Source organism: Massilia sp. LC238 (assembly GCF_000735635.1).
GTDB classification, from domain to species: domain Bacteria; phylum Pseudomonadota; class Gammaproteobacteria; order Burkholderiales; family Burkholderiaceae_D; genus Telluria; species Telluria varians.
In genome coordinates this window covers 57672-115342 of sequence record NZ_JNNN01000045.1, presented here as the reverse complement: position 1 = coordinate 115342, position 57671 = coordinate 57672, and the positions used below count along the sequence as shown (strand labels likewise).

General features: G+C 65.9%; 49 protein-coding genes and 1 tRNA gene (1 of these 50 only partly in view). 32 read left to right on the top strand and 18 right to left on the bottom strand.

The genetic code is table 11. The features are described 5' to 3' along the window. Window positions 1–176 precede the first annotated feature (176 nt). Entirely contained in the window at window positions 177–1142 is a 966-nt protein-coding gene (locus tag FG94_RS12720; protein ID WP_081925961.1) for an alpha/beta hydrolase, read from the bottom strand. 132 nt (window positions 1143–1274) lie between these two features. Then, complete coding sequence (locus tag FG94_RS12715; protein WP_036212077.1) at window positions 1275–1823, bottom strand: DUF2231 domain-containing protein; 549 nt, start codon at window positions 1821–1823, stop codon at window positions 1275–1277. A gap of 137 nt (window positions 1824–1960) precedes the next feature. Here FG94_RS12715 and FG94_RS12710 point away from each other — a divergent pair, with 137 nt between their 5' ends. The 4 genes from FG94_RS12710 to pcp all read left to right on the top strand — a co-directional run bounded on the left by FG94_RS12710 (window position 1961) and on the right by pcp (window position 4629). Beyond that, the gene (locus FG94_RS12710; protein WP_036212074.1) at window positions 1961–2263 is read left to right on the top strand and encodes a YciI-like protein; all 303 of its coding nucleotides are present in this window, start codon (window positions 1961–1963) and stop codon (window positions 2261–2263) included. A gap of 67 nt (window positions 2264–2330) precedes the next feature. Then, on the top strand, window positions 2331–3035 hold the full coding sequence (locus tag FG94_RS12705) for a DUF969 domain-containing protein (protein WP_036212071.1): 705 nt from the start codon (window positions 2331–2333) through the stop codon (window positions 3033–3035). Further along, window positions 3032–3985 carry a DUF979 domain-containing protein gene (locus FG94_RS12700; RefSeq protein ID WP_036212069.1) on the top strand — a complete coding sequence of 318 codons (954 nt, stop codon included), beginning with the start codon at window positions 3032–3034 and terminating at the stop codon, window positions 3983–3985. Before FG94_RS12705 ends, FG94_RS12700 begins: the two co-directional genes overlap by 4 nt. Next, complete coding sequence (gene pcp / locus FG94_RS12695; RefSeq protein ID WP_036212120.1) at window positions 3985–4629, top strand: pyroglutamyl-peptidase I; 645 nt, start codon at window positions 3985–3987, stop codon at window positions 4627–4629. The genes FG94_RS12700 and pcp overlap by 1 nt, the downstream gene beginning before the upstream one ends. A 46-nt stretch (window positions 4630–4675) precedes the next feature. On the opposite strand, the gene FG94_RS12690 is transcribed toward pcp, so the two are convergent. Then, complete coding sequence (locus tag FG94_RS12690) at window positions 4676–5050, bottom strand: hypothetical protein (protein WP_229413101.1); 375 nt, start codon at window positions 5048–5050, stop codon at window positions 4676–4678. Between the two features lie 205 nt (window positions 5051–5255). Between FG94_RS12690 and FG94_RS12685 the strand changes: the two genes are divergently transcribed. Continuing rightward, a complete protein-coding gene (locus tag FG94_RS12685; RefSeq protein ID WP_036212067.1) occupies window positions 5256–5465 on the top strand; it encodes a hypothetical protein in 210 nt (69 codons plus the stop codon). On the opposite strand, the gene FG94_RS12680 is transcribed toward FG94_RS12685, so the two are convergent. Genes FG94_RS12680 through FG94_RS12670 form a run of 3 tightly spaced genes read right to left on the bottom strand, consistent with a single transcriptional unit; the run spans window position 5452 to window position 8394 of the window. Continuing rightward, window positions 5452–6363, bottom strand: a complete 912-nt coding sequence (locus FG94_RS12680) for a LysR family transcriptional regulator (protein ID WP_036212064.1) — start codon at window positions 6361–6363, stop codon at window positions 5452–5454. The genes FG94_RS12685 and FG94_RS12680 overlap by 14 nt on opposite strands. Window positions 6364–6376: 13 nt before the next feature. Next, a complete protein-coding gene (locus FG94_RS12675; RefSeq protein ID WP_036212061.1) occupies window positions 6377–7285 on the bottom strand; it encodes a pseudouridine-5'-phosphate glycosidase in 909 nt (302 codons plus the stop codon). 2 nt (window positions 7286–7287) lie between these two features. After that, complete coding sequence (locus FG94_RS12670; protein WP_036212058.1) at window positions 7288–8394, bottom strand: carbohydrate kinase; 1107 nt, start codon at window positions 8392–8394, stop codon at window positions 7288–7290. Window positions 8395–8653: 259 nt separating this feature from the next. Here FG94_RS12670 and xapA point away from each other — a divergent pair, with 259 nt between their 5' ends. From xapA to FG94_RS12620, 10 genes are all read left to right on the top strand, one after another. After that, window positions 8654–9496: a xanthosine phosphorylase gene (gene xapA / locus FG94_RS12665; RefSeq protein ID WP_036212055.1), complete on the top strand. Its 843-nt coding sequence runs from the start codon at window positions 8654–8656 to the stop codon at window positions 9494–9496. Window positions 9497–9518: 22 nt separating this feature from the next. Next, window positions 9519–10712: a phosphopentomutase gene (locus FG94_RS12660; RefSeq protein WP_036212052.1), complete on the top strand. Its 1194-nt coding sequence runs from the start codon at window positions 9519–9521 to the stop codon at window positions 10710–10712. Then, on the top strand, window positions 10709–11665 hold the full coding sequence (gene deoC / locus FG94_RS12655; RefSeq protein WP_036212050.1) for a deoxyribose-phosphate aldolase: 957 nt from the start codon (window positions 10709–10711) through the stop codon (window positions 11663–11665). Before FG94_RS12660 ends, deoC begins: the two co-directional genes overlap by 4 nt. An 18-nt stretch (window positions 11666–11683) precedes the next feature. Beyond that, entirely contained in the window at window positions 11684–14062 is a 2379-nt protein-coding gene (locus FG94_RS12650; protein ID WP_373964988.1) for an aldehyde dehydrogenase family protein, read from the top strand. Window positions 14063–14221: 159 nt separating this feature from the next. After that, a complete protein-coding gene (gene deoA, locus FG94_RS12645; protein WP_036212046.1) occupies window positions 14222–15544 on the top strand; it encodes a thymidine phosphorylase in 1323 nt (440 codons plus the stop codon). A 10-nt stretch (window positions 15545–15554) separates the two neighbouring features. After that, the gene (locus tag FG94_RS12640; RefSeq protein WP_027865948.1) at window positions 15555–15959 is read left to right on the top strand and encodes a cytidine deaminase; all 405 of its coding nucleotides are present in this window, start codon (window positions 15555–15557) and stop codon (window positions 15957–15959) included. 160 nt (window positions 15960–16119) lie between these two features. Then, window positions 16120–19026: a type VI secretion system Vgr family protein gene (locus FG94_RS12635; RefSeq protein WP_036212117.1), complete on the top strand. Its 2907-nt coding sequence runs from the start codon at window positions 16120–16122 to the stop codon at window positions 19024–19026. A 93-nt stretch (window positions 19027–19119) separates the two neighbouring features. After that, window positions 19120–20418 carry a hypothetical protein gene (locus FG94_RS27270; protein ID WP_152570962.1) on the top strand — a complete coding sequence of 433 codons (1299 nt, stop codon included), beginning with the start codon at window positions 19120–19122 and terminating at the stop codon, window positions 20416–20418. Window positions 20419–20455: 37 nt separating this feature from the next. After that, the gene (locus FG94_RS12625; RefSeq protein WP_152570961.1) at window positions 20456–21280 is read left to right on the top strand and encodes a hypothetical protein; all 825 of its coding nucleotides are present in this window, start codon (window positions 20456–20458) and stop codon (window positions 21278–21280) included. Between the two features lie 122 nt (window positions 21281–21402). After that, the gene (locus FG94_RS12620; RefSeq protein ID WP_036212039.1) at window positions 21403–22071 is read left to right on the top strand and encodes a DUF2076 family protein; all 669 of its coding nucleotides are present in this window, start codon (window positions 21403–21405) and stop codon (window positions 22069–22071) included. A 20-nt stretch (window positions 22072–22091) separates the two neighbouring features. Here the strand turns inward: FG94_RS12620 and FG94_RS12615 are convergent, their stop codons facing one another. The 6 genes from FG94_RS12615 to FG94_RS12590 form a co-directional block, all read right to left on the bottom strand. Further along, a complete protein-coding gene (locus FG94_RS12615) occupies window positions 22092–22862 on the bottom strand; it encodes a LytTR family DNA-binding domain-containing protein (protein ID WP_036212036.1) in 771 nt (256 codons plus the stop codon). Beyond that, window positions 22862–23752: a sensor histidine kinase gene (locus FG94_RS12610; RefSeq protein WP_036212033.1), complete on the bottom strand. Its 891-nt coding sequence runs from the start codon at window positions 23750–23752 to the stop codon at window positions 22862–22864. Before FG94_RS12610 ends, FG94_RS12615 begins: the two co-directional genes overlap by 1 nt. 3 nt (window positions 23753–23755) lie before the next feature. After that, on the bottom strand, window positions 23756–24007 hold the full coding sequence (locus FG94_RS12605; protein WP_229445933.1) for a hypothetical protein: 252 nt from the start codon (window positions 24005–24007) through the stop codon (window positions 23756–23758). A 129-nt stretch (window positions 24008–24136) separates the two neighbouring features. Then, window positions 24137–24715 carry a GNAT family N-acetyltransferase gene (locus tag FG94_RS12600; protein ID WP_036212030.1) on the bottom strand — a complete coding sequence of 193 codons (579 nt, stop codon included), beginning with the start codon at window positions 24713–24715 and terminating at the stop codon, window positions 24137–24139. Between the two features lie 39 nt (window positions 24716–24754). Continuing rightward, the gene (locus FG94_RS12595; RefSeq protein WP_036212027.1) at window positions 24755–25387 is read right to left on the bottom strand and encodes a TetR/AcrR family transcriptional regulator; all 633 of its coding nucleotides are present in this window, start codon (window positions 25385–25387) and stop codon (window positions 24755–24757) included. Window positions 25388–25394: 7 nt separating this feature from the next. Next, window positions 25395–26855, bottom strand: a complete 1461-nt coding sequence (locus tag FG94_RS12590) for a PLP-dependent aminotransferase family protein (RefSeq protein ID WP_307188119.1) — start codon at window positions 26853–26855, stop codon at window positions 25395–25397. Window positions 26856–27054: 199 nt separating this feature from the next. Between FG94_RS12590 and FG94_RS12585 the strand changes: the two genes are divergently transcribed. From FG94_RS12585 to FG94_RS12550, 8 genes are all read left to right on the top strand, one after another. Further along, entirely contained in the window at window positions 27055–28371 is a 1317-nt protein-coding gene (locus tag FG94_RS12585) for an aspartate aminotransferase family protein (RefSeq protein WP_036212021.1), read from the top strand. Window positions 28372–28375: 4 nt separating this feature from the next. Further along, window positions 28376–29869: a CoA-acylating methylmalonate-semialdehyde dehydrogenase gene (locus tag FG94_RS12580; protein ID WP_036212018.1), complete on the top strand. Its 1494-nt coding sequence runs from the start codon at window positions 28376–28378 to the stop codon at window positions 29867–29869. Between the two features lie 66 nt (window positions 29870–29935). Next, entirely contained in the window at window positions 29936–31312 is a 1377-nt protein-coding gene (locus FG94_RS12575; RefSeq protein WP_036212113.1) for an NAD(P)-dependent oxidoreductase, read from the top strand. After that, the gene (gene preA / locus FG94_RS12570; RefSeq protein ID WP_036212015.1) at window positions 31300–32580 is read left to right on the top strand and encodes an NAD-dependent dihydropyrimidine dehydrogenase subunit PreA; all 1281 of its coding nucleotides are present in this window, start codon (window positions 31300–31302) and stop codon (window positions 32578–32580) included. Before FG94_RS12575 ends, preA begins: the two co-directional genes overlap by 13 nt. Window positions 32581–32663: 83 nt before the next feature. Beyond that, window positions 32664–34178 (top strand): NCS1 family nucleobase:cation symporter-1, encoded by a 1515-nt coding sequence (locus FG94_RS12565; protein WP_036212012.1) that lies wholly within the window; start codon window positions 32664–32666, stop codon window positions 34176–34178. A 10-nt stretch (window positions 34179–34188) separates the two neighbouring features. Continuing rightward, entirely contained in the window at window positions 34189–35580 is a 1392-nt protein-coding gene (gene hydA / locus FG94_RS12560; protein ID WP_036212009.1) for a dihydropyrimidinase, read from the top strand. 15 nt (window positions 35581–35595) lie between these two features. Further along, window positions 35596–36840 (top strand): Zn-dependent hydrolase, encoded by a 1245-nt coding sequence (locus FG94_RS12555; protein ID WP_036212005.1) that lies wholly within the window; start codon window positions 35596–35598, stop codon window positions 36838–36840. A gap of 47 nt (window positions 36841–36887) precedes the next feature. Beyond that, the gene (locus tag FG94_RS12550; RefSeq protein ID WP_051996594.1) at window positions 36888–37382 is read left to right on the top strand and encodes an MgtC/SapB family protein; all 495 of its coding nucleotides are present in this window, start codon (window positions 36888–36890) and stop codon (window positions 37380–37382) included. Between the two features lie 3 nt (window positions 37383–37385). On the opposite strand, the gene FG94_RS12545 is transcribed toward FG94_RS12550, so the two are convergent. After that, entirely contained in the window at window positions 37386–39137 is a 1752-nt protein-coding gene (locus tag FG94_RS12545) for an allantoate amidohydrolase (RefSeq protein WP_036212002.1), read from the bottom strand. A 95-nt stretch (window positions 39138–39232) separates the two neighbouring features. After that, window positions 39233–40171: a LysR substrate-binding domain-containing protein gene (locus tag FG94_RS12540; RefSeq protein WP_036211999.1), complete on the bottom strand. Its 939-nt coding sequence runs from the start codon at window positions 40169–40171 to the stop codon at window positions 39233–39235. Between the two features lie 102 nt (window positions 40172–40273). On the opposite strand from FG94_RS12540, the gene FG94_RS12535 reads away from it, so the two are divergent. Further along, entirely contained in the window at window positions 40274–41512 is a 1239-nt protein-coding gene (locus FG94_RS12535; RefSeq protein ID WP_036211996.1) for a urate hydroxylase PuuD, read from the top strand. After that, window positions 41509–42747, top strand: a complete 1239-nt coding sequence (locus FG94_RS12530) for a M20/M25/M40 family metallo-hydrolase (protein WP_036211993.1) — start codon at window positions 41509–41511, stop codon at window positions 42745–42747. Before FG94_RS12535 ends, FG94_RS12530 begins: the two co-directional genes overlap by 4 nt. Before the next feature lie 148 nt (window positions 42748–42895). Here FG94_RS12530 and FG94_RS12525 read toward each other — a convergent pair whose 3' ends face one another. Further along, a complete protein-coding gene (locus tag FG94_RS12525; RefSeq protein ID WP_036211990.1) occupies window positions 42896–45262 on the bottom strand; it encodes a prolyl oligopeptidase family serine peptidase in 2367 nt (788 codons plus the stop codon). A gap of 628 nt (window positions 45263–45890) precedes the next feature. On the opposite strand from FG94_RS12525, the gene FG94_RS12520 reads away from it, so the two are divergent. From FG94_RS12520 to FG94_RS12490, 7 genes are all read left to right on the top strand, one after another. Continuing rightward, window positions 45891–46535: an ANTAR domain-containing response regulator gene (locus FG94_RS12520; RefSeq protein ID WP_036211987.1), complete on the top strand. Its 645-nt coding sequence runs from the start codon at window positions 45891–45893 to the stop codon at window positions 46533–46535. A 28-nt stretch (window positions 46536–46563) separates the two neighbouring features. Next, a complete protein-coding gene (locus FG94_RS12515) occupies window positions 46564–47742 on the top strand; it encodes a CmpA/NrtA family ABC transporter substrate-binding protein (RefSeq protein ID WP_036211984.1) in 1179 nt (392 codons plus the stop codon). 265 nt (window positions 47743–48007) lie between these two features. Then, window positions 48008–49312, top strand: coding sequence for an MFS transporter (locus FG94_RS12510; RefSeq protein ID WP_036212109.1), 1305 nt, complete (start codon window positions 48008–48010; stop codon window positions 49310–49312). Between the two features lie 11 nt (window positions 49313–49323). Continuing rightward, on the top strand, window positions 49324–51858 hold the full coding sequence (nirB, locus tag FG94_RS12505; RefSeq protein WP_036211981.1) for a nitrite reductase large subunit NirB: 2535 nt from the start codon (window positions 49324–49326) through the stop codon (window positions 51856–51858). Window positions 51859–51879: 21 nt separating this feature from the next. Next, window positions 51880–52227, top strand: coding sequence for a nitrite reductase small subunit NirD (gene nirD, locus FG94_RS12500; protein WP_036211978.1), 348 nt, complete (start codon window positions 51880–51882; stop codon window positions 52225–52227). After that, window positions 52212–53435: an NAD(P)/FAD-dependent oxidoreductase gene (locus tag FG94_RS12495; RefSeq protein WP_051996590.1), complete on the top strand. Its 1224-nt coding sequence runs from the start codon at window positions 52212–52214 to the stop codon at window positions 53433–53435. The genes nirD and FG94_RS12495 overlap by 16 nt, the downstream gene beginning before the upstream one ends. Next, a complete protein-coding gene (locus tag FG94_RS12490; protein WP_051996587.1) occupies window positions 53435–56143 on the top strand; it encodes a nitrate reductase in 2709 nt (902 codons plus the stop codon). Before FG94_RS12495 ends, FG94_RS12490 begins: the two co-directional genes overlap by 1 nt. Here FG94_RS12490 and FG94_RS12485 read toward each other — a convergent pair. The 3 genes from FG94_RS12485 to ispB all read right to left on the bottom strand — a co-directional run. Next, the gene (locus FG94_RS12485) at window positions 56103–56549 is read right to left on the bottom strand and encodes a M20/M25/M40 family metallo-hydrolase (RefSeq protein WP_373964982.1); all 447 of its coding nucleotides are present in this window, start codon (window positions 56547–56549) and stop codon (window positions 56103–56105) included. The genes FG94_RS12490 and FG94_RS12485 overlap by 41 nt on opposite strands. Before the next feature lie 127 nt (window positions 56550–56676). Continuing rightward, a tRNA-Pro gene (locus FG94_RS12480) sits at window positions 56677–56753 on the bottom strand. A gap of 52 nt (window positions 56754–56805) precedes the next feature. Further along, window positions 56806–57671 carry the 3' portion of an octaprenyl diphosphate synthase gene (gene ispB / locus FG94_RS12475; protein WP_036211972.1) on the bottom strand. Its footprint extends 121 nt past the window's final position, so the window shows 866 of its 987 coding nt (coding positions 122–987); its start codon lies off the right edge, out of view; its stop codon occupies window positions 56806–56808.

Sequence of the window (57671 nt, the reverse complement as noted above, 5' to 3'; positions counted from 1 at the left end):
CGGCTACAAGGACAGGCCTGGAGCCGAAACCAGCCCGCAACGCCGCGCAATGAAGGGAAATCCGGGTGTACGCAGCTCAGCCTGTCAAATATGCATCAAACGACATATTGATGACAAATACGATTTTACTTGGCAATTTATTCCAAGGAAATATAACTGCTGACAATATTCAGCAATTATTTTGCTATGGCGCTCATCGTGTCGATGGCCAGCGCCGGCTTGGGGCCGACTTCCTTGCCGACTTCGATCCGGGGCTTTGCCGCCTCCGGCGCGCTCGGCTCGGCCGCCGGCAGCTGGGGAGGGGTGGCCGGCTTGGCAAACTGGCGCGTGAGGAAGCTGGCGATCAGGGCCTGGGTCGCTTCCAGGTAGGGGATGTTCATGTGGTCCGAGCCGGGCACGGTGTCGTCGCCCACCAGCGTGGCCAGCTTGCCCACCAGCTGGTCGGTATGCGAGTGCGGCACCACGTCGTCGTCGGCAGCGCGCAGGATATAGGTCGGCGCCTTGAGCGAGGGCGCGTACTTGATCGACTCGAAGCGGTGGCGCAGCATGTACTCGATCGGCATCACGCGGAAGCGCCGCTTGGCGATGGCGAGGATGGAATCGTAGGGCGTGATCAGGACCACCGAGTGCGCCGGGCGCTGCTTCGCCACCTGCACCGCCACGCCCGAACCGAGGCTGCGGCCGACCAGGGCGATGCGCGTGGCGTCCACCTGGCCGAGTTCGGCGAGCCAGTCGAACAGGGTGCAGCCGTCGTCGATCATGTGGATCTCGGCCGGCACGCCATGCGACTGGCCGTAGCCGCGGTAGTTCATGGCCAGCACGGTCATGCCGGGGAACAGCTTGCCGGCGTCGCGCGCAACCCAGGACACTTCCTCGGAGCGGCCGCCGAAATACATCACCGCGGGACGCGGACCCGGAACGAGCGGAGTGAGGAGCCAGCCGCACAGGCGGGTGCCGTCCTTGGCGCGCAGGACGACGGGGCGGGTGCGGTGTCCGCTGCTGCGCGGGCTTTCGCATTCGGGGGTGATGCAGGGATTGAACACCAGGCGGCGCTGGTTGGCCGCGACCGCGGCGGTCAGGGTCAGCCACAAAAAGCTGGCAAACCCCGTGATCCCCGCCGCCATTTTCTTTGAAGTGTCCATGGTTCCAGTCTACGCCTGCCGCAGGAACTTGTTCTGTGCGGCACTTCGCTAAGTGGAACGCGATTTGGATGCGTAGCGGAGTAGTTGGCTTATTACAACAAGCTGGGAGGGCCCCGAGGGGGCCCTCGCGCGTCATTCCGGTGCGTGCAGCGAGGAAGGGCCGGCGGCGACATATTGCTCGACGTCGGGCGCGCGATGGTCGATGCGCACGTCCTGCCCCTCGGCGTGCACACCGGCTTCGGCATGCTCGCCAGATTCGCCATTGCCGCCCATGCGCCTGCCCAGGTATTCCGAGGCCAGCACGCCGGCGGCCGACAGGGCCGTCAGGGCCAGCGAGCCGCCCCGGGCATGGCTGCCCTGGCGGCGCAGCACCAGGTTGGCCGCGCCCACCAGCAGGGCCGCGCCGGTGAGGGCCGCATGCAACTGGCCTTCGCGCTTAGTTTCGTCTTGCACCTTTGCGCCCTGCGACTTGTCGGCCACGTAGTCGGCCACGCCGGCGGCGCCGGCCGCCAGGCCGCCCACGATGCCGGCCCCCATGCTCAGGTAGGAGGCCTTGGCGTAGTCTTCGTCGCCGGTGGCGCTGTGCATGGCGTCGAGGATGAAACCGAAGGGAATGAGGATGGCCGGCGCTGCGCCCAGGATCGAGTGCAGAGGTTGGCCGGCAATGGTGATCTTGTTCATGGCGTGCTCCTGGCGTTGGTTACTGTCCCGTCAAGTGTGGCATAGCGGCGGGGAGCGGCACGCACGGTTGGGGATGGCCGGATGTTCGAGTAAGATCGATCATTCCGGTCCCTGCGCCGCTTATCATCGGAGAACCCGTGCACTACCTGCTCATGTATGACCTCGCCCCCGACTATCTCGAGCGCCGCGCCGAATTCCGCGACGAACACCTGAAGCTGGCCTGGGAAGCGCAGCGGCGTGGCGAGCTGGTGCTTGCCGGCGCACTGGACAATCCCGCCGACCGCGCGGTGCTGATGTTCAGCTGCGACAGCCCGCAAACGGCCCAGCTGTTCGCCGCCCGGGACCCCTACGTGACTCACGGCCTGGTGCGCGCCTTCCACGTGCGCCAGTGGAACACCGTGATCGGCGACGACGCCTTCACCCCCGTCCACCCTGGCTAAAAAATTAGTGCTGGCAACGGCATTGAACAGGTAACATTGCCCGGCTTTCAACTGAGCCGGAGAGTTCATGCACACTGCCGTCAACCTGTGGCCGCTGCTCGGCGTCGCGGTCATCGTCGCCGGGTTTCTGCTGCGCGCGCATCCCGTGCTGGTGGTGGTGGCCGCCTGCGGCGTCACCGGGTTTGCCGCCGCCATGCCGGTCGAGACCATCCTCGCCTCGCTCGGCAGCGCCTTCGTCAAGACGCGCAACCTGCCGCTGATCCTGCTGCTGCCGCTGGCCGCCATCGGCCTGCTGGAGCGCGCCGGCTTGCGCGAGCGCGCCCAGGCGGCGATCGCCAAGGTACGCTCGGCCACCGCGGGACGCCTCCTGATCGTCTACCTGTTCGCGCGCGAAACCTCGGCGGCGGCCGGCCTGACCAGCCTGGGCGGCCAGGCCTCGATGGTGCGCCCGCTGGTGGCGCCGATGGCCGAAGCCGCCGCCGAAACGCGCTATGGCAACCTGCCCGAACCGCTGCGCCACCGCATCCGCGCCATGTCCGCCGCCACCGACAACGTCGGCCTGTTCTTCGGCGAAGACATTTTTGTCGCCTTCGGCGCCATCGTCCTGATGCAGACCATCCTGAACGCCGAGGGCATCGCGGTCGATCCGCTGCACATGGCGCTGTGGGGCATCCCGACCGCCATCACCGCCTTCATCATCCACGCCTGGAACCTGCGCCGGCTCGATGCGCACATTCGCCGCACGATGGGCGAGGCAGGGGTGAAGGCATGATCACGCTCGAGCTGTTCTACATCGTGGCCGGCCTGCTGTTCCTGGCCGTGGCCGTGATGAACCTGCGTGACCGCAGCAATCCGCGCCGCCATACGACCGCGCTGTTCTGGGGGCTGTATGCCTTGCTCTACCTGGCGGGCGAACGGCTGCCCCCCAGCTTTGTCGGCGCCCTGATGATCCTGATGGCGCTGCTGGCGGGCTTCGAGGGCGTCATCGGCGGCGAGCCCGCCGTGGTGCCGGAGGAGCAGCGCCGCGCTTCCCGCGCCCGGCTCGGCAACCGCCTGTTCATCCCGGCGCTGATCCTGCCGCTGGTGACCATGCTGGGCGCCACCGTGTTTTCAAGCGTGCAGGTGGGCGGCGTGCCGCTGCTCGATCCCAAGCACCTGACCCTGGCCGCCCTGGGCGTCGCGGCGCTGCTGGCGCTGGGCGCGGCCTGCTGGCTGACGCGCGCCACGCCGCTGCAGGGCGTGCGCGAGGCGCGCCGCCTGGTCGATGCGATCAGCTGGGCCTTCGTGCTGCCGCACATGCTGGCCGTGCTCGGCCTGCTGTTCACCGAGGCCGGCGTGGGCAAGGCGGTGGCGCACGTGACGACTTCCTACATCGACATGGATTCGCGCTTCGTCGCGGTGGCGGTGTTTTGCATCGGCATGGCCCTGTTCACGATCGTGATGGGCAACGGCTTCGCCGCCTTCCCGGTGATGGCGGGCGGCGTCGGCATTCCGGTGCTGGTCGGCGTATACGGCGCCAACCCGGCCGTGATGGCGGCAATCGGCATGTTCAGCGCGTATTGCGGTACATTGATGACGCCGATGGCGGCGAACTTCAACATCGTGCCGGCCGCGCTGCTCGACCTGCCCGACAAGAACGCCGTCATCCGGGCCCAGATTCCAACGGCGCTGCCGCTGCTGGTGGCGAACATCTTCCTCTTGTACTTCCTGATGAACCGATGATCAAGACCGTACTGCTTACCGGCTTCGAGCCGTTCAACAAGGCGAACGTCAACCCGGCCTGGGAGGCCGTGCGTGCACTGGATGGGTGGAGCGGCGAGGGCTTTCGCGTCGAAGTGCGCCAGCTGCCCTGCGTTTTCGTCGATGCCAAGGATGCCCTGGTGGCGATGGTGGACGAGCTGCATCCGGACATCGTGATCGCCGTCGGCCAGGCCGGCGGGCGCGCGGAGATGTCGGTGGAGCGGGTGGCGATCAATGTCGACGACGCGTCCATCCTCGACAACGCCGGCCGCCAGCCGGTAGACCGTCCCATCGTCGAGGGCGGGCCGGCCGCCTATTTCAGCACGCTGCCGATCAAGGCGATGGTGGCGGCGATGCGCGACAAGGGCTTGACGGCGGGCGTGTCGCAGACCGCGGGCACCTTCGTGTGCAACCACGTGTTCTACGGGCTGATGCACCACACGGCCGGCAAGCCGACCCGGGCGGGGTTCATCCACGTGCCCTTCCTGCCCGAACAGGCGGAGGAGCGGCCGGACGATCCGCCCTCGATGGCCCTGGACGACATCATCCTGGGCATCATGACGGCGGTCGACACGGCCGTGCACGTGGAACGCGACGTGGCGCAGGCCGGCGGGGCGACTCACTGAGCCGCCCACCGGGCTGCGCCACGCGCTGGGTCAAGCAATCAAGCGATTAGCGCTTTTCCTGCAGCTTCTCGCCCGCACGTTCCAGGGCCGCGCCGGTCTTGTCGCCCACCTTGTCCGAGGCTTCACGGACTTCGGCAGCGGCTTCCTTGGTTTCCTGCTTGACTTCGGCACCAGCCTGTTCAATGTTCTCGCCAGCGCGTTCGGCGGCGGCGTCCACGCGTGCTGCTGCGTTTTCGGTCGCGTTCTCGACCTTCTGCGCGGCTTCGCGGGTTTCCTGTGCGGCGTTGGCGGCAGCGTTGTCGACGGCTGCGCCGGCTTCCTGTGCCGGGCCCATGTTCGGGTTGTCATCGGTTTTCTTGCAGCCGGTGGCCATCACGGCGACAGCCAGCATCAGGGCGGTAATGGTAGCGGTGGTTTTCATGGTGTGCTCCTTGTGAAGAGGTTTAAGTTATTCATCTTTTGACAAGAGTTTGCACGAGAGACTTGATGAGAACGGTGCGCGAAGTAACGCAGAATAAAGAAAAACTTGCTTCTCAAACAAAATTTATGAAAACCGCTGTTGTAATAAGTTTTGTTGAAAGGCGATTGCCTTGGAGTGTGTGCTTGCGGGATGTTAGGATCGATCAATGGACCGACGAACTGACTACAAGACCGCATTGCTCATCGATTCCGCCATCCACGAGGCGGCCAGCGAAGGGCGCCCGCGTGCGGCCACCGAACTCGCCAAGCTCGGCGTGCCGATGGAAATCACGATGCGCGTGCTGACCCGCCCCCTTGACCGCCGTCACCAGATCGCCTCGCTCAGCACGGTGGCTGTCGAGCTTAAGCGCCAGTAGGCTGTTCCGGGAACAGGATGTTCAGGAAGGCGCGCACCACCGGCGCATCGCCTTCCACCGGGTAGGCAATGTAGAGGTTCGCCGAGGGCGGATCGGTCCGGATCGGCAGGAAGCGCACGCCCGGCCAGCCGATGCGGCTGGTGGTCTGGGGCAGCAGCGCCACGCCCAGGCCCGCGCCCACCATGGCCAGCAGGGTCTGCGGCTCGGCCGCTTCCTGGAAGATGGTCGGCTGGAAGCCGGCATTCACGCAGCATTGGATCAGGTAGCGCGGCTCGGCCGACTGGTCCAGGTGCAGGGTCAGCATGGGTTCGTGGGCGATGTCGATCAGTTCGATCGCCTCGTTCTGCGCCAGCGGGTGCTTCTCGTTGATCGCCACGCACACGTTCTCTTGAAAGCACAGGTCCTGGCGCAGGTTGGCCTGCTTCAGCACGTCCCCCTCGATGCGCGGCTCGCGCCAGAAGCCTACGTCGATCTGCCTGGCGCGCAGCGCTTCCCACTGGTCGTTCGGGCCCAGCTCGTGGATGGTCCAGGTCACGCGCGGATATTGACTCTGAAAGCGTTCGAGCAGCGACGGAATCGGCCCCCACATCGCCGAGCCGACGATGCCCACGCGCAGGCGGCCCACTTCACCGCGGTCGATCTGGCGGATGGTGTCGATCGTCATGCGCATCTTGGCCAGCAGCTCGGCCGCTTCCACCATCAGCGCCTTGCCCGCCACCGTCAGCTCGAAACTGCGCGTGGTGCGCGTGAACAGGCGCACCCCGAGTTCGCTCTCCAACTTCATGATCTGCTGGCTCAAGGGCGGCTGCGAGATGTGCAGGCGTTCGGCCGCGCGCGAAAAGCTTTTCTCTTCGGCCACGGCCAGGAAGTAGCGCAGCTGTTTCAGGTCGATCGACATGGCGCGTCGTGGATCAGGCGTTCAAGGCCACGGCCAGGCGTGCGCCGACCAGGGCGTTGTGCTTGACCAGGGCGATGTTGGTCGCCAGGCTGCGGCCTTCGGTCAGTTCCTTGATGCGGGCCAGCAGGAAAGGCGTGACGGCCTTGCCCTTCACGCCTTGCGTCTCCGCTTCGCCCAGCGCCTGCCGGATGATGGCGTCGATCTCCTCGCTAGGCATCGCCGATTCGCTTGGGACCGGATTGCTGACCACCACGCCGCCCGCCAGGCCGAGCTGCCACTTGGTGCGGATGAAGGCTGCCTGTTCTTGCGGGGTGTCGAGCTGGAAGTCGGCCTTGAAGCCGCTCTCGCGCGTGAAGAAGGCCGGGAAGCCCGGCTGGCCGACGCTCAGCACCGGCACGCCGTGGGTTTCCAGGTATTCCAGGGTCAGGCCGATGTCGAGGATCGACTTCACGCCGGCGCAGACCACGGCCACGCTGGTGTGGGCGAGTTCCTGCAGGTCGGCCGAGATGTCGAAGCTGGTCTCGGCGCCGCGGTGCACGCCGCCGATGCCGCCGGTGACGAACACCTCGATGCCGGCCAGCTGGGCGCAGATCATGGTGGCGGCGACGGTGGTGGCGCCGAGCTTGCCGGTAGAGAGCACGTAGGGCAGGTCGCGGCGGCTGACTTTCAGCGCGTCGGGCGAGGCGCCCAGCAGCTCCAGCTGCTCGTCATTCAGGCCGACGCAGATCCGGCCGCCGATGATGGCGATGGTGGCCGGCACTGCGCCGGCGTCGCGGATGATCTGCTCGACTTCGCGTGCGGTCTGCACGTTCTGCGGGTAGGGCATGCCGTGCGAGATGATGGTCGATTCGAGCGCGACGACGGGCTTGCCGGCGGCGCGCGCGCTTGCCACTTCGGGCGAGAACAGGAGGAAGGATTGCATGGTCAGTCCAATTCAGATTCGTTGAGAGTATCCAGGTGGCCCGGTTCGAGCGCGGGGCAGACGGTCTGCTCGCATTCGATGGTCATGGCGGAGAGTTGCAGGCCGCGGCGGCAGGCCAGGCCGAGGTCGGCCTCGCCGCTGTGCAGCGACCAGCAGACGGCGGCGGCGAAGGCGTCGCCCGCGCCGGTGACGTCGACGACCTCGACCTGCGGGGCATCGAGGCGCATCACGCCGCCATCCGAGGTATACATGACGCCGCGTGCGCCGCGCGTGACCACCACGTCCTGCACGCCCTGGGCCTGCAGCTCGCGGCAGGCGGCGCCGATGGCGGCGTCGCTGTCCAGCGTACGCTTGAGGCGGGTCGCCAGCTCGCCTTCGTTCAGGATCAGGAGGCGCAGGCCGCGCAGCTGCTCCGGCAGGCGCGCCATCTTCGGTTCCGACACCGCCACCAGCACCAGCGACACGCCGTCGCGCGCCGCACCGTCGAGCAGGGCGGCAATCGTGTCGTGGGGGAGGTTGAGGTCGGCCACCAGCAACGCGGCGCTGGCGCATTGTTGCTGGCGAGTGGCGAGGAACTCCGGGCTCAGGCGCTCGTTCAGGGCCATGTCGGCCAGCGCCACCACCATCTCGCCATCCTGGTCCAGCACCGCGGTATAGGTGCCGCTGCTGACGCCGTCGAGACGCAGGGCGCCGCGGGTGTCGATGCCGGCATCCTCGGCGTGGGCGAGCAGGGCGCGCCCGGACGCGTCGTTGCCGACCGCAGTGATCAGGGCCACCGGCGCGCCCAGGCGCGCCAGGTTCTCGGCGATGTTGCGGGCGACGCCGCCGAAGGATTCGTCCTGGCTGGCCGGGTTCGAGGTGCCGAGCACCAGCTTGCCGTTGCTGCGCAGCTTGCGGTCGAGGTTGGAAGCGCCGATGCACAGGATCGGACGCTGGTCCGGCAGCACGTAGGCACGCCCCAGGATGCGGCGCTCGCGCACCAGGGTGGCGATGTAGTTGGCCACGGCCGAGCGCGACAGCCCGAGCTGGGCCGCCAGGTCCTGCTGCGAGATGAAGGGATTCGCGCGGATCAGCTCGTACAACTGTTCTTTCTTGGGCAGCTCGGTCACGGTACGGTGCGGGTAGGATTAAACAAATGTTTGTCTATACTAGACAAATGTTTGGCTGGCGTCAAAGAAAATCGGTTTCTATGTCTGTACGTCAACAATACACGGAATTATTTATTTTTTAAACCAATAAATCGGCAAGAAAAATGGTATTTGCCATACATATCGCCCCTCATGCATAGTTATAATATTCCGGCTGGTATGTAGCAAACCCTGTTCCAGCCCCTCCTCACGTCTCCCGAATCCGCACACAAGGACTACCATGTTCAGCAATACCCCATTTGAAGCAGCAGAAGTCATCAAGGCCCGCAAACCCGGTTTCGCACCGCGCGCCGCATTGATCCTGGGTTCGGGACTGGGCGTGCTGGCCGAGCAGATGACGGACGCGGTGTCGATCAGCTATGCCGACCTGCCGGGCTTCCCGATCAGCACCGTGCACGGCCACGCGGGCGAGCTGGTGCTCGGTACCCTGGCCGGCGTGCCGGTCGTGTGCATGAAGGGCCGCGGCCACTTCTACGAAGGCTACGGCGCCAACGTCATGACCTCCGCCGTGCGCACCTTCAAGCTGATCGGCTGCGAGATGCTCCTGGTGACGAATGCCGCCGGCTCGCTGCGTCCCGAAGTGGACGCGGGCAGCGTCGTGGTCCTGAACGACCACATCAACCTGCTGCCGGGCAGCCCGATGGCTGGCCCGAACGACGAGCGCTTCGGCCCGCGCTTCTTCAGCATGGCCAATGCCTACGACGCCGACCTGCGCGCCATGATCAAGGAAACCGCGGCCGCCAAGGGCATCACCCTGCACGAAGGCGTGTACCTGGCCTGCCCGGGCCCGAACTTCGAGACCGCCGCCGAAATCCGCGCGTTCAAGACGATGGGCGCCGACGTGGTCGGCATGTCGGTGGTGCCGGAAGTGATCTCGGCGCGCCACTGCGGCCTGAAGGTCGCCGGCATCTCGGCGATCACCAACCTGGCCGAGGGATTGACCCCGTTCCCGCTGTCGCACGAGCAGACCCTGAAGTACGCCGCGATCGCGGCCAAGGACCTGGTCACCCTGATCCATTCCTTCATCGAGCGCCTGGGCGCGAGCCCGCGCGCGGAAGCCTAATTTTCGAAAGAGCGAGCGATCCATGTCACGCGCATTCATCCTCCTGCTTGACTCGTTCGGCCTGGGCGCCTTGCCCGACGCCGACAAGTACGGCGACGCAGGCGCCAACACCTTCGGCCACATCGCAGCATGGGCAGCGAAAGAGGGCAAGCCGATGTCGCTGCCCAACCTCGAGCGCCTGGGACTGGCCGCTGCCGCCCACAAGGCCAGCGGCGAATGGGCCGCCGGCTTCAGCCAGCGCGAGGGCTTTACCGGCGCGTGGGGCGTCGCGCGCGAGCAGTCGACCGGCAAGGACACGCAGAGCGGCCACTGGGAGATCGCCGGCGTGCCGGTGCTGTTCGACTGGGGCTACTTCCCGAAGACGGTGCCGTCCTTCCCGAAAGAGCTGACCGACAAGCTGCAGGAGCTGACCGGCGTTCCTGGCTGGCTGGGCAACTGCCACGCCTCCGGCACCACCATCATCGACGAGCTGGGCGACGAGCACGTCGCCAGCGGCAAGCCGATCCTGTACACCTCGGCCGACTCGGTGCTGCAGATCGCCGCGCACGAAGAGCACTTCGGCCTGGAGCGTCTGTACGAGGTTTGCGAGGCCGCGTATGAACTGGTCAAGCCCTACAACATCGGCCGCGTGATCGCGCGTCCTTTCCTGGGCGAGAACGGCAAGTACAAGCGCACCAGCAACCGCCACGACTACGCCGTGCCGCCCACAAGCCCGACGCTGCTGGACCACGTGAAGGATGCAGGCGGCGAGGTCATCGCCCTCGGCAAGATCAGCGACATCTTCGCGGCCCAGGGCGTGACCCAGCTGATCAAGGGCGCCGACAACATGGCCCTGTTCGACCGGCTGGTCGAGGTGGCCGACACCGCGCCGTCCAAGTCGCTCACCTTTGTCAACTTCGTCGACTTCGACATGCACTTCGGCCACCGCCGCGACGTCGCCGGCTATTCGAACGCGCTGCACGAGCTGGATGCGCGCCTGCCGGAATTCATGGCCAAGCTGAAGGACGGCGATCTGGTCGTCATCACCGCCGACCACGGCTGCGACCCGACCGCGCCGGGCTCGGACCACACCCGCGAACACATCCCGATGATCTTCTTCGGCCCGAACGTCGACCCGCAGGAACTGCCGATCGCGAATACTTTCTCGGATATCGGCGCAACGCTCGCCAAGCACCTTGGCGTCAAACCACTTTCGAACGGAACCGCACTGCTATGACCCAGCCCCTGGATTTCAAACGTAACACCGCCGTCGGCCTCGACCTCGGGCTGGTCAAGCACGTCAAGGTGAACCGCAACGCTGCCGACCGCCGCGCCGCCAGCCTGGCGAACCGCCGCACCGTCAAGAAGGAATACCAGGCCGCCTGGCTGGTGCGCGCCATCGAGTGCATGGACCTGACCACCCTGGGCGGCGACGACACCCCGGGCCGCGTGGAGCGCCTGTGCATGAAGGCGATGCGCCCGCTGCGTTCGGACCTGATGCAGGCCCTGGGCCTGGAATCGCTCACCACCGGCGCCGTCTGCGTGTACCACGAGATGATTCAGCCGGCAGTGAAAGTGCTGCAGGGCCGCCTGCCGATCGCCGCCGTGTCGACCGCTTTCCCGGCCGGCCTGTCGAGCCTGGAAACCAAGCTGCGCGAGATCGAACTCTCCGTGGCCGCCGGCGCCACCGAGATCGATATCGTGATCACCCGCCAGCATGTCCTGACCGGTAACTGGCAAGCCCTGTACGACGAGATGGTCGCTTACCGCCAGGCCTGCGGCGAAGCGCACGTGAAGGCGATCCTCGCCACCGGCGACATCGTCACCCTGGACAACGTGGCCAAGGCCTCGATGGTCTGCATGATGGCCGGCGCCGATTTCATCAAGACCTCGACCGGTAAAGAGGGCGTGAACGCGACCATCCCGGTGTCGCTGGTGATGGTCCGCGCGATTCGCGACTACTACGAGCAGACCGGCTTCCAGGTCGGCTACAAGCCGGCCGGCGGCGTCTCCACCGCCAAGGCCGCGCTGCAGTACCTGACCGTCATGAAGGAAGAGCTCGGCAACGACTGGTTGCAGCCGCACCTGTTCCGCATCGGCGCCTCGAGCCTGATGACCGACATCGAACGCCAGCTCGAACACTACGTGACCGGCAACTACTCGGCCGCCCATCGCCACGCGCAACCATAAAACAGCATCGGATTCGTCATGCCAACTATTAAAGAGATTCTTCAGACTATGGATTACGGCCCCGCACCAGAAAGCACCAAGGAAGCGAATGCGTGGCTGGACCAGCATGGACGCCGTTTTGGCCTGTTCATCGACGGCGCGTGGACCGAAGCGGCGACCACCTTCGCCACCAACAACCCGGCCGACGCCAGCGAACTGGCGCAGGTGACGCAAGCCACGAGCGACGACGTGGAGCGCGCCGTGCAGGCCGCGCGCCGCGCCCAGCCGGGCTGGGTGGCGCTGGGCGGCCATGGCCGTGCCAAGATCATGTATTCGCTGGCGCGCCTGCTGCAGAAGCACTCGCGCCTGTTCGCGGTGCTCGAGACCCTGGACAACGGCAAGACCATCCGCGAGACCCGCGACGCCGACCTGCCGCTGGCTGCACGCCACTTCTACCACCACGCGGGCTGGGCCCAGCTGCAGTCGGAAGAATTCGCGGATTACCGCGCGGTGGGCGTGGTCGGCCAGATCGTGCCGTGGAACTTCCCGCTGCTCATGCTGGCATGGAAGATCGCCCCGGCCCTGGCCGCCGGTAACACCATCGTGTTCAAGCCGGCCGAGTTCACGCCGCTGACCGCACTGCTGTTCGCCGAGATCTGCCAGCAGGCCGGCGTGCCTGCCGGCGTGGTCAACATCGTCACCGGCGACGGCGCCGTCGGCGAAGCCATCGTCAACCACCCGGGCATCGACAAGCTGGCCTTCACCGGCTCGACCGAAGTCGGCCGCATCATCAGGAAGAGCACAGCGGGGTCCGGCAAGAAGCTGTCGCTGGAACTGGGCGGCAAGTCGCCCTTCATCGTCTTCGACGACGCCGACCTCGACGCAGCCGTGGAAGGCCTGGTCGATTCGATCTGGTTCAACCAGGGCCAGGTCTGCTGCGCCGGTTCGCGCCTCCTGGTGCAGGAATCGGTCTACGAGCGCTTCATCGCGAAAGTCAAAGCGCGCATGCAGAACCTGCGCGTCGGCTCGCCGCTGGACAAGTCGAACGACATCGGCGCGCTGGTCGACCCGATCCAGCAGCAGCGCATCCACGGCCTGGTGGAATCGGCACGTGCGGAAGGCTGCGACATCTGGCAACCAAACTGCGAAGCCCCGACCTCGGGTTCGTGGTACCTGCCGACCCTGATCACCGGCGCTTCGACCTCGGCCGCCGTGGCGCAAGCCGAGATCTTCGGCCCGGTGCTGGTGGCGATGAGCTTCCGTACGCCGTCGGAGGCGGTGCAGCTGGCCAACAACACCGTCTACGGCCTGGCCGCATGCGTGTGGTCGGAATCGATCTCGCTGGCGCTGGACGTGGCGCCGCAGATCAAGGCCGGCGTGGTGTGGATCAACACCGCCAACCAGTTCGACGCAGCCTGCGGCTTCGGCGGCTACAAGGAATCGGGCTTCGGCCGCGAAGGCGGTAAAGAGGGCATGTACGAGTACCTGACCCCGTTGTCGGAAGACGCACGCCCGGCAGCACCTAGCGTGCCTGAGAAGGGCCGCGTCAAGGCATCGGAAGAGGGCAGCCCGTTCGCCGTCGACCGCACCGCCAAGCTCTACATCGGCGGCAAGCAGGCGCGCCCGGACGGCGCCTACAGCCGCGCGATCCTGGGTGCGAATGGTTCGTTCCTGGCCGATGTCGGCGAAGGCAACCGCAAGGACATCCGCAATGCCGTGGAAGCGGCGCACAAGGCGTCCGGCTGGTCCAAGGCCACCGCGCACAACCGCGCCCAAGTGCTGTACTACATCGCCGAGAACCTGGCGATCCGTGCCGACGAATTCGCCCAGCGCATCGCCGCGCAGACCGGCGCCAAGGATGCGGCGCGCGAAGTGCAGGCCTCGATCGAGCGCCTGTTCTACTGGGCCGCATGGTGCGACAAGTACGACGGCCAGGCCCACCAGCCGCCGATGCACGGCATCACCGTGGCATTGAACGAGCCGGTCGGCGTGATCGGCATCATCTGCCCGAACGAGAACCCGCTGCTGGGCTTCATCTCGCTGGTGGCGCCGGCCCTGGCGCTGGGCAACCGCGTGGTGGCGGTGCCGTCGGAAACGGCGCCGCTCTCGGCGACCGACCTGTACCAGGTGCTGGACACCTCGGACCTGCCGGGTGGCGCGCTGAACATCGTCACGGGGTCAAGCTCGGAACTGGCGCGTACGCTGGCCTCGCACTCGGACGTGGACGCCGTGTGGCGCCATGACGGTTCGGCAGAGGGCTGCGCGGAAGTCGAGCGCTTGTCCAGCGAGTCGCTCAAGCGCACCTGGGTCGGCGGCGCCAAGGGCCGTGACTGGTTCGATGCGAAGCAGGCGTGCGGTCGTACCGTGCTGCAGCATGCTTCCCAGGTTAAAAACGTTTGGATTCCTTACGGCGTCTGAGGCATTGTTTGCGTCGATGGACGGAGTTGTAGGGTGGGCGGGTCTCCCGCCCACGCGGTGATACGTAACGGCTCCGATCCCGTGCGAGTTCCGGCATCAGCTAACTATCACCGCGTGGGCGGGGAACCCGCCCACCCTACGTTATAGAAAAGGATTGATATGTTCCTACCCCAAGAAATCGTCCGCAAAAAGCGTGACGGCGGCATCCTGAGCGCCGAAGAGATCCAGTTCTTCGTGCGCGGCATCCCGGACGGCAGCACCACCGAAGGCCAGATCGCGGCACTCGCGATGGCCGTCTACTTCAACGACATGACGATGGACGAACGCGTCGCCTTCACGCTGGCGATGCGCGATTCCGGCCAGGTCCTCGACTGGAAATCCCTCGACCTGCCGGGCCCGGTGGTCGACAAGCACTCGACCGGCGGCGTCGGCGACGTGGTCTCGCTCATGCTGGGCCCGATGATCGCGGCCTGCGGCGGCTTCGTGCCGATGATCTCGGGCCGCGGCCTTGGCCACACCGGCGGCACCTTGGACAAGTTCGATTCGATCCCCGGCTACAGCACGGTGCCGGACCCGGAAACATTCCGCCAGGTCGTCAAGGACGTGGGCGTGGCCATCATCGGCCAGACCGCCCAGCTGGCCCCGGCCGACAAGCGCTTCTACAGCATCCGCGACACCACGGCGACCGTGGAATCGGTGGCCATGATCACCGGCTCGATCCTGTCGAAGAAGCTGGCGGCCGGCCTGGACGCGCTGGTGATGGACGTGAAGGTCGGCAGCGGCGCCTTCATGCCGACCTATGAGAAATCGGTGGAGCTGGCCGAGAGCATCGTCCACGTCGGCAACGGCGCCGGCACCCGCACCTCGGCGATCCTGACCGGCATGAACGAGTCGCTCTGCCACGCGGCCGGCAACGCCGTCGAGGTGCGCGTCGCGATCGACTACCTGAGCGGCAAATCGCGCCCCGCGCGCCTGCACGAAGTGACCATGGCGCTGTGCGCAGAGATGCTGGTCATCTCGGGCATCGCCGCCAATGACGCCGAGGCACGCGCCAAGCTGCAGGCGGCGCTGGATTCCGGCGAAGCGGCCGAGCGTTTCGCACGCATGGTCAGCGCGCTGGGCGGCCCGGCCGACCTGATGGACAAGCCGGACGCACACCTGGAAACCGCACCGGTCATCGTGCCGGCCCCCAGCCTGCAGGCCGGTTTTGCGACCTCGGTCGACACCCGCGGCCTGGGCTTGGCGGTGGTGGCGCTGGGCGGCGGCCGCGTGCGTCCGCAGGACACGATCGACTTCGCCGTCGGCCTCACCAACCTGGTGGAGCTGGGCGATGCGATCGCGGTGGGCCAGCCGCTGGCGATGGTGCATGCACGCTCCAGCGAAGCCGCCGAGCAGGCGGTGCGCCAGGTGCAGGCTGCCTACCAGATCGGCCTTGATGCAGCGGCGGCCGAGCCGATGATCTACAAGACCATCCGTCCTTGATACTCAGACCATGAAATACGCGAAACTCATCGACGAAGCCCGCGCCGCGCGCGAACTGGCCTACACGCCGTACTCGAAGTTCCAGGTCGGCGCCGCACTGGAATGCAAGGACGGCCGTATCTTCCGCGGCTGTAACGTGGAAAATGCCTCTTACGGCCTGTGCAACTGCGCCGAGCGCACCGCCTTCTTCAGCGCCATCGCCCACGGCTACAAGCCGGGCGACTTCACGGCCCTGGCCGTGATCGGCCAGACCGACGGCCCGATCGCCCCCTGCGGCGCCTGCCGCCAGGTGATCCTGGAGCTGGGCGGCAAGGCACTGCCGGTGGTGCTGACCAACCTGAACGGCGACGTGTTCGAGACCACGGCGGCCGAGCAGCTGCCGAATGCCTTTGTTGGCGGAGACCTCAACCGGTAAGCGGCACTCGTCCCGCGCACAAGCGCTGCACGCGACAAGCGCGGCAGCGCTTTTCTTTTGCTTGTCAAAAAGCAAGCAAGCTGAGCTTCCTCAAGAGCAACATGGCAATCCCGGCGTGTAATCGCTGGAATCGCCTTGTATGCGCGCATGGGAGGAAGCGATGTCCGAACACGTCCAGATTGCCAGTCTTCTCGCATCTTTCGGCAGCTTCACGCAAGATACCCGCCTGCTCAGGCTGACCACACCGCTGGGCAGCGCGCTGTTGGCGGAATGCATGCGCGGCGAGGAAGGGATCAGCCGGGGCTTCCGTTTTTCCATCGATGCCCTCTGTACCGAGGCCGATGTGCGTCTCAAGTCGCTGGTTGGCCAGCCGGCGCTGCTCCAGCTGCTCACTGCCTCCAGTCTCGATGCGCTCCGGCCCTTCCACGGTCATGTCACGGCGATGGAGATGAGCGGGGCCAATGGCGGCTTCGCCCGCTACACCCTGACGCTGCAGCCCTGGACCAGCTTTCTCTCGCTGGGCCGCGACAGCCGCATCTTCCAGGACATGTCGGTCTTCGACATCCTCGACGTGGTCTTCGGCAGCTATGGCGGCCGGGCCAGGCTGGCGCCGGCCTGGCGCCTGGAGATCGCCGACCGCAGCATCTATCCCAAGCGCAGCCTGACGACGCAGTACCAGGAAAGCGACCTCGCCTTCGTCGAGCGCCTGATGCTGGAAGAGGGCCTGTTCTACTTCTTCGAGCACAGCGGCGATCCCGACAGCCCTTCGTTGGGTGCGCACACGATGGTGATCGCCGACCACAATGGCGCCTTCCAGCCGAACCCGCAGGCGCAGGTCGACTTCACGCGTCCCGGGGCGGTCATGAAGGCCGACAGCATCGACCGCTGGCGGACCGAATCCCGCCTGCTGAGCAATGGAATCGCGCTGGGAAGCTGGGATTACCGGACCGTGCGCCAGCGCCAGGTGTGCGCTTCTAGCCATGCCGGCCCGTCTGAAGCCTTGACCAGCCGCGACACGCCCGGACTGTATGCGTGGGAGACCCGTGAGCAGGGCGAGCGGCTGGCGGAGAACCAGATCCAGGCCTGCGAGGCCGCGCGCCAGGTCCACATCGCCGCAGGCACCGTGCGGACCTTCACGCCCGGCACGCGCTTCACCCTGCACGGGCACGCCAGGTTCGACGAGGCGCCGGGCGACGACGCGCGCAGCTTCGTGATCACCGGGGCGACGCACCTGATGCATAACAACCTGACGGCCGACCTGCTCGAGACGGTCGACAAGCTGCTGGGACCGGGGCCGGTCGCCGGGATGGCCATGCACCAGTCCGAGCCCAGGATTCCACGGCAGCTCGCCGGCGATCGGCCCCTGTATCGCAACCGGATCGAAGCCATTCCAGCCAGTGTTCCTTACCGCGCAACGGGGGAGGAAGGACATGGGCGCCTGCTCCATCCGCGCCCGACCGTGCGCGGCCAGCAGACCGCCATCGTGGTAGGGCCGCCGGGTGCGGTGGTCCACACGGACAGGGATCACCGCATCAAGGTGCAGTTCCACTGGCAGCGCGGCGCGATGAGCCATAGCCGCGCCTTGCATCCGTCGCCGGACGGGCATACGGGTGCGCCCGGTGACGACACCGCCGGCACTTGGGTGAGGGTGGCGACGCCCATGGCCGGCGCCAACTGGGGCAGCAATATGCTGCCGCGGGTGGGAAAGGAGGTGCTGGTGGATTTCATCGAGGGCGACATCGACCGGCCGGTGGTGATCGGCGCGCTCTACAACGGCCGCGGGCAGCCCGATGCCCAGCACAACGGGGTTGCGCATGGTCCCGGTGCGGCGACCGGCAATGCGCCGCCATGGTTTCCGGGCGAAGGCGGTGGGCATGGACATGCGGCGGTGCTGTCGGGTTTCAAGTCGCAGGGCATGGGTGACAGCCAGTCGGGCACTGGCGCCTACAGCCAGCTGGTGTTCGACGACAGTCCGGGGCAGGCACGCACTGCCCTGCAGTGTCATATGAAGGCGCATGAAGGCACGGCGGAGCTGAACCTGGGGCATCTGGTGCACCAGACCGATAACGAGCGGCTGCAGACGGTGGGCTTCGGGGCGGAGCTGAAGACGGCGCACAGCCTGGCGATGCGGGCGGGGCAGGGGATGTTGCTGTCCACCGACGCGCGGCAGGGGGCGCGTGGCAGCCAGCTCGATTCGCGCGAGGCAGTGTCGCAGATCGAAGAGAGCCATCGCCTTCAGGTCGATGTGGCGAACCTGGCGCAGAAGCACAACGCCAGGCTGGAGGGAGAGCCGGCGCCGGACGAACTCGCGGCGGTGAAGGAGATGGCGCATAGCGCCGAGGTCATCGGTGCTACCGATGGTGATGTCATCGCGTACAGCGAGCCCCAGCTGCAGCTGTCGAGCCCTGCGGGCATCGTCGTTACCACGCCGGCCGATGCGGTGATTTTCGCAGGGACCACGAGCAGCATCGTTGCGGGGCAGGACATCAATGTTGTCGCGCAGGGCAACTCGTCCACCCTGGTTGCGAAGGGAATCAGCCTGTTCACCTACGGCAAAGCCACCAACAAGGAAAAACCGAACCAGGAGGTGGGCATCAAGCTGCACACAGCCAGTGGGAAGCTGAGCAGCCAGAGTCAGTCAGGTCCGACGAGGCTGACGGCGGACAAGAAAATTACCGTGGCGAGCGTGACGAAATCGGTGGCGATTTCGGCGCCGAAGAAGCATGTGTTGCTGACGGCGCAGGGGGCGTATATCAAGCTGGCAGGGGGGAATATCGAGGTGCATGCGCCGGGGAATGTGGAGTTCAAGGCGAGCAAGAAGGAGTTGGCGGGGCCGGTCAGTGTTCCCGGGGCAGATGTTGCGATGAAGATTTCGGAATTAAATTCAAAACGTAATCTGGAGGTCGAATACATAGATGCAGACGGGAATGCTCTTGCTGATGAGCCCGTTATTCTGAAGTTCGCAAAAGGAACTCCAAAGCAAGTCTCGCTAGATAGTACTGGCAAGGCAGTCCTTGAAAATGCACCGTTAGGCCCTTTCGGGGCTATTCAACCAAGGCGAAAGTAAAGCACGCCGACACTTCTGAGGCCTAATTTTATGAAGCATACAACACCGTCCGTAAGGTGAAGCGCTATGGTAACAGCCTCTAAGACATCTTCTATGGTTAAGCCGCAAACCATTTGCATTGACTTGCCAGGTGAAAGTGTTCAATGCTGGCGTTCGACTGATAAAGTCCAAGTGATTTTGAAAAAGCATCGCGATGTAATATTTGATTTACGGCTCGCCGCTAACAGAACTTATACGGTTGAGTCTACAGGATCCGACTTTTATAACGCCAATAGTAAAAAGCTCGTTGCCGGCGGTGGTAAGCAGCGCATATTGTTCAACGATGGCGAACGATTACATCTTTGGATAGCCCGTGACTTCAAAGGGGAGCTGGTACTCAAGTCAGCCGGCCAGGTCATGATGAAGTTGGAGCCATCCAAGCTTGACGCGCAACGGTATTCCAACGATCCGAAAACTAAACCAGTTCCAATTGTCGTAGCAATCGGCGTACCATCGCAGACCTCTCCTTTGCAACATGGCGAGCTTACAAGCTCTGACGAATCTCGTTCGATTGCTCTTCCACGGCAGCCTGCATCGGCTCCACTTGATGAAGAATGTACCGTTGTATGCGTAGTCGATGGAGATGTGAAAGGAATGCCAGCGGATATATGGGCAAAATTGAAGAATGGTGGAGGCAACTCGGGCCTTGTTGATTTGGATCCCAATGATGTTGCCACAAGAAATTGGTTGCTTGGGCAAATTGCCGGTGCTACGGCATATGTTGGCGACAACTGGAACTGGTTAAGGGCAAGTATAGATAGTAAAACTCATGCAGGCTTCAAGTTGGTAAAAGCAAAGATACATTATGTGCGAGGTAAGGCACGATACTATTTCTCCGGATATAGTAAATCTAACAAGGTATTCGGACCTGGAGGCTTTGGTGCCGGACACGAGCGAATTCTTCAAATTTTTTCTGGTGGTGGAAACATGAGTAGTGCTGTGAAATCGGTGGCTAACGGAGTCGCTGGCAGTTTGAAAAGTAATGCACTCGTTGCGTTCATTTTTGGAAGCGCGATGAGTTTTGCGGAATGGAAAAACGATTTATCGAAAGACGGTTATGACCTCTCGGCCGCGCTATTGATGAACTTAATTAAATCCGTCGTCATCGCTGCTTTAACTGCTGTAATTGTCGCAATATTAGTTGTGGTCGTCATGTTCTTGCTGGGGATGAGTGTATCGACCCTGGCGGTTGGAGCAGCTACCCTGACAGTCGGAGTCGGAATTGGTTACATCGTCGACGCTGCTGATAAAAAGCTGGGTCGTATTGCCGGAGGTGATGGCAACGATGATGGTTTGTCTGGAATTATTGCCAAGCAGATGAGAAAGAACGTTGAGGAAAATTGGAATTTTTAACGTGACAAAAAATTCTGGGATTATAAGGAGCAATGGCTTGAAAGATCTCGATTCAATTAACCCCGCTTTCATGCGTCCATCCAGTTTTTCCAGGATTGGGGCTCTTGGAGCGCTTCTCCTCACACTTGTCAGTATTCCATTTGCGAGCGGTCCGGTTCCAGATCTCCCTTTGGAAAGAAATCCGATTGTATTGGTACTTCTCGTAATGCTGATTGGTTCGCTAGGCCTGCTGATAGGACCATCTTTTTCGAGATGGGATTGGCGAACAAAATACTTCGGAAGTTCTGCGCTGTGTATGGCGAGCTTTGTAATATTCACGCTTATCCCGTGCACCGTACTTCTCTTGTATGGCAATGCGCCGCTTATCGTTGATGTGACTGTACTCGGCGTGTATGCTACTTGTCATGTGTCCTGGTGCAGGCGGTTTTTCGCTATCTATCGTCAGGTTTACGAGAATGATCAGCTGCGGAATATAGTTTATCAAGAAGAATTAGATGCGATCTATTATTCCCAGCGTGGTGATAAATACTTACTTGAAAAGTTCTACAGGTTCTCCCAAGCGCCGCGAGATCGATATTTCGTAAGTTCTGTCGCTCTTGCTTGTTTGCTGATCCCTATAATGGATCAGGTAAAAGAGTTTATGGGGATTCCTTTCCCGCATATATTTCTGATTGTTGGCGCATTGCCCGTAAGCTTGATGTTCGCGGGATTGGCTGTGCGCAGTTACTTGATATTTTATAAATATCCCGCAAAGCTCAAGAAGGCCACTGGCAAAGAAGTATATGTTGATTTAGTAAGCAACTGCCAGACATTGGACGGGAACTCGACCAAGGATCTGAGGAAGAAATTGGGGAGAATTTAATGACGTTCTTGAAGTCCGCACAGTGATTGAGACGCTTTAATGCATGTAGAGCTATTGGCTTGAAATCTCGGATTAGGACACAACATGCAGCTTTGACCACGTTTTCGATGAGGAGCACCACCATGAGCCCATCCGACACCCAAATGCTGCATGACTTCCTCGGCCAGCTCGTCCAGGCCCGAGGCATCAAGAAAGACCCCGAGGCCGACGCGCTCATCCAGCGCGCGGTCGCACAACAGCCCGATGCCGCCTACCTGCTGGTGCAGCGTGTGCTGCTGATGGAACAGGCCCTCGACAGCGCCAAATCCCAGATCGCCGCACTGGAAAGCCAGCTGCAACAACAGCAGCAACAGACCAGCCGCGGCGGCTTCCTCGACCCGTATTCCTGGGGCAGTCGCAGGCACGCCAGCCACCCGCAATCCCACCACATGCATTACCAGCACGCCATGCCGGGCTCGATGGGCCGCGGCATGGGCGGTTTCTTGCGTGGAGGTGGAGGTGGCGGCCTGCTCGGCTCGATCGCTGCGACCGCGGCCGGCGTGGCAGCCGGCAGCTTCCTGTTCCACGGCCTGGACAACCTGTTCCATGACCATGACGGAAACAGCGGCGCTCACCTGCTGGGAGGAGAAAACCTGTCAGGCGCCGACCTGTCGGGCAGCGCGCTGGCCGACCAGGCCGGCCTGAACGACATCGGCACGGGCGGCAGCCTGCTCGACGGCGGTGACTTCGGTTCGGAAGGCAGCGGCGGCTTCTTCGACGGCGACGGTTCCGACGAGGGCCTGTTCGGCTGAGCGCCAGGCCGCCAAGGGCATCACATCTGCTGGAACAAATGGCCGTGATTGCGGCTCACTTCCAGCTCGCCGGGGAAGTTGCGCAGCCGGACCATCTGGCGCCCGCGCAGGTCGCGGAACACCTCGGCGATCGCATCCACCCGTACCAGGGTCGAGCGGTGGATGCGCCAGAACTCGTCCGGGTCCAGCTCGTCCGCCAGTTCCTTGAGCGTCTTGCGGATGAGGAGCTGGGCGGTCGCGGTCTGCACGCAGGTGTACTTGTCGTCGGCCTGGAAGAACAGGACCTCGCGCGTGCTGACCATGCGCAGGCTGCCGCCCACCTGGGCCTGGATCCACTTCAGGTAGTTTGGCTTGGCCGCGCCGCCCTGCTTGAGCAGGGTGCCCAGCTCGGCTAGCTGCGCGCCGATGTCCTGCGGCGCCCTGGTGAGCCGCGCGCGAAGGCGCTCGCAGGTGGTCTGCAGCCTTGAAGGCGTCACCGGCTTGAGCAGGTAGTCGATCGCACCCTGTTCGAAGGCGTCGAGCGCGTATTGGTCGTAAGCGGTGGCGAACACGATGTGGCAGCGGTTGTACAGCTGGCGGGCGGCGTCGATGCCGCCCATGCCCGGCATGCGGATGTCGAGGAAGGCGATGTCGGGCTTGTGCTGCTCGGCCAGCTCCAGCGCTTCGGCGCCGTTGGCGGCTTCGGCCACGATGCGCAGTTCCGGCCAAGTTTCCGCCAGGCGCATGCGCAACTGGTCGCGCATCGGCGCTTCATCGTCGGCGATCAGTGCGGTGGGGCTGCTCTGGCTCATCAGTCGAACTCCGTCATGCGGTAGGGCAGGCGGATCGAGGCGCAGGCGCCGCCGCCAGGTGGCATTTCGATCACCAGCTCGGCATCCTTCCCGTACAGCAGGGCGAGGCGCTCGCGGATGTTGGCCAGGCCCACGCCTTCGTCGGCGTGCACGTTGATGCCGACACCATCGTCGCACACGTCCACGTGCAGCGTGGCCACTTCGACATGGGCGCGGACCGTGATGGTTCCGCCGGCCACCTTCGGCTCCAGGCCATGCTTGATCGAATTTTCGATCAGGGTCTGCAGCATCATCGGCGGGAACGGCGAGCTGCCCAGGAAATCGGGCACTTCGAAGCGCACCTGCAGGCGCTCCTTCATGCGCGCCTGCATGATCGCCAGGTAGGCACGCGACAGCTCGACCTGCTTGCCGAGCGTGCCGCCGCCACCCGAGCGCATTTGCGGCAGCGAGGAGCGCAGGTATTCGATCAGGTGCGCGTGCACGCGCGCCGCTTCCTTCGGATCGGTCTCGATCAGCTGGCCGATCAGGGCCAGGGTATTGAACAGGAAATGCGGTTCGACCTGGGCCTGCAGGGTGGCCATCTGGGCTTCCATCAGGCGGCGCTCGAGGGTGGCCACGTTGGCCTTGTCGGAGGCTTCCCGCGCCGTCAGTTCGGCGCGGCGCTTGCCGCCGGCCAGCACCTTGACGCCGAGCGAGAGCAGGATGAACCACACCGCCGGTTCGGTCAGGTTGAACGAGATGCCGAAGACGAAAGCCAGGAACCAGGTCACGTACAGCTTGCGCCACTCGACCAGGGCCAGCCAGTCGAAGAAGCCCCACCACAGGGTGCTCGCTTCGCTGACGGCTTCGCGCACGAAGTCGAGTGCGCGGTTGATCGGAGCAGCAGTCATGGCTTACTCCACGATCTGGGCCGGACGGCGGCCGAACAGGGCGGTCGCGACGACTTTCAGCAGCAGGAAAGCGATGAACAGCGTGAGCGCCAGCGGCACGATGCTCAGGATCAACGCCAGCCCGATCGACACCGCCAGCAGCGACGGCCAGGACAGCGACGCCAGGGTGCGGGCGCCCGAACGCAGGGCACGGTTGGCCTTGCGGGCGATGTCTTTCATGTCGGTCATGAACGTATCAAAGCGAGTGGGTTTCATGCGTGCTCCTTCGGTTGAGTTGATGGCGCCACTGTAGGCCCTGGGGCCAGGCAGCGCCATGGTCATCCGACGAACGGTCGAAATCCCGGGTTTGTCGGTAGCGTGGGCGGATAAGCGGAACCGTAATTATCACTTTCGGGAGAGCGCTGCGCGGCTGCGCGCGTCCCAGTAGCTGCGCAGCAGCCCGTAGTTGACGGTGTCGGCCATCTGGCCATGCACGAACCAGCGTTCCGGCATGTAGCCTTCCTTGCGAAAGCCCAGGCGTTCGAGCACGGCGGCCGAGGCGCCGTTGCGCGGGTCGATGTCGGCTTCCACGCGGTTCAGGCGCAGTTCGTGGAAACCGTAGTCGAGCGCCACCTCTAGCGCCTCGGTGGCATACCCCTTGCCCCAATGCGGGCTGCCCAGCGCGTAGCCCAGTTCGCAGCGGCGGTTCTGCGGGAAGAAATGGTGCAGGTTGACGGTGCCGATGAGAAGGCCGGTGTCGGCCAGCTCGATGCCGAAGCGCACTTCCGACTGCTCGCGGTAGGCTTCGAGGGCCCGCGCGATCGCGCTTTCGGCAAAGGCAACCGAGACCCACGACTCGGCGCTCCAGTAGCGCACCACGGCGGGATCGGAGAACACGGCGAACAGGTCGGCAGCGTCACGCATCGTCATGGGACGCAGGGTGAGGCGCTCGGTGGTAAGGATGGGCGTGGGGTAACTGGACATGGCGAAATGATAACACTGCGGCCGGGGCAGCGGCCTACCTCAGCCGGTAGAGGCGACCGCCCGCACCACCAGGTCGCCGATCAGGCGCTCGGCATCCTCGAAGTCCGTGCCGGTGAGTTCGGGCTTGTCCAGCGCCAGCGCCATCTGGGCCGAGAAGTCGGCGTAGGACTGGGTCATGGCCCACAGCGCGAACAGCAGGTGAGTGGCGTCCACGCGGGCGATGCGGCCGTCCGCCATCCAGCGCTCGAAGACCTCGATGTCGCGGCGCAGCAGCGGCACCACGCGGGCGCGGATCTGCTCGCCGTAGAACTTGGCGCCGCCGATGACCTCCATCGCATACACGCGCGAGGCCCAGGGCTGCTCGCGCGAGAAGCGCAGCTTGGCGGCGACGTAGGCACGCAGCACGTCGGCCGGCTCGCCGCCGGCATCGGCAAGCTTGGCCATGCGCTCGAGCCAGTCGTCGAGCACGTCGTCGAGCACGCGCTGGTACAGGCCGTTCTTGGTCGGGAAGTAGTAGAGCAGATTCTGCTTCGAGATGCCGGTCCGTTCGGCGACCGCGGCGATGCTGGCGCCGTCGAAGCCGCATTCGGCGAACAGGCGGGTGGCGGCGGCGAGGATGGCGCTTTCCAGCTTGTCGCGCCGCCTGGCGCTGTCGGTGACGTGGGTGTCCATGGTGTCCTCAGCGCTGTGCGCGCAGGAAGTCGAGCAGTTGCGGGTCGGCCGCGTAGGCGGCATTGAAGCGGAACCAGATGCCCTGGGGTTCGCGCTGCGTGAAGAATTCGCCCGGCGCCAGCAGGATGCCGGCCCTTAACGCGGCGTCGGCGATACTGCGGCCGTTTCTCGCCGCGCTCGGCGCTTCCGCCCAGCCGGCGCTGACGAACATGCCGCCGCGCGGCCGCGCCAGCGGGCGCAATCCCACATGGAGCAGGGCCTCCAGGGCGCGTTCGCGCGCGTCCTCCAGCTGGCTGGTCAAACGCTCGACCATGCGGCGGTAGCCGCGCGTGCCGGTGGCGTGGAAGACCGCGCGCTCGTTGATCTCGGACGTGGTCAGGCCCGCCACCATCTTCACGCGCAGCAGTTCCGGTATCAGGGAATGCGAGGCGCACAGCGAACCCACCCGCAGCACCGGCGACAGGGTCTTGGAAAAGCTGCCGACCCGGATCACGCGGCGCAACCCGTCCATGGCCGCAAGCGACGCCTCGCCGGGGGCAGCCAGCTCGCGGTAGATGTCGTCTTCCACCAGCCAGAAATCGAACTGCTCGGCCAGCGCCAGCAGGCGGTGCGCCTGGGCCTGCGAGAGCGAGGTGCCGAGCGGGTTCTGGAGCACCGTGTTGACGAACATGAGCTTGGGATGCAGCAGGGCGGCCTGGCGCGCCAGTTCCTCCATGTCCAGCCCGGCCTCGCTGCGCGGGATGCCGACCGGGATGCAGCCGTGGTGGCGCACCAGCGACAGCAGGTTGCTGTAGCCCGGGTCTTCCACCAGCACCACGTCGCCGGGCCGCGTGAGGGTGCGCAGCACCAGGTCGAAGGCGTGGGTGGCGCCGTTGGTCAGCAGGATCTGCTCGGGCTCGACGGCGAACAGCTCGCCCGACAAGCTGGTGGCGAGGTACTGGCGCAGCGCGGGAAAGCCGAGCGGATGGCCGTAGCCGCGCAGGCGGCTGGCCGGGATCTTCATCGCATGGCGCACGGCGTCGAGGATGGTATTTTCGCCATACCACTCGGGCGGCAGCCAGCCGGCGCCCACGGGCAGCGCCTCGGCCTGCCCACTGTACAGGTCGGGGGCGAGGGCATCGATTTCGGATTGCAGGCTGGGCTGGGAAGCGCTCGGGGTGCAGGGCACCTGCGGCAGGCTGCGCGCAACGAAGAATCCGGAACCGCGGCGCGAGGACAGCAGCCCCAGCTGGTGCAGCCGCTCGTAGGCTTCGACCACCGTGAATGTGCTGACGCCATTGCACTTTGCGAATTGTCTAACCGATGGCATTTTCGTACCAGCACCGAGCTGGCGCTCGTTTACCATCGTCGAGATAGTCCCGACGATCTGGTCGACCAGGCTGCCGCGCCCCTTCCGGTCGATGGCGAGCAGCGGCCATGCGGCGCCACCAGCCATACTGGCGGTGCTGCGCGCGGATGCGGATCGCAAGGTTTCAGAAGGAATGCCCTCTGCTAGAACAACTTCTTCCATCGCACCACTCCACTCGAACTGTACAGGTCGCGTTACCTGTACGGTTGGTCGGTTTTACCCTTGGTGTATCTGTGCCGGTGTTGCCTTGCTGACTATTATTGATCAATATTTTGCCAACTGGTAAAAATTTTTCGCCGTCATGGCGGGGGAGAGACGCATGAACGAGTCCAGGCCCACCTCGATGTCCGCATTCTGGATGCCTTTTACGAATAACCGCGACTTCAAGGCCAATCCGCGCCTGTTGGTGTCGGCCGAGGGGATGTACTACAAGGATGTGGACGGCAACAGCGTGCTCGACGGCACCGCCGGCCTCTGGTGCGTGCCCTGCGGCCATGCCCAGCCGAGAATCACCCAGGCCGTGAGCGAGATGGTCGGCCAGCTCGACTTCGCGCCCACCTTCCAGATGGGCCACCCGGCCGCCTTCGACCTGGCCGAGCAGCTGATGGAGTACACCGGCCACAAGTTCGGCCACGTGTTCTATACCAACTCCGGTTCCGAGGCGGTGGACACCGCCCTCAAGATGGCGCTGGCCTACCACAAGGCGCGCGGCGAGGGTGGGCGCACCCGCCTGATCGGCCGCGAGCGCGGCTACCATGGCGTGGGCTTCGGCGGCCTGTCGGTGGGCGGCATCGGCAACAACCGCAAGAGCTTCGGCCCGCTGCTGCCGGGCGTGGACCACCTGCCGCACACGCACAACCTGTCGAAAAACGCCTTCTCGCGCGGCGAGCCGGATTTCGGCGCCGAGCTGGCCGACGAGCTGGAACGCCTGGTCACGCTGCACGACGCGTCGACCATCGCCGCCGTCATCATCGAGCCGGTGTCCGGCTCCACCGGCGTGCTGGTGCCGCCCAAGGGTTACCTGAAGCGCCTGCGCGAGATCTGCGACAAGCACGGCATCCTCCTGATCTTCGACGAAGTCATCACCGGTTTCGGCCGCCTGTGCACGCCTTTCGCCAGCGATTATTTCGGCGTCGAGCCGGACATGATGACCACCGCCAAGGGCTTGACCAACGGCGTGGTGCCGATGGGCGCCGTGTTCTCCAAGCGCTTCATCCACGACGCCTTCATGGAAGCGCCGGCCGGTATCGAGCTGTTCCACGGCTATACCTATTCGGGCCACCCGCTGGCCTGCGCGGCCTCGCTCGCCACGCTCGAGGTATTCCGCGAGCAGGGCATCATCGAGAACGCGAAATCGCTACAGCCTTACTTCGAGGATGCGCTGCATTCGCTGCGCGGCCTGCCGCACGTGATCGACCTGCGCTCGATCGGCCTGGTGGCCGGCATCGAGCTCGAACCGATCGCCGGCAAGCCGGGTGCGCGCGCCTACAGCGCCTTCAAGAAGGCCTTCGCGGACGGCATCCTGATCCGCGTGACGGGCGATATCATCGCGCTGTCGCCGCCGCTCATCCTGAACAAGCAGCACATCGACGAGCTGTTCGGCAAGCTGGCCAACATACTGAAAAACCTGGACTAGACACATGAATCTCATTTCGCACTTCATCAACGGCCAACCGGCGCACGCCGAGGGCACGCGCCAGATCGATGTCTACAACCCGGCGCGCGGCGAGCCCTGCGCCCGGGTGGCGCTGGCCGAGCCGCGCGACGTCGATGCCGCGGTGTGCGCCGCGCTTGCCGCCTTCCCGGCCTGGGCCGCCACGCCGCCGTTGGCGCGGGCGCGCATCCTGTTCAAGTACCTGCAGCTGTGCCAGCAGCACACCGACGATTTCGCCGCCATGGTGGTGCGCGAACACGGCAAGACCTTCGCCGACGCCCAGGGAGAGGTCGCGCGCGGCATCGAGGTGGTGGAATTCGCGGTCGGCATCCCGCAGATGCTCAAGGGCGAATTCACCGACCAGATCGCGCGCGGCATCGACGCCTGGTCGATGCGCCAGCCGCTCGGCGTGGTCGCCGGTATCACGCCCTTCAACTTCCCGGTGATGGTGCCGATGTGGATGTTCCCGGTCGCGCTCGCGTGCGGCAACACCTTCGTCCTGAAACCCTCGGAACGCGACCCTTCGCCTTCGCTGCTGCATGCGCAGCTGCTCAAGGAAGCCGGCCTGCCGGACGGCGTGTTCAACGTGGTGCAGGGCGACAAGGTGGCGGTCGATGCGCTGCTCGATCATCCCGACATCCAGGCCATCAGTTTTGTGGGCTCGACGCCGATCGCCGAATACATCTATTCGCGTGGTTCGGCCAAGGGCAAGCGCGTGCAGGCCCTGGGCGGCGCCAAGAACCACATGGTGGTGATGCCGGACGCCGACATGGACATGGTGGTCGACGCGCTCATCGGCGCGGCCTACGGCTCGGCCGGCGAGCGCTGCATGGCGATCTCGGTGGCGGTGGCAATCGGCGACGCCGGCGACAAACTGGTCGTCGCGCTGGCCGAGCGCACCGCCAGGCTCAAGGTCGACGACGGCATGGCGCCGGGCGCCGAGATGGGCCCGGTCGTCACCAGCGCCGCGAGGGAGCGCATCGAACGCCTGATCGGCCAGGGCGTGGAGCAGGGCGCAAGGCTCGTCGTCGACGGCCGCGGCTACCGCGTGGACGGCTGTCCGAACGGCTTCTTCGTGGGCGGCACCCTGTTCGACCACGTCACGCCCGACATGACGATCTATAAGGAAGAAATCTTCGGCCCGGTGCTGTGCGTGGTGCGCCTGCCGGACGTGGGACGCGCGGTGGAACTCATCAACGCCAACGAATACGGCAACGGCGTCGCCATCTTCACCCGCGACGGCGGCGTGGCGCGCGAGTTCGTGCGCCAGATCGAGGTCGGCATGGTCGGCGTGAACGTGCCGCTGCCGGTGCCGATGGCCTTCAACAGCTTCGGCGGCTGGAAGCGCAGCCTGTTCGGCGACCACCATGCCTACGGACCGGAGGGAGTGCGCTTCTACACGCGCCACAAGGCGGTCATGGAGCGCTGGCCCAGCACTGCCAGCAGCGGACCGGAGTTCGCCTTCCCCCAGATGAAGTAGAGGTGGTGAATGCCCGGCAGGGCCGGGCTGCAGCATGTCGTCGACCTACAACAAGAAGGGATGCACATGATCGAATCACTCCAGCACCTGCCACCCGCGGGAGGCTCGAACGGCGAGCTGGCCGCGCAGTTCACCGACCTGGCGCCGCCCTTCAGCGCGCGCCAGGCCGCTGTCGAGGCAGCGCGCTGCCTGTACTGCTACGACGCCCCCTGCATGAACGCCTGCCCGACCGGCATCGACGTCGCCGGCTTCATCAAGAACATCCATGACGGGAACGTCACCGGTGCCGCAGCGGGCATCCTGAAGGCGAACATCTTCGGCGGCAGCTGCGCCCGGGTGTGTCCCACCGAGATCCTGTGCGAACACGCCTGCGTGCGCAACAACCCGGCCGAGCGCGAGCCGGTGCGCATCGGCCTGCTGCAGCGCTACGCGATCGACAACGCCCGTTTCGAGGGTCATCCCTTCCAGCGCGCGCCTGCCACCGGCAAGGTGATCGCCGTGGTCGGCGCCGGTCCGGCCGGCTTGTCCTGCGCGCACCGCCTTGCGATGCTGGGCAACGACGTCGTCGTGTACGAGGCGCGTCCGAAAGCGGGCGGCCTGAACGAATTCGGCATCGCCAAGTACAAGCTGCCCGGCGATTTTGCCCAGCAGGAGGTGGACTTCCTGCTGTCGATCGGCGGCATCCACATCGAATACGGCCGCCGGCTCGGCGACAACCTGAGCCTGGCCGAACTGCACACCCGCTACGACGCCGTTTTCCTGGGCATCGGTTTGCAGACCAGCCGCGCGCTCGGCCTGCTAGGGGAAAATGCGCCCGGCCTGATGGCGGCCATCGACTATATCGCCGCGCTGCGCCAGGCCAGCGACCTGTCGATGCTGCCGGTGCCGCGCCGTGCGGTCGTCATCGGCGCCGGCAATACCGCGATCGACATGGCGGTGCAAATAAAACGCCTGGGCGCCGAGGACGTGACCCTGGTCTACCGCCGCGGCCTGGAATCGATGAGCGCGACCGGCCACGAGATCGAGATCGCCAAGGCGAATTTTGTCCGTATTCGCACCTGGGCAGCCCCGCTCGAGGTGCTGCTGGACGCAAGCGGCCGGGTATCCGGCATGCGCTTCGAACAGACCCGCATGGAAGAGGGCCGCCTGGTGCGCACCGGCGGCCTGGTCGAGATCGCAGCCGACGCCGTGTTCAAGGCCATCGGCCAGGCCATGAGCGAAGAAGGCTTCCAGGAGCCGCTCGCGCGCGAACTGTCGCGCGAGGGCGAGCGCATCTGGATCGACAATCGCTTCCGCACCGCGCTGCCGGGCATCTATGCCGGCGGCGACTGCGTCGCGCCGGGACAGGACCTGACCGTGCAGGCGGTCCAGCACGGCAAGCTGGCTGCAATGGCCATCCACGAAGACATCCAAGCGAAAACGGAGGCAGCATGGCCGACCTGAGCATCGATTTCTGCGGCATCAAGAGCCCGAACCCGTTCTGGCTGGCCTCCGCGCCGCCGACCGACAAGGCCTACAATGTCGTGCGCGCCTTCGAAGCGGGGTGGGGCGGCGTGGTGTGGAAGACCCTGGGCGAAGATCCGCCGGCGGTCAACGTCTCCTCGCGCTACTCGGCCCACTACGGCAAGAACCGCGAGGTCATCGGTTTTAACAATATCGAACTGATCACCGACCGCAGCCTGGAAATCAACCTGCGGGAGATCACCCAGGTCAAGAAGGACTGGCCGGACCGCGCCCTGATCGTCTCGCTGATGCTGCCCTGCGAGGAGGCGCCCTGGGCGGCGATCCTGCCGCTGGTCGAAGCCACCGGCGCCGACGGCATCGAACTGAACTTCGGCTGCCCGCACGGCATGCCCGAGCGCGGCATGGGCGCCGCGGTGGGGCAGGTGCCGGACTACGTGCAAATGGTCACGGCCTGGTGCAAGAAGCACACGCGCCTGCCGGTGATCGTCAAGCTGACCCCGAACATCACCGACGTGCGCCATCCGGCACGCGCCGCGCTGGCCGGCGGAGCGGACGCGGTTTCCCTGATTAACACGGTCAACTCGATCACCCACCTCGACCTCGACCGCATGGTGGCATTCCCCATCGTCGGCGGGGCCAGCACCCACGGCGGCTACTGCGGCTCGGCGGTCAAGCCGATCGCCCTGAACATGGTGGCCGAGATCGCGCGCGACCCAGCCACGCGCAACTTGCCGATCTCGGGCATCGGCGGCATCGGCAACTGGCGCGACGCGGCCGAGTTCATCGCGCTGGGCGCCGGCAGCGTGCAGGTGTGCACGGCCGCGATGCTGCACGGTTTCCGCATCGTCGAAGAGATGAAGGACGGCCTGTCGCGCTGGATGGACAGCAAGGGCTATCCCGACATCGCGGCCTTCTCGCGCAAGGCGGTGCAGAACACGACGGACTGGAAGTACCTGGACATGAACTACCAGGTGATTGCCCGGATCGACCAGGACAAGTGCATCAAGTGCGGCAAGTGCTACGTCGCCTGCGAGGACACCTCGCACCAGGCGATCGCGCGCAGCGTGGATGATGCAGGCACGCGCCGCTACGAGGTGAAGGATGCCGAATGCGTGGGCTGCAACCTGTGCGAGATCACCTGCCCGGTGGAGGCCTGCATCACCATGGTGCCGCAGGAGACCGGCAAGCCCTACATGAACTGGACGCAGGACCCGCGCAACCCGAGGGCCGAACCGGTTGCCGTTTGAGCCGACGAAACCCCGCACCGCCGTAAGTACGATTGCGCTACACTCGGTCGCACATTTTCGCAACCGACGAGGAGAGTCCCCCCGTGACCACGCACCATGACGCGCCGACCGGCGCCAGCACCGAACTCTGGAACCACGACCTGGCCCCGACCACGGCCGCGCAGCGCACCTGGCGCTGGTATCACTTCGCGGCGCTGTGGGTCGGCATGGTGATCAGCATCCCCGCCTACATGCTGGCGGCCAGCCTGATCGAAAGCGGGATGTCGGCCTGGCAGGCGGTGCTTACGGTGTTCCTGGCGAACGTGATCGTGCTGCTGCCGATGCTCCTGATCGGCCACGCCGGCACCAAGTACGGCATTCCGTACGCGGTACTGGCGCGCGCCTCCTTCGGCACCCGCGGCGCCCGGCTTCCGGCCCTGATGCGGGCGATCGTCGCCTGCGGCTGGTATGGCATCCAGACCTGGTTCGGCGGCAGCATGATCTACACGCTGCTGGGCGTGCTGCTCGGCGCCCCGATCGGCGGCGAGAACTTGCCGGGCCTGGGCATCAACCTCGGCCAGCTGGCCTGCTTCCTGGGCTTCTGGGCAATCCAGATGTACTTCATCGTGCACGGCATGGAGTCGATCAGGAAGCTCGAAACCTATACCGCGCCGCTGAAGATCGCGATCTGCTTCCTGCTGCTGTGGTGGGTGTACGACAAGGTGGGCGGCTTCGGCCCGCTGCTCGGCCAGCCCTCCGCGTTCGTCGAGGGCGGACCGAAGGCCGGCCTGTTCTGGGCGGTGTTCTGGCCATCGCTGACGGCGATGATCGGCTACTGGGCCACGCTGGCGCTGAACATCCCCGACTTCACCCGCTTCGCCAAGACCCAGCGCGACCAGGTGGTCGGCCAGACGCTCGGCCTGCCATTGCCGATGGGCCTGCTCGCGGCACTGGCCGTGACCGTCACCTCGGCCACCATCGTCCTGTACGGCAAGGCCTTGTGGGATCCGGTCGACGTGGCCAGCCGCATGACCGGCATCGCCGTGCTGGTGGCGCTCATCATCCTGCTGATCGACACCGCCAGCGTCAACCTGGCCGCCAACCTGGTGGGCCCGGCCTACGATTTCTCGGCGCTGTCGCCCAAGCGCATCTCCTACCGCATCGGCGGCTACATCACGGCCGGCATCGCGCTCGCCATGATGCCCTGGAAGATACTCGAGACCACCCAGAACTACATCTTCATCTGGCTGACCGGCTACTCGGCCCTGCTCGGGCCGATCGCCGGGATCATGATCGTCGACTACTACTTCGTGCGCAAAACAAAACTCGACGTCGACCAGTTCTACAACGAGGGCGGAAGCTACTCGTATAAAGGCGGCTGGAACGTGGCCGCCATCGTGGCCTTCGCGGCCGGCGTGTTGCCCAACCTTCCCGGCTTCCTGAACGCGGCGCTGCCGGACGCCTTCCCGAACGTGGGCGAGGCCTTCAAGACCATCTATACCTACGCCTGGTTCGTCGGCGTGGTGATCGCGGCCATCGTGTACGGACTGATGATGAAGGGCCGCACCGCGCCGGCGCCCAGAAGCGTGAATCACACAGCGAACAACTATCCAACCTGAAGGGAGAGTCATGACTACCTTGATCCGTGGCGGTACCGTCGTGAACGCCGACCGTGCGTTCCGCGCCGACGTGCTGTGTGTGGGGGACAGGATTGCGGCGGTGGGCGAGAACCTCGACGCGCCCGCGGGCGCGACGATCGTCGATGCCGGCGGCCAGTTCGTGATGCCGGGAGGGATCGACACCCATACCCACATGCAGCTGCCCTTCATGGGCACCGTCACGGCCGACGATTTCTTCAGCGGCACCGCGGCCGGCCTGGCCGGCGGCACCACCACCATCATGGATTTCGTGATTCCCGACCCGAAGCAGTCGCTGCTGGAGGCCTTCCACACCTGGCGCGGCTGGGCCGAGAAGTCGGCCGGCGACTACACCTTCCACGTCGCCGTCACCTGGTGGGACCCCTCGGTGCACGAGGAGATGGGCGTGCTGGTGCGCGAGCACGGCGTCAACAGCTTCAAGCACTTCATGGCCTACAAGAACGCGATCATGGCCGACGACGAGACCCTGGTCAGAAGCTTCCGCCGCGCGCTGGAACTGGGCGCGATCCCGACCGTGCACGCCGAGAACGGCGAACTGGTCTACCAGCTGCAGCAAGAGCTTCTAATGAAGGGCATCCGCGGCGCCGAGGCCCATCCGCTCTCGCGCCCGCCGGAAGTGGAAGCCGAAGCCGCCAACCGCGCCATCGCGATCGCGGGCGTGCTCGGCACCCCGGTCTACATCGTCCACGTGTCCTGCGCCGAATCGCTGGAGGCGATCACGCGGGCGCGCGCCAAGGGGCAGCGCGTGTACGGCGAAGCGCTGGCCGGCCACCTCGTCATCGACGACAGCGTGTACCGCCATCCCGACCCCGAGTTCGCCCGCGCCCACGTCATGAGCCCGCCGTTTCGCAGCCGGCACCACCAGCAGGCGCTGTGGCAGGGCCTGCAGGGCGGGAACCTGCACACCACCGCCACCGACCACTGCACCTTCTGCGCCGAGCAGAAGGCGGCCGGCAAGGACGACTTCACCAGGATCCCGAACGGCTGCGGCGGCGTCGAGGAACGCATGGCGGTGGTCTGGGACGCCGGCGTGAACACGGGCCTGCTCACGCCCTCGGAATTCGTGCGCGTGACCTCCACCAACGCGGCCCAGATCTTCAACATGTACCCGCGCAAAGGCCTGGTCGCTGTCGGCGCCGACGCAGACATCGTGGTCTGGGACCCGAGCGGCACCCGCACCATCTCCGCACAGACCCAGCATTCGAAAGGCGGCTTCAACGTCTTCGAAGGCCGCACGGTGCGCGGCGTCCCTACGCATACGGTTGCCAGGGGCAAGCTGGTGTTCGAGCGCGGCACATTGCGCGCCGAAGCCGGGGCAGGGCGCTACGTCGAGCGTCCCGCTTTTTCCGCCACCGTGGCTTGAATCGAGGAGAGCAGCATGGACGAACTGCGTATCAATGGCGAGCGCCTGTGGCAATCGCTGATGGACCTGGCCGCGATCGGCGCCACCGAAAAGGGCGGCGTCAAGCGCCTGGCGCTGACGGACCTGGACCGTCAGGGCCGCGACCTGGTCGTGCGCTGGGGCCGCGAGGCCGGGCTGGAAGTCACGGTCGACCAGATCGGCAACGTCTTCATGCGCCGTGAAGGACGCAACCCGTCCGCGCTGCCGATCGTCACCGGCAGCCATGTCGACACCCAGCCGACCGGCGGCAAGTTCGACGGCAACTACGGGGTACTGGCCGGGCTGGAGGTGGTACGGACCCTGAACGAGCGCAACATCCAGACCGAGGCGCCGATCGAGGTCGCCTTCTGGACCAACGAGGAAGGATCGCGCTTCGTGCCGGTGATGATGGGGTCGGGCGTGTTCTGCGGCGCCTTCAGCCTGGAGACGGCCTATGCGGCGGTCGATACCGAAGGCAAGAGCGTGCGCGAGGAACTGGAACGCATCGGCTACCTGGGCGACGAAGTGCCGGGCAAGCACCCGATCGGCGCCTATTTCGAGACCCACATCGAGCAGGGGCCGGTGCTGGAAGACGCGGACAAGGTGATCGGCGTGGTGCCGGCCGTGATGGGCCTGTCGTGGTACGACTGCACCGTGACGGGCATGGAAGCGCATGCCGGCCCCACCCCGATGGGACTGCGGCGCGATGCGCTGCAGGTGGCGACGTCCATCATGCAGGAAGTGGTCGCCATCGCGAACCGCTACCCGCCCTATGGACGCGGGACGGTGGGCATGGTGCAGGTGTTCCCGAACAGCCGCAACGTGATCCCGGGCCAGGTCAAGTTCAGCATCGACCTGCGCAACGTGAACGACGCGCTGCTCAATACCATGCACGAGGAGATGCTGGCCTTCGTGGCCAGAACCCGCAAGGACAGTGGCCTGGCCATCGAGGTCGAGCGCGTGTCCTATTACCCGCCTTGCCCCTTCCACCCGGATTGCGTGAACGCGGTGCGCGCCGCCACCGAGAAGCTGGGCTATTCGAGCATGGACGTGGTCTCGGGCGCCGGCCACGACGCCATCTACGCCGCGCGCGTGGCGCCGTCCGGCATGATCTTCGTGCCCTGCAAGGACGGCATCAGCCACAACGAGATCGAGGACGCCCAGCCGGCCCACCTGGAGGCGGGATGCAACGTGCTCTTGCACGCCATGCTCGAACGAGCCGAAGTCATCCATGCGCCATAAATATTGATTAGATGGCATCATTCCCGGGTGACCTCGGGAGGAGCAGCATGGACTGGCTGGATCGAAGTTGGTTGACAATACAGCAGGAATTTTCGGACCTCGGCAACGTGGAGGACATCACGCGCATCGTGGTGCGGCTGCTGGTGGCGGTCGTGCTGGGCGGGATGCTCGGTTACGAGCGCGAATCGGTGGGCGCATCGGCGGGCTTGCGCACCCACATGCTGGTGTCGCTGGGCGCGGCCCTGTTCGTGCTGATCCCGCTGCAGGCGGGCATGGAGATCGGCGACCTGTCGCGCGTGCTGCAGGGCGTCACCGCCGGCATCGGCTTCATCGGCGCCGGAGCTATCCTGAAGCAGACCGACAAGGAAGACGTCAAAGGCGTTACGACGGCCGCCAGCGTGTGGCTGAGCGCCGCCATCGGCATTGCCGCCGGCATGGGACGGGAAGCGACCGCCGTTCTGAGCGCTTTGTTCGCACTGGTGATCCTGGCGATCCTGAAGATGTCGCCGAAAGACGAATCGACACGCGCGACGAAGAAGTAAAGCTTATTGCCTGCTCATGCTTTCCAGGAAGTGCAGCAGCACCTCGCCCGCCACCTCGGCGTCGTCCGCCGTCATGGTCTCGAGCGGATTGTGGCTGATGCCGCCGTTTCCGCAGCGCGTGAACAGCATCGCCACCTCGGTGATGTTCGCCATCTCCATGGCATCGTGCCCGGCGCCGGACAAGAGTTCGAAGCGCGGCAGGCCGGCGGCCTCGATGGCCGCGCCCAGCCGGTCCATCAGGCGCGGCGCACAGGGCGCGGCGTCGGCCTCCACCAGCTTCCACAGCTTTTCCTCGATGCCGCGGCGCGCGCAGATCGCACTGGTGCCTGCGAGGATGTCGTCCACCGCCGCCAGGCGCTCTTCATCGCTTGCTGCGCGGATGTCGAGCGACAGCCGGCACTGGCCCGGGATGACGTTCACGGAACCGGATGGCACCTCGAGCTGGCCGACCGTGCCGACCAGCGAGCCGCGCCCGCTGCAGCGTTCCTCGACCAGCAGCACGATCTCGGCGGCCGCGGCGGCGGCGTCGCGGCGCATGCCCATCGGGGTAGTGCCCGCATGGCTGGCCACGCCCGTCAGTTCGACCAGGTAGCGCGAGCTGCCGGCAATCGCCGTCACCACGCCGACCGGCAGGCCGCGTTCCAGCAGCACCGGCCCTTGCTCGATATGGACTTCGACAAAGCCCAGCAGCGATGCCGGATCGCGTGCGATGGCGGGGATGGCCGCAGGATCGTGGCCGGCTGCCGCCAGGGCCGCGCGCATGCTCGTGCCCTCGCTGTCCTGCTGCTCGAGCAGGCTCGGGGTGAAGCGGCCGGTGACGGCGCTTGAACCCAGGAAGGTACTGCGAAAACGCACGCCTTCCTCTTCGGCGAAACCGATCACCTCGAGGTGGAAGGGAAGGCGTTCGCCGCGCCCGTGCAGGTGCCGCACCAGGGCGATGGGAAGCAGGATGCCGAGCCGGCCGTCGTACTTGCCGCCATTGCGCACGGTGTCGTAGTGCGAGCCGGTGACGAGGGTCTCGGCGTCCGGCTGAGCCGCCGCGTAGCGCCCGACCACGTTGCCGACCGCGTCGATGTGCGCGTCCATGCCGGCCGCGATCATCCAGTCGCGCAGCTGGCTGGCGCTGCGCTGGTGTGACGGGGTCATGTAGGCGCAGGTAAGCCCATCGGGGCTATCGCTGATCGCGCCCAGCGTCTCGGCCCAGTCCATCACCTGCGGCCCGAAGAGCAGCTGCACCTTCAGCAGCTCGTTCAGGCGGATCTCGGCGATGCGGTGCACCTGGCGCAGGCACTCGCGCATTTCGTCGGCGCGCGTGTTCTTCAGGCGCCGTGCGAAGGTCTCGATGATGGCGGCGCGGGTCAGGCCGCGTCCCGTCGGGCCCTTCACCGCCAGGATGAAGGGGAAACCGAACTTCTCCTTGTATTGCGCGTTGAGCGCATGCAGCACGGCGTACTTCTCCGGGCTGCAGCGGTTCAGGCCGGACGCCGCCTGCTCGCCCGTGGATTCCGCCGTCAGCTCGCCGGCGATCGCCGCCTTGCCGGCCAGTTCCGGGTGGGCGCGCAGCAGCGCCAGCTGCTCGTCTTCGCTTGCCTGCGTGACGGTCGCCTGCAAGGCCTGCTTGAGGGCGGCGACGCTGGCGAAGGGCCGCAGGCCGCTTGCACGCTCCGCTATCCACGGAGAGTGTTCGTAGATGCCGCGCAGCGCCTCGACGAAGGCGGCGGGTGGGCAGGTGTTCAGGTCCGACAGGGTAGTCATGGTTCGCATCGCCTCAATGGAATCATTGATGATAAATCGTGCAAGCTCCTCCGTTTATACGCCTGGCGCCATAAAGGGTATTGCGCGGCTTTGGTCTATTTTGCAACCAGCGCACGCGCCGCGGCGCTGACCTGGTCGCGCAGCCACTTGTGTTCGGTCGACTGGTGCACTCGCTGGTGCCACAGCTGGTAGAAGCGCATCGGCGGGAACTTGATCGGCACCGTGAAGCTCTTGAGCGGCAGCGTGCGTTCGTAGAAGCGGATGAACTGGCGCCCGGTGGTCAGCACCAGGTCGCTCTGGGTCAGCATGTAGGGAATCACGCCGAAGTAGGGCGACTCAACCGCCACCTTGCGCTGCAGCCCCAGGCGGTCGAGGTGGGCGTCGATCACGCCGTGGTAGCCCGGCAGCATCTGCGAGGGCGCCACGTGCGGCAGCGCCAGGTAATCCTCGACCGTCATCGCATCGATCGCGGTGCGCCTGGCATACGGGCTGTCGGCGCGCATGGTACAGATGATCGGGTCTTCGAACAGCTTGGACATATGCAGGTGCGCGGGCGGCTCGTCCCAGTTGGCGATCACCAGGTCCATCTCGCCGTCGGACAGCATGCGCAGGTAGTCCAGGCCCGGTCCCAAGCTGTGGATCACCACCTTGCTGTTGGGCGAACCGCGCCGCAGTGCGGCCACCACGTTCGGCAGGAACTGGGTGTCGAGGTAGTCGGGCGCGGCGATGTGGAAGGTGCGCGCCGCTTCCTCCGGCACGAAGGGCGACTTGCGCACGAACAGGCTCTCGGTTTCGTCGAGGATGCGCTTGGCCGGCTTGAGCAGGCTCTCGCCGTGCTGGGTCGGCACCATGCCGCGCGCGCCGCGCACCAGCAGCGGGTCGCCGGTCAGTTCGCGCAGTTTGCGCAGCGAGGCCGAGATCGAGGGCTGCGGCTGGTTCAGCTTGAGCGCCACGCGCGAGACGTTCTTCTCCTGCAGCAGCAGGTAGAGGATGCGGATCAGGTGCAGGTCGAGGTGCTGGGGCAGGCTGGCCATGGGGGCGTATATCAATACAGTTATGTCGAATATACGCTAAATTTCATGTTGCAGAAATTGAAATCACGTTATCGTCGAGGGATACTCGACAAGGACGCTTCTATGGATGGTTTCGGTTATCTCGGCCCGTATGCCCTGGAGTGGTTCAACATGCTGGTGCGCTGGCTGCACATCATCACGGGCATCGCCTGGATCGGTGCGTCCTTCTACTTCGTCTGGCTCGACAACACCATCCGTCCGCCGGCGCCGGGCTCCGAGCTGGCCAGGAAGGGCGTGGCCGGCGAGCTGTGGGCGGTGCACGGCGGCGGTTTCTACAACCCGCAGAAGTACCTGGTGGCGCCCGCCGAGCTGCCCAAGGAACTCCACTGGTTCAAGTGGGAAGCCTATTCCACCTGGATCTCCGGCTTCGCGCTGCTGGTCATCGTCTACTACCTGAACGCGCAGGCCATGATGGTCGACCGCAGCGTGGCAGATTTGACCAGCTGGCAGGCCGTTGGCATTGGACTGGCCAGCCTGGTGGTCGGCTGGATCGTCTACGACCTGCTGTGCCGTTCCCCGCTGGGCAAGCACGACCTGGCCTTCGGCCTCACCATCTTCGCCTTCCTGGTCCTGAGCAGCTATGTGCTCACCCACCTGCTGAGCGGCCGCGCCGCCTACCTGCACGTGGGGGCGATGATCGGCACCATGATGGTGGCGAACGTGGCGATGCTGATCATTCCCGGCCAGCGCAAGATGGTGAACGCCATGATGGCCGGCGAGAAGCCGGACCCCATCCACGGCATCAAGGCCAAGCAGCGCAGCGTCCACAACAACTACTTCACGCTGCCGGTGCTGTTCATCATGATCAGCAACCACTACGCGATGACCTACCGCCATGAATACTCCTGGGCGGTGCTGGGCGTGATCATGGCGGCGGGCGTCCTGATCCGCCACTTCTTCAACCTGCGCCACAAGGGCCGGGTCGAATGGAAGTACCCGGCGGCGGGCGTGGCCCTGCTCGCCATCCTGGCCTTCGCCATCGCGCCCAAGGCGCCGGCACCGGTCAAGGCGCAGACCGGCGCGGACGACGCGGCGCGCTTCGCCCAGGTGCGCACCATCATCGACCAGCGCTGCGTGTCCTGCCACGCGCAGCACCCGACCCAGCCGGGCTTCGCGACGGCCCCAAGCGGCGTGATGCTGCATACCCCCGAACTCGTGAGCCAGAACGCGCAGCGCATCTACCAGCAGACCGTGCAGATGAAGGCGATGCCGCTGGCGAACCTCACCAACATGACCGATGCCGAACGGGCGCAGGTCGGCGCCTGGTTCGAAGCGGGCGCAAAAACCGGACAACACCGATGAACGATCAAGCACAGCAACGACTCCTGCAATGGATCGACGAGCACTTCGACGAGCAGGTCGGCTTCCTGCAGCAGGTCGTCCGCATTCCCACCGATACGCCGCCGGGGAACAATGCGCCGCATGCCGAAGCGGTGGCGGCGATGCTCGCGCAATACGGCTGGAACGCCGAGCAGCATGCGGTGCCGCAGCAGCAGGTGCGCGACTACGGCATGGAAAGCATCACCAACCTGATCGTGCGCCGTCCCTATGGCGCGGGCGGCCCGACGCTGGCGCTGAACGCGCATGGCGACGTGGTGCCGCCGGGCGAGGGCTGGAGCAAATCGCCCTACGGCGCCGAGATCGTTGACGGCGCCATCTACGGCCGCGCCGCGGCGGTCTCGAAGAGCGACTTCGCCACCTATGTCTTCGCCGTGCGCGCGCTGGAAGCGCTGGGCTTGCCCCTCAAGGGCGCGCTCGAGCTGCACTTCACCTACGACGAGGAATTCGGCGGCCTGCTCGGCCCGGGCTGGCTGCTGGAACAGAACCTGACCCGCCCCAACTACGTGATCGCGGCCGGCTTCAGCTACAACATCGTCACCGCCCACAACGCCTGCCTGCAGCTGGAGATTACGGTGCACGGCAAGGCCGGCCACGGGGCCATGCCGGAGACGGCAGTGGACGCGCTGCAGGCCGCCACCCGCATCCTGAACGCGATCTACGGCCAGCTGCCGGAACTCAAGAAGATCAAGTCGCAAGTACCCGGCATCGATTCGCCCACCATGCTGGTCGGCCGCATCGATGGCGGCACCAATACCAATGTGGTGCCGGGCAAGGTGGTCATGAAGATGGACCGCCGCATGATCCCGGAAGAAGACCCGGTGGCGGTGGAAGCGCAGGTGCGCGCCCTGGTCGAAGGCGCGGTGGCCGGCATGCCCGGCATCCGGCTGGAGATCCGGCGCCTGCTGCTCTCGCATGCGCTGCGCCCGCTGCCCGGCTCCGACAAGCTGGTGGACAGCCTGCAGCGCCACGGCCGCGCCATCCTCGGCGAGGAAGTCACGGCCCAGGGCACGCCGCTGTACGCGGATGCGCGCCTGTACGGCGAACGCGGCATCCCGGCGGTGATGTACGGCGCCGGGCCGCGCACGGTGCAGGAATCGAACGCCAAGAAGGCCGACGAGCATGTGCAGCTGGAGGATCTGCGCAAGGCCACCAAGGTGGTGGCGCTCACGCTGCTGGACTTCCTCTCGGACCAATGAAAAGTAGGGTGGGCGGCTTGTCCGCCCACGCGGTGATCGCTGCCGGCTCCGTTATCGCGCCGAATGATCTCGGCGCAAACTATCACCGCGTGGGCGGGAGACCCGCCCACCCTACAAAAAAAGGCGCCCGCAGGCGCCTTGGTTTTGCTTACTGCTTGAGCGTGCGCTCGAACAGCTGGTAGATCCGGCGGTACTGGTCATACCAGGCTTCCGGCTGGACGTAGGCGTGGCGCTCCAGCGGATAGCTGGCCAGCTCCCAGTTGTCCTTCTTCAGTTCGATCAGGCGCTGGGCCATGCGCACCGAGTCCTGGTAAAACACGTTGTCGTCGACCATGCCGTGGGCGATCAGGAGGTGGCCCTGCAGCTTGTCGGCGTACTCGATCGGCGACGAGATGCGGTAGGCTTCCGGGTCGATGTCCGGCGTGTTCAGGATGTTAGCGGTGTAGCCGTGGTTGTAGGTCACCCAGTCCGTCACCGGACGCAGGGCGGCGCCCGACTTGAAGGTTTCCGGCGCGCGCATCAGGGCCATGAAGGTCATGAAGCCGCCGTAGCTGCCGCCGTACACGCCGACGTTCTTGGCATCGCCCTGGTGCTGCGCCACCATGTAGTTCACGCCGTCGATGTAGTCCACCAGTTCCGGATGGCCCATCTGGCGGTAGATCGCATTGCGCCACTTGGCGCCGTAGCCCTTCGAGGCGCGGTAGTCCATGTCGAGCACGACGTAGCCCTTCTGGACCAGCAGGTTGTGGAACATCTGCTCGCGGAAGTAGTTCGGGTAGCGCTTGCTGACGTTCTGCAGGTAGCCGGCGCCGTGCACGAACATCACGACCGGGTACTTCTTGCCCGGTTCCAGCTGGGCCGGGCGGTACAGCTTGGCCCAGACCGGATCGCCGCCGGCGCTCGAGGGCACCGCCACGTACTGGGGCTCGACCCACTGGCGCGCCTTGAACTCGGCAGTGCGGGTATCGGTCAGCTTGGTTGCCGCGCCGCCGCTCACCGGCGCCACTGCCAGCTGGACCGGGGTGTAGCTGCTCGACCAGTGCACCAGCAGTTTCTTCTCGTCGGGCGACAGGGTGAAGCGCTCGACGCCGTCCAGGCTGGTGACTTCGCGGACCGTGCCGTTCTTCGCATCGACCGCGCAGACTTCGTAGTCGCCCGGCGTTTCGCGGTTGCACATCACATAGGCCATGCGGCCGTCGTGCGACCAGCGCACGTCCGAGGCTTCCCACTTGCCCGAGGTCAGGGCGCGGGCAGGACCACCTTCGGCGGATTGGGTGTACAGGTGCGAGTAGCCGCTTTCCTCGGACAGGTACCACAGCGTGCGGTTGTCCGGCAGCCAGCCGAATTCGTTGTTGTCGTAGTTGACCCAGGCGTTGTCGGTCAGGCGGTGCAGCGGCTTGAGCTTGGCGGCCTGCAGGTCGACGGTGGCGAGCCAGCGGTCCTTGTTGTCCACCGCGCGCAGCATCACGGCGACGTTGGCGCCGTTGGCCGACCATTCGATCGCATCGGCGCCGTCGATCACGCGCAGCGCGCGGTTGCCCTTCAGCGGCTCCTTCTTGGCGGCGGCGCGCAGCTCGGCCAGCGGGTCGACGTTCACGCCCGGCAGCACGTCGAAGGACAGGTCCTGCACCTTGTTGGTGCGCAGGTCGACCAGCTTCAGTGCATGGGGCGCCGGCATGTTGCGGCCGACGCGGGTGCGCTGGTCGTCGAATTCCTCGTAGCCCGATTCGGTCACGTAGCGCGGCATCTTGCCGACGCGGCCCTTGTCGCCGTTCTTCGGCGCGGTGACGACCAGCAGCCAGCGGCCGTCGGGCGACAGCACGCTGCTCTCGATCGCGACCTTGTCGCCCAGGTAGACCGGGGCCGGGGGCAGGGTGGGGTCGACGCGGCGCTGCTCGTTCATGCGCTCGCGCAGCGCATCGCGTTCATCCTTCTGGCGCTTGAGGTGGGCCATCAGGCGCAGCTGCTGGTCGCGCAGCGCGTCTTCCTCGTTCACCGCCGGGTCCTTGGCGGCGCGCGGCAGCGCGACCGGGCCGACCACGCGGCTGGCGCGGTCCCAGCCGTACCAGTCGGTGCCGATGCGGTAGTACACCGTGCGTTCGTCGTGCGAATACTGGAGTGCGTCGAGCTTGCTGGCGCCGCGGGTGATCTGCACCAGCGCGCCGCTCTTCAGGTCGCGCTCGAACAGGTCGCCGTTACGCAGCATCAGGGCGCGGGTCTGGGCCGGGTTGTAGATGACGTCGTTGCCGTCGATCTTTGCCGCCTCGGCGTCGCTCACCAGCTTCGGCTTGCCGCCCTGGCTCACTTGCCAGGTGTCGCGGACCGGCGAGCCGGTGCGCTTCTGTTTATAGAACACCTGCTTGCTGTCCCAGCTCCACCAAGCGTTTTCCACCGGCGTGCCGATCCAGTCGGGGTGGGCCATGGCCTGGTCGAGGGTGATGGGCGTGGATGCCGCCGCCGGCAGCGCCGGCAGGGTCAGGAGCGCTGCGAAGATCGTGAGTGCTGGTGTACGCATCGTGTTGTAGGAGCTGAAGTAGAAAGGAGGTTGGCTTTCTTGCCAGAAAATGCGACTTGCATTCTAGCTCAGCATTTCACGCTGCGGGGCATATGGAGAACGGACCTGCTAAAAAAGAACGCGCAGGCGTACGTACATACGTACAACCGGCGCGTGCATATCAATACTGCTGTTGCGTCGCAGCGTTCAGGCCGCCTTGCCCGGGCGCTTTGCCGGACGCAGGAACAGGGCCAGGCGCACGACCAGGGCGGTGAGGGCGCAGACGCTCAGGACGGTGTCGAGCAGGTCCATGCTCAGCCCCGCACCGCAGGTGCCCAGCCGCCGTGCGCGGCATAGAGTTCGATCGAAAAGCTGCGCACTGCGGCGAGGGCGCTGGCGAAGAAGCGGCGGGTCGTGGTCATGATGAATTCCCCTGTAAAGATTGCGATGTTGCGTTGCAGTATAAGGAGGACAGGGCCATAAATAAACTTTAGATTGGTGATTCCTTCGATACGGATAATGAATAATTGATGAAGGAGCTCGACCAGTGATATTTACGCGGCGAATGTCTCTTTGTTGCCACTGTGAATGGCTGAGGTGTCGAGAGGGGGTTTGCGCAGCTGGATCGGTTCTTGCATGACATACCGGCATGAAATCGATAGGCTGTGTAGCACCTCATCTGCGGATCGTCGTCGTCAATCCCGCAACACCCCCCGGCGCGCAGCGCGATGCAGCGCTCGCCGGGCAGGCCCAGCGCAGCGCCGCGCTGCGGATCGGCCTGCTCGAATCGGGCTACGACCTGGTCGCCTCGCTTCCCGCCGACGTGTTCCTGCCCGAGCGCGTCGCCCAGCTGCAGCCGGACATGATCATCGTCGACAGCGCATCCGACGCGCGCGACGTCCTCGAGCACATCGTGATCGCCACCCGCGATGCGCGCCGCCCCATCGTGCTGTTTACCGAAGACGACGCGCCGGCCAGCATGGACGCGGCCCTGGACGCGGGCGTGTCGGCCTACATCGTGGCCGGCCTGCAGGCCGAGCGTGTGAAAGCGGTGCTCGACGTGGCGCTGGCGCGCTTCCGGCGCGAGCAGAAGCTGCTCGACGAGCTGGAGGGCACGCGCCAGAAGCTGGCCGAGCGCAAGACCGTCGACCGCGCCAAGGGCCTCCTGATGACGCGCTACCGGCTCACCGAAGACCAGGCCTACCAGCGCCTGCGCAGCATGGCCATGAACAAGAACCTGAAGCTGGCGGAGATCGCGCAGCGGCTCATCGATGTGGAAGACCTGCTCGGCTGATGCCGGCGGTGCGAAAGACAGGAACCCTATGACAGGCATTGGCAAGGAAAGCGGCGGTGCATGGATCGCCGGCTCGGACAAACCGGAAAGAACATTGATCCGCATCGGCTACCTGCCGCTGGCGGACTGCGCGCCGGTGGTGATGGCATCCGTGCTCGGCTTCGACGAACTGTACGGGATCAAGTTCGAACTGAGCCGCGAGCTGTCCTGGACCGGCATGCGCGACCGCCTGGTCGGCGGCGACATCGACGCCGCCCACGTCCTGTACGGCCTGCTGTATGGCCTGCAGATGGGCATCGGCACGCGGGCCCGCCAGATGGCCGTCCTGATGAACCTGAACCGCAACGGCCAGGGCATCACGCTGTCGCGCGCGCTGGCCGCCAGGGCTCCCGACGCGGCGGCGCTGGCGCGGCTGGTGCGCGCCGGCGCATTGCGCCCCACCTTCGGGCATACCTTCCCGACCGGGAACCATGCGATGTTCCTGTATTACTGGCTGGCGGCGGCGGGCATCGATCCTCTCGCGGACTGCAAGCTGGTCACCGTGCCGCCCGGCCAGATGGCGGCCAGCCTGGCGGCCGGCCACATGGACGGCTTCTGCGCCGGCGAGCCCTGGGGCCAGCGCGCGGTGCGCGAAGGCGCCGGACTGCTGTCGGTGTCGAGCGAGGAGATCTGGCCCGATCATCCGGGCAAGGTGCTGGGCACGGGCGCCGATTTCGCAGCAAGCCACCCGAATACCTGCCGCGCCCTGGTCGCCGCATTGCTGGAAACGGCGCGCTGGCTGGATGCCTCGCGCACCAACCGCGAGGCCGCCGCCGAAGTGCTGGCCAGCCCGGCCTATGTGAATGCGGACAGGGACGTGCTGCAGGTCTGCCTGGCCGGGCGTCCCGGCAAGTCGTACGCCCTGGGTGACTGGCGCGGCCACAATGGCCTGCATTTCTTCGCCGACGGCGAGGCCAGCTTTCCCTGGCTGTCGGACGGCATGTGGTTCCTCACCCAGCAGCGCCGCTGGGGCCTGCTGCGCGCCGATCCGCCCTATGCCGCGATCGCGCGGGAGGTCAACCGCATTGATCTCTACCGCGACGGCGCGGCAATGGCGGGCGTTGCTGTTCCGGAGAGCGCCATGCGCAGTTCCACCCTGCTTGACGGCCGCGTCTGGGACGGCAGCGACCCGGCCGGCCATGCCGGATCGGTGCAGCACGCTGCCTGAACCGGTGCGCAAAGCTGCATCATTAACGCGCATGTTGCACCGCAATGTAGCGCGTGATCCCGTCGGATACACGCGTTTCCCTCTGGGAGCAAGGTGGCACGCGTCTTGCTGTTAAGACGATACGGATCAATGGCGATCCTCTTCACTTTTTCGCCGGCCTAACGAGGGGCCGGCAACCAGGACAACGGCGTCCGCGGCTCGCTGCCATCACGGCAGGAGCGCGGACGCCGTTTTGTTTTTCAAAGGAAGAAACATGGCCAATACATTGGACAACAAGGCAGACAGCATCAAGCTCTTCTCGTTCGACACGGCGCCGATGCGCGCCTTCCACCTGACCTGGGTGGCCTTCTTCATCTGCTTCTTTGCCTGGTTCGCCTGCGCGCCGCTCATGCCGGTGATCAAGGGCGAATTCGGGCTGTCGATGGAGCAGATCGCCAACATCAACATCGCGGCGGTCGCCATCACGATCTTCGTGCGCTTGCTGATCGGCCCCCTGTGCGACCGCTTCGGTCCGCGCAAGGCCTACACCGGCCTGCTGCTGCTCGGTTCGATCCCGGTGCTGGGCGTGGCCATGGCGCAGAGCTACGAAAGCTTCCTGCTGTTCCGCCTCGGGATCGGTGCGGTCGGCGCCAGCTTCGTCATCACCCAGTACCACACCTCGGTGATGTTCGGCCCCAAGGTGGTCGGCACCGCCAATGCGGCCGCGGCCGGCTGGGGCAACAGCGGCGGCGGCGCAGCCCAGGCCCTGATGCCGCTGCTGCTGGTCGCCGTCACCATGCTGGGCGTCTCGCAGGCCCTGAGCTGGCGCGTGGCGCTGGTGGTGCCGGGCCTGATGATGATCGCGATGGCTTTCTTCTACTGGCGCTATACCCAGGACTGCCCGGCCGGTAACTTCGACGACATGCGTGCGCGCGGCGAAGCGCTCCCCGGCGGCAAGGGCGGCTGGGCGAGCTTTCGCGACGCCTGCCGCAACCACCGCGCCTGGCTGTTGTTCGTCACCTACGGCGCCTGCTTCGGCATCGAGATTTTCATCCACAACATCGCCGCCGTGTACTACGTCGAACACTTCGGCCTGTCGCTGGGCGCGGCCGGGCTGGCGGCGGGCAGCTTCGGCCTGCTGGCCCTGTTCGCCCGTGCGCTGGGTGGCTGGCTGTCGGACCGCAGCGCCCGTGGCGGGAACCTGAACAGCCGCGTCACCGTGCTGTTCGTGCTGATGATCGGCGAGGGCCTGGGCCTGCTGTGGTTCGCTCAGGCCGATGGCGTGGTCTATGCCGTGATCGCCATGCTGTGCTTCGGCCTGTTCACCCACATGGCCTGCGGCGCCACCTATGCGCTGGTGCCCTTCGTGGCGCCCAAGGCGCTGGGCGGCGTGGCCGGCATCGTCGGCGCCGGCGGCAACGTCGGCGCGGTGGCGGCCGGCTTCCTCATGAAAGGCACGGGCGACATCGCCCAGACCCTGACCATCCTGAGCGTGCTGGTGCTGGCTTCGAGCCTGTGCGCCATCGCCGCCCGTTTCACCATGACCGCCAGCGAGGCCAGCCCGGCCGCGCCGGCAGTCACCGCAGCATAAGGAGTAGCGCAATGCATATCGTCGTCGTCGGCCACGGCATGGTGGGCCATAAATTCGTCGAAACCCTGGTTGCCAGCGGGGATCCGGACCTGCGCGTGACCATCCTCGGGGAAGAAGCGCGTCCCGCCTACGACCGGGTCCACCTGTCCGAATTCTTTGCCGGGAAAAGCGCAGAAGACCTGTCGCTGGTGGCGCCCGGTTTCTTCGACAACGCGCAGCTCACGCTGCGCCTCGGCGCCCGCGTGACCGGCATCGACCGCGACGCGCGCCAGGTGATGCTGGCCGAAGGCGAGCCGGTGGCCTACGACAAGCTGGTGCTGGCCACCGGTTCCACGCCCTTCGTGCCGCCGGTACCGGGAGCAAGCCGCAAGGACTGCTTCGTCTACCGCACCATCGACGACCTGGAAGCGATGAGCGAGTGCGGCGCACGCTCGCGCACCGGCGTGGTGGTGGGCGGCGGCCTGCTTGGCCTGGAATGCGCCAAGGCGCTGCGCGACCTCGGCCTGCAGACCCACGTGGTCGAGTTCGCGCCGCGCCTGATGGCGGTGCAGGTCGACGAGCCCGGTGCGCGCGTGCTGCGTAACAAGATCGAGGAACTGGGCGTGCAGGTGCACACCCAGAAGAACACCCTCGCCATCGTCGACGGCGAGGAGGGCACCCACCGCATGCAGTTCGCCGACGGCAGTCACCTGGATGCCGACATGATCGTGTTCTCGGCCGGTATCCGCCCGCGCGACGAACTGGCGCGATCGAGCGGCCTGGCGCTCGGCCAGCGCGGCGGCATCGTGATCGACGAGCGCTGCCTGACGTCCGATCCGCATGTCTATGCGATCGGCGAATGCGCTTGTTGGCGCGGCCAGCTGTTCGGCCTGGTGGCCCCGGGCTACGACATGGCGCGCACCGCGGCCAGGCAGATCCTCGGCCTGGAGTCCGGTTTCACGGGCGCCGACATGAGCACCAAGCTGAAACTGATGGGCGTCGACGTGGCCAGCATCGGCGACGCCCACGGCGCCACTGCCGGCAGCCGCAGCTATCAGTTCCTGGACGAGCGCAAGCAGGTGTACCGCAAGATCGTCACCTCCGAGTGCGGCAAGGTCCTGCTGGGCGCCGTGCTGGTCGGCGACGCCGCTTCTTACGGCGAACTGCTGCAGATGACGTTGAACGGGATCGCGCTGCCGGAATCACCCGAAGTCCTGATCCTGCCGGCGCTGGAAGGCGCGGCGCGCCCGGCCCTCGGTGTGGACGCGCTGCCGGCCGGTGCCCAGATCTGCTCCTGCAACGACGTCTCCAAGGGCACGCTGTGCGAGGCGGTGGCGGGCGGCGCCGGCACCATCGGCGCGCTCAAGAGCTGTACCAAAGCCGGCACCGCCTGCGGCGGCTGCGTGCCCCTGATGACCCAGGTGATGAATGCCGAGCTGTCGCGCCTGGGCGTGGAAGTGAAGGATCACCTGTGCGAGCACTTCGCCTGCTCGCGCCAGGAGCTCTACCACCTGGTGCGCGTGGAAGGTATCCGCAGCTTCGGCGAGCTGATTGCGCGCCACGGCAAGGGCCTCGGTTGCGACGTCTGCAAGCCGGTGGTGGCCAACATCCTGGCGTCCAGCTGGAACGACTTCGTGCTCAAGCCGGAGCACGCCAGCCTGCAGGATTCGAACGACTACTTCCTCGGCAACATCCAGAAGGACGGGACCTACTCGGTTGTGCCGCGCATGCCGGGCGGCGAGGTGACGGCCGATGGCCTGATCGCGGTGGGGCAGGTGGCCAAGAAGTATGGCCTGTACACCAAGATCACGGGCGGCCAGCGCGTCGACCTGTTCGGGGCGCGCGTGGAGCAGCTGCCGAACATCTGGGAAGAACTCATCGCCGCCGGCTTCGAGTCGGGCCACGCCTACGGCAAGTCGCTGCGCACCGTGAAATCCTGCGTCGGCTCGACCTGGTGCCGCTACGGCGTGGGCGACAGCCTGGCCTTCGCCATCGCGCTCGAGAACCGTTACAAGGGCCTGCGCGCGCCGCACAAGATCAAGTTCGGCGTTTCCGGCTGCACCCGCGAGTGCGCCGAAGCCCAGGGCAAGGACGTCGGCCTGATCGCCACCGAGAAGGGCTGGAACCTCTATGTCTGCGGCAACGGCGGCATGAAGCCGCGCCATGCGGAGCTGATCGCATCAGGTATCGACGACGAGACGGTGGTAAAGCTGGTCGACCGCTTCCTGATGTTCTACGTGCGCACCGCCGGCCGCCTGCAGCGCACTAGCGTGTGGCGCGAGAACCTCGAAGGCGGGCTGGATTACCTGAAAGCGGTGGTGGTCGACGACAAGCTGGGCATCGGCGCCGAGCTGGAAGCGCAGATGCAGCACGTGGTCGACACCTATGCCGACGAATGGAAGGAAGCCGTCACCAATCCGGAAGTGCGCCGCCGCTTCCGCCACTTCGTCAACAGCGAGGCGGCAGACAGCAACGTCGTGTTCGTGCCGGAGCGCGGCCAGATCCGCCCGGCCAATCCCGAGGAACGGCGCGGCCGCGTCATCCCGATTGCCGCCAGCGCGGCCTGACCCCGATTGAGGAGATAAGACATGCACCGAGACCTGCAACTTCAGAACTGGACCGCCGTCTGTGCCCTCGACGAGATCGTGCCGGACACCGGCGTCTGCGCACTGCTGGACGGCCGCCAGGTGGCCGTGTTCCGCGTCGGTGCCGAAGAGCCACGCGTGTTCGCCATCGATAACTTCGACCCGAATGCGCAGGCCGCCGTGCTGTCGCGCGGACTGGTCGGCAGCATCGGCGAACGCGTCGTGGTCGCTTCGCCCATCTACAAGCAGCATTTCGACCTCCACAGCGGCGAATGCCTGGAAGCGCCCGAGCACTCGGTCGCCAGCTACCCGGCCCGCGTGGAAGGAGGCAAGGTATGGATCGCACCGTGAAACCGAAGCTGGTCGTGGTCGGCAACGGCATGGCCGGCATGCGCACCGTCGAGGAATTGCTCAAGCTCGACGCGGATATGTACGACATCACCGTGTTCGGCGCCGAGCCGCGCGTGAACTACAACCGCATCATGCTCTCGCCGGTGCTGGCGGGCGAGAAGAAGCTTGATGACATCATCCTGCATAGCCGCGCGTGGTATGCCGAGAACGGCATCGTGCTGCATGCGGGCGACCCGGTGGTGGCGATCGACCGTGCGCGCCGCATCGTGCGCGCCCGCTCCGGCCTGGAAACGGCCTACGACCGCCTGCTGCTGGCCACCGGCTCCAGCCCCTTCATCGTGCCGGTGCCGGGCGCCCAGCTCGGCGGCGTGGTGGGTTTCCGCGATCTCGACGATGTCGACCTGATGCTGGCCGCGGCACGGCGCGGCGGCAGTGCCGTAGTGATCGGCGGCGGTCTGCTCGGCCTGGAGGCGGCCAACGGGCTGCTGCGCCAGGGGATGAACGTGACCGTCGTGCACTTGACGAGCAGCCTGATGAACCAGCAGCTCGATCCGGCCGCGGCCCTGCTCCTGAAAAGCGCGCTGGAACGGCGCGGCCTGCGTATCCTGCTCGGCGCGCAGACCGCGGCGATCCTGGGTGATGGCAAGGTGGAAGCGGTGCGCTTCGCCGATGGTAGCGAGGTGCCCGCCGACCTGGTGGTGATGGCCGCCGGCGTGCGCCCCAACGTGGCGCTGGCAGTTGATGCCGGCCTGCACGTCGAGCGTGCGATCGTGGTCGACGACACCCTGCAGACCTACGACCCGCGCGTGTATGCGGTGGGCGAATGCGTCCAGCACCGCAAGGCCACCTTCGGCCTGGTGGCGCCGATCTGGGACCAGGCGCGCGTCTGCGCCGCCCACCTGGCCGGGCTCGGCCACCGCCGCTACGTGCAGCAGGCCACCGCCACCAAGCTGAAGGTCACCGGCATCGACCTGTACTCGGCCGGCGACTTCAGTGGCCTGGAGGGCAGCGAAGACCTGGTGCTGCGCGATCGCCACGCCGGCGTGTACAAGCGCCTGGTGCTGATGGGGGGGCGTGTGACCGGCGCGGTGCTGTACGGCGACGTGGCGGACGGCCCCTGGTACTTCGACCTGATCCAGCGCGGCACCGACGTTTCAGGCATCCGCGACCGGCTGTTGTTCGGCCCGACTCTATGCGAGGCTGCCTGATGGGTGTTCCGATGATCCCGATCGCGGCGGCAGTCCGCACCACCTGTCCCTACTGCGGCGTCGGCTGCGGCATCAAGGCGACGCCGATGGCGGACGGCGCCCTGATCGAGGGCGACCCGGAGCACATTGCGAACCGCGGCCGCCTGTGCGTCAAGGGTGCGGCGCTGGGCGAGACGCTCGGCCTGGACGGGCGCCTGCTGGCGCCAGCCATCCGCGAGGACGGCAAGCTGCGCCAGGCCGGCTGGAACGAGGCAATCGACAAGGTCGCCTCCACGTTCGGATCGATCATCGCCGAGCACGGCCCTGACGCGGTGGCGATGTACATCTCCGGCCAGCTGCTGACCGAGGACTACTACGTCGCCAACAAGTTCATGAAGGGCTTCGTGGGCAGCGCCAACATCGACACCAATTCGCGCCTGTGCATGTCGTCCAGCGTGGCCGGGCACAAGCGCGCCTTCGGCGAAGACCTGGTGCCCGGCTGCTACGAGGACTTCGAACTGGCCGACCTGCTCGTGCTGGTCGGCTCCAACACGGCCTGGTGCCACCCGACGCTGTTCCAGCGCATCGCCAAGGCCAAGGAAGCGCGTCCCGGCTTGCGCATCGCCGCGATCGATCCGCGCCGCACCGCGACCTGCGAGCTGGCCGACCTGCACCTGCCGGTCAAGGCGGGCACCGACGTCTGGCTGTTCAACGGCCTGCTCAGCTACCTGGCGCGGACCGGCGCGGCCGACGAGGCCTTCGTGGCCGCGCATACGGCCGGCCTCGAGGCCGCCCTTGGCCTAGCCGATGCCTGCGCCGACATCGACCTGGTAGCACGCACCTGCGGCATCGATCCGCGCCAACTGGTCGAGTTCTACGAGCTGTTTGCCGCAACCGACAAGGTCGTCACCGCCTTCTCGCAGGGCGTCAACCAGTCCTCCAGCGGCACGGACAAGGTCAACAGCATCATCAACTGCCACCTGCTCACCGGCCGGATCGGCAAGCCGGGCATGGGGCCGTTCTCGCTGACCGGCCAGCCGAACGCCATGGGCGGTCGCGAAGTGGGCGGCCTGGCCAACATGCTGGCCAGCCACCTGGAGCTCGAGCAGCCGGCCCACCGCGAGGCGGTGCGCAGCTTCTGGGATGCCCCGCGCATCGCCGACAAGCCGGGCCTGAAGGCGGTGGACCTGTTCCGCGCCATCGAAGCGGGCAAGGTGAAGGCCGTGTGGATCATGGCGACCAACCCGGTGGTCAGCCTGCCGGACGCCGACCAGGTCCGGCGCGCCCTGGAGCGCTGCGAGCTGGTGGTGGTCTCGGACATGAGTCCGGATACCGATACCGCCGCGCTGGGACATGTGCTGCTGCCCGCGCTGGGCTGGGGCGAGAAGGATGGCACCGTCACCAATTCCGAACGCTGCATCTCGCGCCAGCGCGGCTTCCTCCCGAGGCCGGGAGAAGCGCGCAGCGACTGGCAGGCGATCTGCCAGGTGGCCCGGCGCATGGGTTTCCGCGGCTTCGATTACGCGCACGTGCACGAGATCTTCGACGAGCATGCCCGGCTCTCTGGCTGGCGCAACGGGGCAGGGGAGCTGCCGCGCGCCTTCCGCATCGACGGCCTGGCCGGCATGGACCGCGCCGCCTACGACGCGCTGGAGCCCTTGCAATGGCCCGTCCTGCGCAGCGGCGAGGGAACGACGCGCCTGTTCGCCGACGGCCGCTTTGCCCATCCTGACGGCAGGGCGCGGTTCGTGGCGAGCGCGCCGCGCCTGCCGGCCAATGCGCCGGGCGGCGAGTTCCCGCTGGCCCTGAACACCGGCCGCCTGCGCGACCAGTGGCACACCATGACCCGGACCGGCAAGTCGCCGCGCCTGGCCGCTCACGCACCCGAACCTTTCGTGGACCTGCATCCGCACGACGCCCTGCTAAGTGGCGTGCGCGAAGGCGAGCTGGCGCGCGTCACCAGCCGCTGGGGCGCGATGGTGGCGCGGGTGGCGCACAGCGGCGGCATCGCGCGCGGCGCCGCCTTCATCCCGATCCACTGGAACGGCCAGACCGCCTCGGATGCGCGGGTCGGCGCCGTGGTCAATCCGGACGTCGACCCGGTGTCGGGCGAGCCCGAATTCAAGCATACGCCGGTCCGGGTCGAGCCTTTCGGGGTGGCCTGGCATGGCTTCATCCTGTGCCGCGAGGAGTTGGACCTGGGGCGCGTCGCCAACTGGACGCGCGTGCGCGGCGCCGGCTTCGTGCGCTACGAACTGGGCGGCCGCGAAGCGGTCTCCCCACGCTGGGCACGCGCGCTGCTCGGGGCGGGCGAGGACGCGGACTGGATCGAATACGAGGACAAGGCCGAGGGCATGCTGCGCTGCGCCTTGCTGGTCGACGGGCGCTTGCAAGCCTGCCTGTTCGTGTCGCGCCGCCCGGACCTGCCGGCCCGCACCTGGCTGGGCGGCCTGTTCGCCCAGGACTTGCTGTCGGCAAAGGAACGGGCCACGCTGCTCGCGGGCCGTCTGCCTGCGCAGGGCGCCGATCCGGGCCCGACCGTCTGTTCGTGCTTCGGCGTGGGCCGCAACACGATCTGCAAGGCGATCGAGGAACACGGCTTGCGCGATGCCGCGGGCGTGACCGCCTGCCTGCGCGCCGGCGGCAATTGCGGTTCCTGCCTGCCGGAGATTCGGCAACTGCTCGGCTTTACTTCGCCGCCACCTGGGCGCCGCTCGTCAGGTAGTTGAGCGCCATCATGGACATGGCCCGTACCCCGACGACCAGGGCCTTTTCGTCGACGAAGAACTTGGGATTGTGGTTCGGCGCCGCCTTGGCCGGATCTTGCCCATCGGGCGTAATGCCCAGGAAGACATACAGTCCCGGCACCTGTTCGGAGAAGAAGGAAAAGTCTTCGGAAGCGCCTGACAGCAGCGCCTGCGAGACCTTGCCGTCGGCGGCGCGCTCCAGCACCGGCCGCATGCTGTCGGCCAGGGCTTTTTGGTTCTCCACCGCATCGTACATCGGGACGATCGTGACCTTCGCTTCCGCGCCGGTACTCGCGGCGATGTTCTGTGCGCTGGTCTTGATGTGCATGGTGAGCCCCTGTGGACGTAGCCGGAACACTCCTGCGCATGTCGCCGAGGCGCGATGCATCTTGTCCCTGGCATGCGATAGCACGAATATAAACGATGTCGTATGCAGGGCGCATGGATTTCGAGCGGTGCGCGCCCATGAAAAAAGCCAGATCCGCTGACGCTGGATCTGGCTTTTTCGAATTCGGTGGTCGGGGTGAGAGGATTCGAACCTCCGGCCTCTACGTCCCGAACGTAGCGCTCTACCGGGCTAAGCTACACCCCGACTGTTTGAGACTTCGTTACCGAAATCTCGGGAAGGCATTACTATATTCGGCTCAATGGTTCCTGTCAACAGCGAAACTGCAGAGCTGCTGCAGACTCGCCTTGTAGACGCTTTCCGGGAGGCCGGAAATCGCCTCGGCCGCGCGGCGCGCAGCCTGTTCCGCCTGCTGGCGGGTGTAGTTCAGTGCGCCGCTCGAGGTCACCGCCGCCAGCACCGCTTCGAACTGTTCTTCGTCGCCATGCTCGATGCAGCTGCGCACCAGCTGGCGCTGTTCCGGCGTACCGTTTTCCATCAGCCAGATCAGCGGCAGGGTGGGCTTGCCTTCGCGCAGGTCGTCGCCCAGGTTCTTGCCGATCTCGGCGGCGTCGCCGGCGTAGTCCAGCACGTCGTCGATCAGCTGGAAGGCCGTGCCCAGCGAACGGCCGTATTCGCCGGCCGCGGCGATCTGCTCGTCATCGGCGCCGCCGACCAGGGCGCCCAGCTCGGCGGCCGCCTCGAACAGCTTGGCGGTCTTGGAGCGGATCACCTTCAGGTAGCTTTCATGCGTCACGTCCGGATCGTGCATGTTCAGCAGCTGCAGCACTTCGCCTTCGGCGATCACGGTGGTGGCGCGCGACAGGATGCTCATCACGCGCATGTTGTCGAGGCTGGTCATCATCTCGAAGGAGCGCGAGTACAGGTAGTCGCCCACCAGCACCGAGGCGGCGTTGCCGAACAGGGCGTTGGCCGTCTGGCGCCCGCGGCGCATCGAGGATTCGTCGACCACGTCGTCGTGCAGCAGGGTCGCGGTGTGGATGAATTCGACCACCGCCGCCAGCTCGTGGTGGGCCGTGCCCTTGTAGCCGTAGGCATTGGCCAGCAGCAGTACCAGTACCGGCCGGATTCGCTTGCCGCCCGCGCTGATGATGTACTCGGCGA

Excerpts from the sequence above, each read along its gene's own strand:
- FG94_RS12720 (WP_081925961.1), bottom strand. The coding sequence starts at position 1,142 with ATGGACACTTCAAAGAAAATGGCGGCGGGGATCACGGGGTTTGCCAGC.
- FG94_RS12715 (WP_036212077.1), bottom strand. The coding sequence starts at position 1,823 with ATGAACAAGATCACCATTGCCGGCCAACCTCTGCACTCGATCCTGGGC.
- FG94_RS12705 (WP_036212071.1), top strand. The coding sequence starts at position 2,331 with ATGCACACTGCCGTCAACCTGTGGCCGCTGCTCGGCGTCGCGGTCATC.
- FG94_RS12700 (WP_036212069.1), top strand. The coding sequence starts at position 3,032 with ATGATCACGCTCGAGCTGTTCTACATCGTGGCCGGCCTGCTGTTCCTG.
- FG94_RS12690 (WP_229413101.1), bottom strand. The coding sequence starts at position 5,050 with ATGAAAACCACCGCTACCATTACCGCCCTGATGCTGGCTGTCGCCGTG.
- FG94_RS12685 (WP_036212067.1), top strand. The coding sequence starts at position 5,256 with ATGGACCGACGAACTGACTACAAGACCGCATTGCTCATCGATTCCGCC.
- FG94_RS12680 (WP_036212064.1), bottom strand. The coding sequence starts at position 6,363 with ATGTCGATCGACCTGAAACAGCTGCGCTACTTCCTGGCCGTGGCCGAA.
- FG94_RS12675 (WP_036212061.1), bottom strand. The coding sequence starts at position 7,285 with ATGCAATCCTTCCTCCTGTTCTCGCCCGAAGTGGCAAGCGCGCGCGCC.
- xapA (WP_036212055.1), top strand. The coding sequence starts at position 8,654 with ATGTTCAGCAATACCCCATTTGAAGCAGCAGAAGTCATCAAGGCCCGC.
- FG94_RS12660 (WP_036212052.1), top strand. The coding sequence starts at position 9,519 with ATGTCACGCGCATTCATCCTCCTGCTTGACTCGTTCGGCCTGGGCGCC.
- deoC (WP_036212050.1), top strand. The coding sequence starts at position 10,709 with ATGACCCAGCCCCTGGATTTCAAACGTAACACCGCCGTCGGCCTCGAC.
- FG94_RS12650 (WP_373964988.1), top strand. The coding sequence starts at position 11,684 with ATGCCAACTATTAAAGAGATTCTTCAGACTATGGATTACGGCCCCGCA.
- deoA (WP_036212046.1), top strand. The coding sequence starts at position 14,222 with ATGTTCCTACCCCAAGAAATCGTCCGCAAAAAGCGTGACGGCGGCATC.
- FG94_RS12640 (WP_027865948.1), top strand. The coding sequence starts at position 15,555 with ATGAAATACGCGAAACTCATCGACGAAGCCCGCGCCGCGCGCGAACTG.
- FG94_RS12635 (WP_036212117.1), top strand. The coding sequence starts at position 16,120 with ATGTCCGAACACGTCCAGATTGCCAGTCTTCTCGCATCTTTCGGCAGC.
- FG94_RS27270 (WP_152570962.1), top strand. The coding sequence starts at position 19,120 with ATGGTTAAGCCGCAAACCATTTGCATTGACTTGCCAGGTGAAAGTGTT.
- FG94_RS12620 (WP_036212039.1), top strand. The coding sequence starts at position 21,403 with ATGAGCCCATCCGACACCCAAATGCTGCATGACTTCCTCGGCCAGCTC.
- FG94_RS12615 (WP_036212036.1), bottom strand. The coding sequence starts at position 22,862 with ATGAGCCAGAGCAGCCCCACCGCACTGATCGCCGACGATGAAGCGCCG.
- FG94_RS12610 (WP_036212033.1), bottom strand. The coding sequence starts at position 23,752 with ATGACTGCTGCTCCGATCAACCGCGCACTCGACTTCGTGCGCGAAGCC.
- FG94_RS12605 (WP_229445933.1), bottom strand. The coding sequence starts at position 24,007 with ATGAAACCCACTCGCTTTGATACGTTCATGACCGACATGAAAGACATC.
- FG94_RS12600 (WP_036212030.1), bottom strand. The coding sequence starts at position 24,715 with ATGTCCAGTTACCCCACGCCCATCCTTACCACCGAGCGCCTCACCCTG.
- FG94_RS12595 (WP_036212027.1), bottom strand. The coding sequence starts at position 25,387 with ATGGACACCCACGTCACCGACAGCGCCAGGCGGCGCGACAAGCTGGAA.
- FG94_RS12585 (WP_036212021.1), top strand. The coding sequence starts at position 27,055 with ATGAACGAGTCCAGGCCCACCTCGATGTCCGCATTCTGGATGCCTTTT.
- FG94_RS12580 (WP_036212018.1), top strand. The coding sequence starts at position 28,376 with ATGAATCTCATTTCGCACTTCATCAACGGCCAACCGGCGCACGCCGAG.
- FG94_RS12575 (WP_036212113.1), top strand. The coding sequence starts at position 29,936 with ATGATCGAATCACTCCAGCACCTGCCACCCGCGGGAGGCTCGAACGGC.
- preA (WP_036212015.1), top strand. The coding sequence starts at position 31,300 with ATGGCCGACCTGAGCATCGATTTCTGCGGCATCAAGAGCCCGAACCCG.
- hydA (WP_036212009.1), top strand. The coding sequence starts at position 34,189 with ATGACTACCTTGATCCGTGGCGGTACCGTCGTGAACGCCGACCGTGCG.
- FG94_RS12555 (WP_036212005.1), top strand. The coding sequence starts at position 35,596 with ATGGACGAACTGCGTATCAATGGCGAGCGCCTGTGGCAATCGCTGATG.
- FG94_RS12550 (WP_051996594.1), top strand. The coding sequence starts at position 36,888 with ATGGACTGGCTGGATCGAAGTTGGTTGACAATACAGCAGGAATTTTCG.
- FG94_RS12545 (WP_036212002.1), bottom strand. The coding sequence starts at position 39,137 with ATGACTACCCTGTCGGACCTGAACACCTGCCCACCCGCCGCCTTCGTC.
- FG94_RS12540 (WP_036211999.1), bottom strand. The coding sequence starts at position 40,171 with ATGGCCAGCCTGCCCCAGCACCTCGACCTGCACCTGATCCGCATCCTC.
- FG94_RS12535 (WP_036211996.1), top strand. The coding sequence starts at position 40,274 with ATGGATGGTTTCGGTTATCTCGGCCCGTATGCCCTGGAGTGGTTCAAC.
- FG94_RS12530 (WP_036211993.1), top strand. The coding sequence starts at position 41,509 with ATGAACGATCAAGCACAGCAACGACTCCTGCAATGGATCGACGAGCAC.
- FG94_RS12525 (WP_036211990.1), bottom strand. The coding sequence starts at position 45,262 with ATGCGTACACCAGCACTCACGATCTTCGCAGCGCTCCTGACCCTGCCG.
- FG94_RS12520 (WP_036211987.1), top strand. The coding sequence starts at position 45,891 with ATGAAATCGATAGGCTGTGTAGCACCTCATCTGCGGATCGTCGTCGTC.
- FG94_RS12515 (WP_036211984.1), top strand. The coding sequence starts at position 46,564 with ATGACAGGCATTGGCAAGGAAAGCGGCGGTGCATGGATCGCCGGCTCG.
- nirB (WP_036211981.1), top strand. The coding sequence starts at position 49,324 with ATGCATATCGTCGTCGTCGGCCACGGCATGGTGGGCCATAAATTCGTC.
- nirD (WP_036211978.1), top strand. The coding sequence starts at position 51,880 with ATGCACCGAGACCTGCAACTTCAGAACTGGACCGCCGTCTGTGCCCTC.
- FG94_RS12495 (WP_051996590.1), top strand. The coding sequence starts at position 52,212 with ATGGATCGCACCGTGAAACCGAAGCTGGTCGTGGTCGGCAACGGCATG.
- FG94_RS12490 (WP_051996587.1), top strand. The coding sequence starts at position 53,435 with ATGGGTGTTCCGATGATCCCGATCGCGGCGGCAGTCCGCACCACCTGT.
- FG94_RS12485 (WP_373964982.1), bottom strand. The coding sequence starts at position 56,549 with ATGCATCGCGCCTCGGCGACATGCGCAGGAGTGTTCCGGCTACGTCCA.